At 51.9% G+C, this 57,671-nt stretch carries 54 protein-coding genes (2 of these 54 cut by a window edge); 44 read left to right on the top strand and 10 right to left on the bottom strand.

Features of this window, described 5'->3' with window-relative positions; genetic code table 11:
* From AC0LWT_RS06375 to yajC, 4 genes are all read left to right on the top strand, one after another.
* Positions 1-132 carry the 3' end of a SpoIID/LytB domain-containing protein gene (locus tag AC0LWT_RS06375; protein ID WP_474680392.1) on the top strand. Its footprint begins 2,115 nt before the window's first position, so 132 of the gene's 2,247 nt are visible here — the last part of the coding sequence; the start codon falls outside the window, past its left edge; the stop codon is at positions 130-132.
* 10 nt (positions 133-142) lie between these two features.
* Positions 143-1,207, top strand: coding sequence for a tRNA preQ1(34) S-adenosylmethionine ribosyltransferase-isomerase QueA (queA, locus tag AC0LWT_RS06370; protein ID WP_474680391.1), 1,065 nt, complete (start codon positions 143-145; stop codon positions 1,205-1,207).
* A gap of 96 nt (positions 1,208-1,303) precedes the next feature.
* Positions 1,304-2,440: a tRNA guanosine(34) transglycosylase Tgt gene (gene tgt, locus AC0LWT_RS06365; RefSeq protein ID WP_474680390.1), complete on the top strand. Its 1,137-nt coding sequence runs from the start codon at positions 1,304-1,306 to the stop codon at positions 2,438-2,440.
* Between the two features lie 15 nt (positions 2,441-2,455).
* The gene (yajC, locus tag AC0LWT_RS06360) at positions 2,456-2,773 is read left to right on the top strand and encodes a preprotein translocase subunit YajC (protein WP_474680389.1); all 318 of its coding nucleotides are present in this window, start codon (positions 2,456-2,458) and stop codon (positions 2,771-2,773) included.
* Positions 2,774-2,849: 76 nt separating this feature from the next.
* Here yajC and AC0LWT_RS06355 read toward each other — a convergent pair whose 3' ends face one another.
* Positions 2,850-3,239 (bottom strand): TIGR04086 family membrane protein, encoded by a 390-nt coding sequence (locus AC0LWT_RS06355; RefSeq protein ID WP_474680388.1) that lies wholly within the window; start codon positions 3,237-3,239, stop codon positions 2,850-2,852.
* Positions 3,240-3,336: 97 nt separating this feature from the next.
* Between AC0LWT_RS06355 and AC0LWT_RS06350 the strand changes: the two genes are divergently transcribed.
* Positions 3,337-4,674: an ArsB/NhaD family transporter gene (locus AC0LWT_RS06350; RefSeq protein ID WP_474680387.1), complete on the top strand. Its 1,338-nt coding sequence runs from the start codon at positions 3,337-3,339 to the stop codon at positions 4,672-4,674.
* A gap of 129 nt (positions 4,675-4,803) precedes the next feature.
* Entirely contained in the window at positions 4,804-5,484 is a 681-nt protein-coding gene (locus AC0LWT_RS06345; protein WP_474680386.1) for a DUF421 domain-containing protein, read from the top strand.
* A gap of 9 nt (positions 5,485-5,493) precedes the next feature.
* On the opposite strand, the gene spoVB is transcribed toward AC0LWT_RS06345, so the two are convergent.
* Positions 5,494-7,062: a stage V sporulation protein B gene (gene spoVB / locus AC0LWT_RS06340; RefSeq protein ID WP_474680694.1), complete on the bottom strand. Its 1,569-nt coding sequence runs from the start codon at positions 7,060-7,062 to the stop codon at positions 5,494-5,496.
* Between the two features lie 171 nt (positions 7,063-7,233).
* Between spoVB and AC0LWT_RS06335 the strand changes: the two genes are divergently transcribed.
* From AC0LWT_RS06335 to AC0LWT_RS06310, 6 genes are all read left to right on the top strand, one after another.
* A complete protein-coding gene (locus tag AC0LWT_RS06335; RefSeq protein ID WP_474680385.1) occupies positions 7,234-7,635 on the top strand; it encodes a post-transcriptional regulator in 402 nt (133 codons plus the stop codon).
* Positions 7,636-7,766: 131 nt separating this feature from the next.
* A complete protein-coding gene (secD, locus tag AC0LWT_RS06330; protein ID WP_474680693.1) occupies positions 7,767-8,999 on the top strand; it encodes a protein translocase subunit SecD in 1,233 nt (410 codons plus the stop codon).
* Complete coding sequence (secF, locus tag AC0LWT_RS06325) at positions 8,989-9,912, top strand: protein translocase subunit SecF (protein ID WP_474680384.1); 924 nt, start codon at positions 8,989-8,991, stop codon at positions 9,910-9,912. The genes secD and secF overlap by 11 nt, the downstream gene beginning before the upstream one ends.
* Before the next feature lie 81 nt (positions 9,913-9,993).
* Entirely contained in the window at positions 9,994-10,947 is a 954-nt protein-coding gene (locus AC0LWT_RS06320) for a cation diffusion facilitator family transporter (RefSeq protein WP_474680383.1), read from the top strand.
* Between the two features lie 44 nt (positions 10,948-10,991).
* Positions 10,992-13,436: a single-stranded-DNA-specific exonuclease RecJ gene (gene recJ / locus AC0LWT_RS06315; protein WP_474680382.1), complete on the top strand. Its 2,445-nt coding sequence runs from the start codon at positions 10,992-10,994 to the stop codon at positions 13,434-13,436.
* Positions 13,433-13,945 (top strand): adenine phosphoribosyltransferase, encoded by a 513-nt coding sequence (locus AC0LWT_RS06310; protein WP_474680381.1) that lies wholly within the window; start codon positions 13,433-13,435, stop codon positions 13,943-13,945. The genes recJ and AC0LWT_RS06310 overlap by 4 nt, the downstream gene beginning before the upstream one ends.
* Before the next feature lie 720 nt (positions 13,946-14,665).
* Here the strand turns inward: AC0LWT_RS06310 and AC0LWT_RS06305 are convergent.
* Complete coding sequence (locus tag AC0LWT_RS06305) at positions 14,666-15,622, bottom strand: ketopantoate reductase family protein (RefSeq protein ID WP_474680380.1); 957 nt, start codon at positions 15,620-15,622, stop codon at positions 14,666-14,668.
* 158 nt (positions 15,623-15,780) lie between these two features.
* On the opposite strand from AC0LWT_RS06305, the gene AC0LWT_RS06300 reads away from it, so the two are divergent.
* From AC0LWT_RS06300 to AC0LWT_RS06275, 6 genes are all read left to right on the top strand, one after another.
* Complete coding sequence (locus AC0LWT_RS06300; RefSeq protein ID WP_474680379.1) at positions 15,781-16,395, top strand: TetR/AcrR family transcriptional regulator; 615 nt, start codon at positions 15,781-15,783, stop codon at positions 16,393-16,395.
* Between the two features lie 163 nt (positions 16,396-16,558).
* The gene (locus AC0LWT_RS06295) at positions 16,559-18,745 is read left to right on the top strand and encodes a RelA/SpoT family protein (RefSeq protein WP_474680378.1); all 2,187 of its coding nucleotides are present in this window, start codon (positions 16,559-16,561) and stop codon (positions 18,743-18,745) included.
* Positions 18,746-18,760: 15 nt separating this feature from the next.
* Entirely contained in the window at positions 18,761-19,204 is a 444-nt protein-coding gene (gene dtd, locus AC0LWT_RS06290; RefSeq protein WP_474680377.1) for a D-aminoacyl-tRNA deacylase, read from the top strand.
* Between the two features lie 56 nt (positions 19,205-19,260).
* Positions 19,261-19,434, top strand: coding sequence for a hypothetical protein (locus tag AC0LWT_RS06285; protein WP_474680376.1), 174 nt, complete (start codon positions 19,261-19,263; stop codon positions 19,432-19,434).
* A gap of 185 nt (positions 19,435-19,619) precedes the next feature.
* Entirely contained in the window at positions 19,620-21,164 is a 1,545-nt protein-coding gene (locus tag AC0LWT_RS06280) for a coproporphyrinogen III oxidase (protein ID WP_474680375.1), read from the top strand.
* A gap of 79 nt (positions 21,165-21,243) precedes the next feature.
* Complete coding sequence (locus tag AC0LWT_RS06275) at positions 21,244-23,151, top strand: FAD-dependent oxidoreductase (RefSeq protein ID WP_474680374.1); 1,908 nt, start codon at positions 21,244-21,246, stop codon at positions 23,149-23,151.
* 81 nt (positions 23,152-23,232) lie between these two features.
* On the opposite strand, the gene AC0LWT_RS06270 is transcribed toward AC0LWT_RS06275, so the two are convergent.
* Positions 23,233-23,577, bottom strand: a complete 345-nt coding sequence (locus AC0LWT_RS06270) for a hypothetical protein (protein ID WP_474680373.1) — start codon at positions 23,575-23,577, stop codon at positions 23,233-23,235.
* 303 nt (positions 23,578-23,880) lie between these two features.
* On the opposite strand from AC0LWT_RS06270, the gene AC0LWT_RS06265 reads away from it, so the two are divergent.
* The gene (locus tag AC0LWT_RS06265; protein WP_474680372.1) at positions 23,881-24,165 is read left to right on the top strand and encodes a hypothetical protein; all 285 of its coding nucleotides are present in this window, start codon (positions 23,881-23,883) and stop codon (positions 24,163-24,165) included.
* 343 nt (positions 24,166-24,508) lie between these two features.
* Here the strand turns inward: AC0LWT_RS06265 and AC0LWT_RS06260 are convergent, their stop codons facing one another.
* On the bottom strand, positions 24,509-24,901 hold the full coding sequence (locus AC0LWT_RS06260; protein WP_474680371.1) for a DoxX family protein: 393 nt from the start codon (positions 24,899-24,901) through the stop codon (positions 24,509-24,511).
* Positions 24,902-25,022: 121 nt separating this feature from the next.
* Between AC0LWT_RS06260 and AC0LWT_RS06255 the strand changes: the two genes are divergently transcribed.
* From AC0LWT_RS06255 to AC0LWT_RS06240, 4 genes are all read left to right on the top strand, one after another.
* Positions 25,023-25,328 carry a winged helix-turn-helix transcriptional regulator gene (locus tag AC0LWT_RS06255; RefSeq protein WP_474680370.1) on the top strand — a complete coding sequence of 102 codons (306 nt, stop codon included), beginning with the start codon at positions 25,023-25,025 and terminating at the stop codon, positions 25,326-25,328.
* 409 nt (positions 25,329-25,737) lie between these two features.
* Positions 25,738-26,997, top strand: a complete 1,260-nt coding sequence (gene hisS, locus AC0LWT_RS06250; RefSeq protein ID WP_474680369.1) for a histidine--tRNA ligase — start codon at positions 25,738-25,740, stop codon at positions 26,995-26,997.
* Between the two features lie 31 nt (positions 26,998-27,028).
* Complete coding sequence (aspS, locus tag AC0LWT_RS06245; RefSeq protein WP_474680368.1) at positions 27,029-28,810, top strand: aspartate--tRNA ligase; 1,782 nt, start codon at positions 27,029-27,031, stop codon at positions 28,808-28,810.
* Between the two features lie 137 nt (positions 28,811-28,947).
* Positions 28,948-29,697, top strand: a complete 750-nt coding sequence (locus tag AC0LWT_RS06240) for a tRNA threonylcarbamoyladenosine dehydratase (RefSeq protein ID WP_474680367.1) — start codon at positions 28,948-28,950, stop codon at positions 29,695-29,697.
* Positions 29,698-30,093: 396 nt separating this feature from the next.
* Here the strand turns inward: AC0LWT_RS06240 and AC0LWT_RS06235 are convergent, their stop codons facing one another.
* A complete protein-coding gene (locus tag AC0LWT_RS06235) occupies positions 30,094-30,567 on the bottom strand; it encodes a tautomerase family protein (protein ID WP_474680366.1) in 474 nt (157 codons plus the stop codon).
* A 286-nt stretch (positions 30,568-30,853) separates the two neighbouring features.
* Here AC0LWT_RS06235 and AC0LWT_RS06230 point away from each other — a divergent pair, with 286 nt between their 5' ends.
* The 5 genes from AC0LWT_RS06230 to AC0LWT_RS06210 all read left to right on the top strand — a co-directional run bounded on the left by AC0LWT_RS06230 (position 30,854) and on the right by AC0LWT_RS06210 (position 36,456).
* Positions 30,854-32,440: a spore germination protein gene (locus tag AC0LWT_RS06230; RefSeq protein ID WP_474680365.1), complete on the top strand. Its 1,587-nt coding sequence runs from the start codon at positions 30,854-30,856 to the stop codon at positions 32,438-32,440.
* A gap of 33 nt (positions 32,441-32,473) precedes the next feature.
* Positions 32,474-33,679: a Ger(x)C family spore germination protein gene (locus tag AC0LWT_RS06225; RefSeq protein WP_474680364.1), complete on the top strand. Its 1,206-nt coding sequence runs from the start codon at positions 32,474-32,476 to the stop codon at positions 33,677-33,679.
* Entirely contained in the window at positions 33,676-33,897 is a 222-nt protein-coding gene (locus tag AC0LWT_RS06220) for a hypothetical protein (protein WP_474680363.1), read from the top strand. Before AC0LWT_RS06225 ends, AC0LWT_RS06220 begins: the two co-directional genes overlap by 4 nt.
* 48 nt (positions 33,898-33,945) lie before the next feature.
* A complete protein-coding gene (locus AC0LWT_RS06215) occupies positions 33,946-35,046 on the top strand; it encodes a GerAB/ArcD/ProY family transporter (protein WP_474680362.1) in 1,101 nt (366 codons plus the stop codon).
* Positions 35,047-35,190: 144 nt separating this feature from the next.
* On the top strand, positions 35,191-36,456 hold the full coding sequence (locus tag AC0LWT_RS06210; RefSeq protein WP_474680361.1) for a replication-associated recombination protein A: 1,266 nt from the start codon (positions 35,191-35,193) through the stop codon (positions 36,454-36,456).
* Positions 36,457-36,903: 447 nt separating this feature from the next.
* Here the strand turns inward: AC0LWT_RS06210 and mnmA are convergent, their stop codons facing one another.
* Positions 36,904-37,992: a tRNA 2-thiouridine(34) synthase MnmA gene (gene mnmA, locus AC0LWT_RS06205; protein WP_474680692.1), complete on the bottom strand. Its 1,089-nt coding sequence runs from the start codon at positions 37,990-37,992 to the stop codon at positions 36,904-36,906.
* A 298-nt stretch (positions 37,993-38,290) separates the two neighbouring features.
* On the opposite strand from mnmA, the gene cymR reads away from it, so the two are divergent.
* The 5 genes from cymR to AC0LWT_RS06180 all read left to right on the top strand — a co-directional run bounded on the left by cymR (position 38,291) and on the right by AC0LWT_RS06180 (position 41,861).
* Entirely contained in the window at positions 38,291-38,710 is a 420-nt protein-coding gene (gene cymR, locus AC0LWT_RS06200; protein ID WP_474680360.1) for a cysteine metabolism transcriptional regulator CymR, read from the top strand.
* Between the two features lie 9 nt (positions 38,711-38,719).
* Positions 38,720-39,868, top strand: a complete 1,149-nt coding sequence (locus tag AC0LWT_RS06195) for a cysteine desulfurase family protein (protein ID WP_474680359.1) — start codon at positions 38,720-38,722, stop codon at positions 39,866-39,868.
* 28 nt (positions 39,869-39,896) lie between these two features.
* Complete coding sequence (locus tag AC0LWT_RS06190; protein ID WP_474680358.1) at positions 39,897-40,418, top strand: PRC-barrel domain-containing protein; 522 nt, start codon at positions 39,897-39,899, stop codon at positions 40,416-40,418.
* 10 nt (positions 40,419-40,428) lie between these two features.
* Positions 40,429-40,632, top strand: a complete 204-nt coding sequence (locus AC0LWT_RS06185) for a hypothetical protein (protein WP_474680357.1) — start codon at positions 40,429-40,431, stop codon at positions 40,630-40,632.
* A 158-nt stretch (positions 40,633-40,790) separates the two neighbouring features.
* On the top strand, positions 40,791-41,861 hold the full coding sequence (locus tag AC0LWT_RS06180; RefSeq protein ID WP_474680356.1) for an AI-2E family transporter: 1,071 nt from the start codon (positions 40,791-40,793) through the stop codon (positions 41,859-41,861).
* A gap of 212 nt (positions 41,862-42,073) precedes the next feature.
* Here the strand turns inward: AC0LWT_RS06180 and AC0LWT_RS06175 are convergent, their stop codons facing one another.
* Positions 42,074-42,313 (bottom strand): DUF3951 domain-containing protein, encoded by a 240-nt coding sequence (locus tag AC0LWT_RS06175; protein ID WP_474680355.1) that lies wholly within the window; start codon positions 42,311-42,313, stop codon positions 42,074-42,076.
* A 476-nt stretch (positions 42,314-42,789) separates the two neighbouring features.
* Between AC0LWT_RS06175 and alaS the strand changes: the two genes are divergently transcribed.
* The 10 genes from alaS to AC0LWT_RS06125 all read left to right on the top strand — a co-directional run bounded on the left by alaS (position 42,790) and on the right by AC0LWT_RS06125 (position 55,187).
* Complete coding sequence (alaS, locus tag AC0LWT_RS06170; protein WP_474680354.1) at positions 42,790-45,417, top strand: alanine--tRNA ligase; 2,628 nt, start codon at positions 42,790-42,792, stop codon at positions 45,415-45,417.
* A 127-nt stretch (positions 45,418-45,544) separates the two neighbouring features.
* Positions 45,545-45,805, top strand: coding sequence for an IreB family regulatory phosphoprotein (locus tag AC0LWT_RS06165; RefSeq protein WP_134753304.1), 261 nt, complete (start codon positions 45,545-45,547; stop codon positions 45,803-45,805).
* An 18-nt stretch (positions 45,806-45,823) separates the two neighbouring features.
* Positions 45,824-46,240, top strand: a complete 417-nt coding sequence (ruvX, locus tag AC0LWT_RS06160) for a Holliday junction resolvase RuvX (RefSeq protein ID WP_474680353.1) — start codon at positions 45,824-45,826, stop codon at positions 46,238-46,240.
* A 7-nt stretch (positions 46,241-46,247) separates the two neighbouring features.
* Positions 46,248-46,556, top strand: coding sequence for a DUF1292 domain-containing protein (locus AC0LWT_RS06155; protein ID WP_474680352.1), 309 nt, complete (start codon positions 46,248-46,250; stop codon positions 46,554-46,556).
* Complete coding sequence (locus AC0LWT_RS06150; protein ID WP_474680351.1) at positions 46,553-46,849, top strand: DUF1292 domain-containing protein; 297 nt, start codon at positions 46,553-46,555, stop codon at positions 46,847-46,849. The genes AC0LWT_RS06155 and AC0LWT_RS06150 overlap by 4 nt, the downstream gene beginning before the upstream one ends.
* A gap of 79 nt (positions 46,850-46,928) precedes the next feature.
* Positions 46,929-48,041 carry an endolytic transglycosylase MltG gene (gene mltG / locus AC0LWT_RS06145; protein WP_474680350.1) on the top strand — a complete coding sequence of 371 codons (1,113 nt, stop codon included), beginning with the start codon at positions 46,929-46,931 and terminating at the stop codon, positions 48,039-48,041.
* 45 nt (positions 48,042-48,086) lie between these two features.
* Positions 48,087-49,019: a peptidase U32 family protein gene (locus tag AC0LWT_RS06140; protein WP_474680349.1), complete on the top strand. Its 933-nt coding sequence runs from the start codon at positions 48,087-48,089 to the stop codon at positions 49,017-49,019.
* A gap of 17 nt (positions 49,020-49,036) precedes the next feature.
* On the top strand, positions 49,037-50,323 hold the full coding sequence (locus AC0LWT_RS06135; RefSeq protein WP_474680348.1) for a peptidase U32 family protein: 1,287 nt from the start codon (positions 49,037-49,039) through the stop codon (positions 50,321-50,323).
* A 356-nt stretch (positions 50,324-50,679) separates the two neighbouring features.
* Positions 50,680-52,725 (top strand): methyl-accepting chemotaxis protein, encoded by a 2,046-nt coding sequence (locus AC0LWT_RS06130; protein WP_474680691.1) that lies wholly within the window; start codon positions 50,680-50,682, stop codon positions 52,723-52,725.
* A gap of 641 nt (positions 52,726-53,366) precedes the next feature.
* On the top strand, positions 53,367-55,187 hold the full coding sequence (locus AC0LWT_RS06125; RefSeq protein WP_474680347.1) for a peptidoglycan D,D-transpeptidase FtsI family protein: 1,821 nt from the start codon (positions 53,367-53,369) through the stop codon (positions 55,185-55,187).
* Here the strand turns inward: AC0LWT_RS06125 and AC0LWT_RS06120 are convergent.
* Positions 55,173-56,432, bottom strand: a complete 1,260-nt coding sequence (locus AC0LWT_RS06120; RefSeq protein WP_474680690.1) for an ATP-binding protein — start codon at positions 56,430-56,432, stop codon at positions 55,173-55,175. The genes AC0LWT_RS06125 and AC0LWT_RS06120 overlap by 15 nt on opposite strands.
* Positions 56,433-56,641: 209 nt before the next feature.
* Between AC0LWT_RS06120 and AC0LWT_RS06115 the strand changes: the two genes are divergently transcribed.
* Positions 56,642-57,469 (top strand): lipoate--protein ligase family protein, encoded by an 828-nt coding sequence (locus AC0LWT_RS06115; protein ID WP_474680346.1) that lies wholly within the window; start codon positions 56,642-56,644, stop codon positions 57,467-57,469.
* 18 nt (positions 57,470-57,487) lie between these two features.
* Here the strand turns inward: AC0LWT_RS06115 and AC0LWT_RS06110 are convergent, their stop codons facing one another.
* A protein-coding gene (locus tag AC0LWT_RS06110) for an alpha/beta hydrolase (protein ID WP_474680345.1) crosses the window boundary here: on the bottom strand, positions 57,488-57,671 show its 3' end. 545 nt of this gene lie beyond the right edge of the window; the window shows 184 of its 729 coding nt (coding positions 546-729); its start codon lies beyond the right edge, outside the window — the gene reads right to left on this strand; it ends in the stop codon at positions 57,488-57,490.

The following is a 57,671-nucleotide window of genomic DNA, read 5'->3' as shown; positions in this document are numbered from 1 at the left end:
TTCTGGGGGACCGGTTACGGGCATGGACTTGGCATGTCGCAATGGGGAGCCAAAGGTTACGCTGAGCTCGGATATGACTATAAACAAATACTCCAGACCTACTACATTGGAGTCACCATAACTAAGGAATGAATGCGAACATATGGATGTACAAGCTTTTGATTTTGAACTGCCCGAATCTTTAATCGCCCAGACGCCGCTTGCAAACCGGACGGCGTCCAGGCTGCTTGCGCTCGACAAAGCGACGGGAAACATCGCGCATAACACATTTGAACAGCTAGCGGACTATTTGGAAGCCGGGGATTTGCTCGTGATGAACGATACGCGAGTCATTCCAGCCCGGCTTTTTGGCGTGAAGAGGGATACGGGCGCCAAGGCCGAGATTTTGCTGCTCAAGGCTCTAGGGGAGGACCGCTGGGAAGCTCTGGTGAAGCCCGGGAAAAGGGTCAAGACGGGGGCTATCATCGATTTTGGCGTAGAATTCGCCTCGGGGGACGAGCCTTTGCTTACCGCGGAAGTTTTGGAAGAAGGTGAAATGGGGGCAAGAGTGCTGCAATTTCGCTACCAGGGCATTTTTAACGAAATATTGGATAAACTTGGACAGATGCCTCTGCCGCCTTATATCAAGGAGCAGCTGCCCGAGAAGGAACGGTATCAGACGGTTTATGCGAAGCACGAAGGCTCGGCCGCCGCGCCGACAGCGGGGCTTCATTTTACGGCGGCTTATTTGGATTTGCTTCGCGCCAAAGGAATCCGGACCGCTTTTGTAACGCTGCATGTAGGATTGGGCACTTTCCGCCCCGTTTCGGTAGACCGTATCGAAGAGCATCAGATGCATGCGGAATATTATGAGCTGTCCGCCGAAACGGCTGCGCTTATTAATGAAACGAAATCGAATGGCAAACGTATTATTGCCGTAGGTACAACTTCGGCGCGCACACTTGAAACCGCGGCTCAGTCAAGCGGGCTTGGCAGCGGGCATACGGCCATCGAGCCGTCGAGCGGCTGGACCAGCATTTTTATTTATCCCGGCTACAAGTTTCAAGCCGTCGATGCGCTGCTGACCAATTTCCATTTGCCCAAATCGACGCTTCTCATGTTGATCAGCGCATTGGCAGGGCGGGAACATGTGATGCGCGCTTATGAAGAGGCGGTCAGAGAACAGTACCGGTTTTTCAGCTTCGGAGACGCAATGTTTATATACTAAGGAGTCTGTCCGATGAACCGCATAAAGGGCTGCACAATAGTAGCTCCGTCGGACAGACTCCTAGATGATGTTTACTTAAGATAGGAAGTGGTAGTATTGGCAGCAGTGACATACGAACATATCAAAACTTGCAAGCAATCCGGCGCCAGGCTCGGGCGCGTGCATACGCCGCATGGCGTCATCGAGACGCCAGCGTTTATGCCGGTCGGCACGCAGGCTACGGTGAAAACGATGAGCCCCGAGGAATTGAAGGCGATGGACGCTCACATAATTTTGAGCAACACGTACCATCTGTTTTTGCGTCCCGGGCACGAGCTTGTGAAAGCGGCCGGCGGACTGCACAAATTCATGAACTGGGACAGGCCGATCCTGACGGACAGCGGCGGTTTTCAGGTGTTCAGCTTGAGCGACATCCGCAAAATTACGGAAGAAGGCGTCCAGTTCAAATCGCACCTGAACGGGGACAAGCTGTTCCTCTCGCCGGAGAAAGCGATGGAAATCCAGAATGCGCTAGGCTCCGACATTATGATGGCGTTTGACGAATGCCCGCCTTATCCGGCCGAGTACGATTACATCAAAAAATCGCTGGAACGGACGACCCGTTGGGCGGAGCGCTGCCTGCAAAGCCATGCCAGACCGGAAGACCAGGGGCTGTTCGCTATCGTACAGGGCGGCATGCATGAAGATTTGCGGCGGCAGAGCGCGGAGCAGTTGACTTCCATGGATTTCCCGGGGTATGCTATTGGTGGATTGAGCGTAGGGGAGCCCAAGCATCTGATGTACGAGGTGCTGAACTACACGACTCCGCTGCTTCCGGCGAATAAACCGCGCTATTTAATGGGCGTAGGCTCGCCTGACGCCTTGATCGAAGGCGCTATCCGCGGCATCGACATGTTCGACTGCGTGCTTCCGACGCGCATCGCGCGCAACGGCACCTGCATGACCAGCTCAGGCAGACTCGTAGTGAGAAACGCTGCGTATGCCGAAGATTTCGGTCCGCTCGACCCGAACTGCTCGTGCTACACATGCTCTAATTACAGCAGAGCGTACATTCGCCATTTGATCAAAGCGGACGAGACATTCGGCATCAGGCTCACGACCTATCATAACCTTCACTTTCTATTACAGCTCATGCGCGATGTAAGACAAGCGATTATGGAAGATCGACTGCTCGATTTCCGCGACGCATTTTTCGAATCGTATGGGCTGAATGATAATGAAAGAGGATTTTAAGAAAGGAGGTTTCCTATGTTCTTGTTGGCTGAAACCGCACCTGCAGCCGATGCCGGTGCGATGGGGTACTTGTATACATACGGGCCGCTGGTGCTCATGTTCGTCGTGCTTTATTTCTTACTTATCCGCCCTCAGCAGAAGAGGCAAAAAACTCGCAACATGATGCTCGGGGCATTGAAAAAAGGGGACAAGGTCGTCACCATCGGCGGTCTGCACGGAACGATTATGGAAATTACGGACGACATTTGCGTACTGCGCGTCAACGACGCCACGAAGATGACGTTCGACCGTTCCGCTATCAACTCCGTCGTATCGAGTGCAGCGAAGGAATAGTGAAAAAAAAGCGAGATCCTATCTCAGGCTCTCGCTTTTTCTATGGCATTTATCTGTATTTCATTTTTCTTATGGGCTATTTGCGGGTATTGACGCCAAGCATGCCGCCAAGCGCTCCGGACGCGAAAAATATGCCGAGCAGCTGCAGCGATTGCAAGTTCAATCCGGCGTCGAACGCAAGAAATCCTACCAGAAAAATGATCAGGAAGTAGATGAGACCGAGCATGCCTCCGTAATACCAGCCTTTGTTGCCGGCTCTTTTGCCGGACACCCAGCCGCCGATAAACAGGGAGACGCCGTGAATGATTGTCGTCAAAGTATGCAGGGCGCTCTCCTGCGTGCTGGTAAGAAACAGCAGCAGCGATGTTACGATTGTGCCGATCGTCATCATAATTAATGAATACACTAACCCGGAAAATAAAGGAGATGTAATTCGAACCTGGCTGACGTTTCGCATAGGGTTCATATGCACCATTCCTCTCATTATATTCGATGTTTAGTTAACATCATTGTATGGCCAAGCACATAGAATTAGTACATACTTGCAGAAAGGAAGTGAGTGCATGAACGAATTTTCTCATGGACCTGCGCTATGGCAGTCCATAGCTGCTTTTCTTATTTTCGCGGCCGCTTTTGCAGGCATATTGATCGAACGCTGGAACAGGTCGTATATTGCGCTTGGCGGCGCTCTTTTAATGCTGCTGCTCGGAATTGTGCCGCTCGGAAAAGCTTTTTCTACATACGCGGATTGGGATACGCTCATCCTTTTAACAAGCCTTTTTGTGCTGGCTTCAGGTTTTCAAAAGACGGGAATTGTCTCCTATTTGGCAGCTGCACTTATTCGCAAATACCGGTTAAAGCCTTTATTTATTTTGCTGGGATTGTCTGTCCTGACGGCCGTTTCGTCGGCGTTTATGGACAGCCTTATGGCCATCGCCGTAATCGTTCCCGTTATGCTTAGCACTGCGCGGGTTCTCAAGCAGTCTCCCGTGCCATTTTTGATAGCGGCTGTCATGTCGGCCAATTTGGGCGGCGCGGCCACGTCGACCGGGAGCGTAACGAACCGGATGATCGGGACGGCGGCGGATTTCAATCTGTGGCAATTTGTTGTAAAAATGGGGCCGCTGGTCATCGTTTCGCTGCTCATCGTTTACGCCGCTATGTGGCTGCTGTACGGCAAGAAAATGATCGTTCCGGAGTCGCAAAAACGCGAGCTGCTAAGCCTGCAGCCTGCTTCGCATCTGGCGGACAAAGCGTTTGTCATCGGCGGGAGCGCGATTTTTTTCCTTTTCATTGCGGCTTTGCTGCTTCAAGGACTGCTCGGGTGGAAGGCCTCTTATACCGCTCTCGCCGGAGCAGTGCTGATCACGGCGCTGGATTACAAAGCGGTTGCCGGCATCGTCACAAACAAAGGCTATCGGGCGCTTTGGCAGGGTGTGCTGGACTCGCAAATTTTGTATTTTTTCGGCCTGTTTGTCATGGCTGGCGGTTTGACGCACGCGGGGATCAGCGGCCTGCTCGCCCTTCGCGCCATGGAGCTGAGCCATGGAAGCATCCCGTTTTTGTCCATGCTGATTTTTTGGCTGACCGGCATCGGTTCCGCTATGGTCGACCATATTCCGTATTTGGCGGGGGTCCGGCAAGTGCTTCATGAAATAGGGGCGCTCGTGCAGACCGTTGAGGGAAGCACGATCGCGCCGTTATGGTGGTCTTTGGCGCTGGGCGCTGCCATCGGCAGCAGCGGAACGATTGCCGGCTCCGTCACCGGCATGCTGGCCGCGGGGCTCGCGATGCGGGACGGCAGCGGTTTTAAGCAGTGGGATTATTTGAAAATCGCGGCGCCGCTTACTTTGATATTGATGATTATCGCCACAGGGTACATCGGGCTGTTTTTGCTTTAATTGCCAACAATTGAATACGCAAATTTTGCATGACGCGGCACATCAGCGGTCAGAATACCATTGAACTCCGGAAGTGAGAAGGAAAGCTTGCTTCGAAAGCATTCGCTTTACAACAGGGAGGCTCAAGCAATGGATATTCTGACCATTTTTTTACGCACGGTGCTGATCTATTTCGTCGTGTTTCTCATGCTCCGCATTATGGGGAAGCGGGAGATCGGGAAGCTTTCGCTGTTCGATCTGGTCATTTCGATCATGGTCGCCGAGATCGCCGTATTCGTCCTTGAAGACGCAAGCAAGCCTTTGCTGGACGGGTTGGTGCCGATGGCGACGCTGGTGCTGATTCAGGTGGCCATTGCGTTCATCGCGCTGAAAAACAGGACGGTCCGCATCATGTTCGACGGGAAGCCGAGCGTTTTGATCGAAAACGGCTCGATCAATCGCGAGGAGATGAGGAAGCACCGCTACAATCTGGACGATCTGATGCTTCAGCTGAGGCAGAACAAAATTATGAACGTTGCCGATGTGGAGTTTGCCATTCTCGAACCGTCAGGCAAGCTGAGCGTCGTTGAAAAAGAGAAGAAAATACCGGATGCGGCAAATTCCGGACGCAAAGGCCAAGTCAGATTTGAAGGTTTGCCTCTCCCGCTCATTATGGACGGGAAAGTGCAGGATGAAAATTTGGATAAAATAGGGAAAACGAGATTTTGGCTTAAAAATCAGCTGCAGGCAAAAGGGACGACCGATTTTAAAGATGTGTTCTACTGTTCGATTGACCATAGAGGCAGGCTGTTTCTCGATTTGAAGCGGTAAGTCGGGAAATTACCGGATAAATTTTTTGCCCAGCTTCAGCATGCGCAGCATATCGCTTTGATTCACGAGGCGAAAAAGAACGATCAGGAACAAATACATGATGAATCCGATGAGGCAGGAGACGATAAAACGCAGCCAATCGGTTTGCGTCCAGGGCGCATACATGACGGCGTAGCTGCAAACTCCCGAGAGCGCCATCGCCCCGACGACTTTGGCAAAGTCGACGCCGTGCATGCGGAATTTCAGCAGTCGCACGACGCTGTTCCAGTGAAGCAGCGTAACGAGCACAATGTTCACGTTGATGGCGAAAATCGCTCCGCGTATGCCGAGCTCCGGCTTGCTGGCGAGCACATAGATCAATGCTAACTTGATCGCGGAACCGATCAGGGAGTTCACCAGGGCGGCGCCCGGCCTGTTCAAAGCTTGCAAAGTCGATTGCAGCGGCGCCTGAAAATAAATGAAAATGGCGATAGGAGCCATCATTTTCAGCATGACGCCGACTTCGGGCTGATTGTACATGTAGGTGCAGATTGGCTCGGCAAGGACGAACATGAGTACGGCAAAAGGAGCGCCGGTCACAAGCGCAAGCCGCAGCGATTGATGAAGCCGCGTGTGGATGGTCTGCATATCTTTGCGGGCGGCCGCTTCGCTGAGCGACGGGATCAGCGAGACGGACAACGACATCGTAAGCGCGCTCGGCAGCATAATGATCGGAATAATCATCCCCTGCAGGGCGCCGTACTGGGCCGTGGCAATCGCTGTGGTGACGCCGGCAAGCGCCAGGCTTTGGGCAATGAGGATCGATTCCAGCAGGTAAGACCCCGCACCGATCAGCTTGCTGCCCGTAACAGGAACGGATATGCGCAAAATCCGCTTGAGATTGGATACCCGGCCGCCTGTTTTAGTAGTCCCGATCGTCGCTCTGGCAGTATGGAGTGAGGCGTGTTTGCGGCTATTTCTGAACATCATCGCGAGTACGAACAGCCCGCCGATCTCGCCGGCTAATACGCCGATCATCGCGCCTGCCGCGGCGTATTCGATTCCGTAAGGAAGCATGAGGTAAGCGCAGACAAGCACCATAACGATGCGGATCAGCGTTTCCGAGGTTTGCGAGACGGCCGTCGGAATCATGTTTTGCCTGCCCTGAAAGTAGCCGCGGAACACGGAGGCGACGCCGATGATCGGAATCATCGGGCTCATGCACAGCAGCGTGAAATAAACGCGTGAGTCCGTCAGGAGATGGGTTGTAATCCACGCAGAGCAGACTACGCAAATGGCCGTAAAAATGAAGCTTAACCCGGTAGTCAGCAGCAAGGAAATGCGTAAAATGCTGCGAATGCGGGTTTCGTTGCGTTCTGCCTCCGCCTCCGCGATCAGCTTGGCGATGGCAACCGGAATCCCGCCGGTAATGATCGTCAAAACAACTATAAGGAACGGCCACCCCATTTGATAGAGCCCTACGCCCTCAGCGCCGATTACTCGCGGGAGCGTGATGCGGGGAACAAAACCGAGTATGCGGTTGATGATGCCCGCAGCTAGCAAAATCATCGTTCCTTTGATAAACGACTGCTTGGTCAATGCCATTCCTTCTTCCCCGACATGATTACTTATGAGCTTGTTTGCACTCATACTTATGGATATGCGGGAATCGGCCAAGCTCATGCTAACATTTTATGGACATGTTGGGTCTGGAGGGGCAGGAATACGGCCGACGGCCATCGAATACAAAGGCGAGGGGAGGAAATACCCATGGAACAGGACAATAACGAACCGGAAAGCGCATCCGCCCGCGAAGAGGACAGCGCTTCCGATACGGAACGGGCCGAGCCGTCCGATCTTGACGGCGGCGAATTGCCGGCAGACGGGGAAGGCGAGGAGGCGTACGATACGATAGGCGATGAAGCCGATACGATGTCGGACGAGGAATTGAGCGAGGTCATCGAGAGCTTGTGCCTGAGCAAAGTCGAGGAGTTCCGGATGCTAGGCTATGAACACGTGACCGGCCAGGATATATGGGAGTGTGTAAGCGACAAGTACCGCAAAACAGGATTGCCGCCGCTTTACCAAATTGTAAACGACATACTGTCGCTCAAATCCACGCAGTTTATGAACTGGATGACGTTGAGCGTTTTTAAAGGGGCCCAATTGTGACGAGAGGCCTTATTTTTTTGCATGAACGGATCATAATTTACGCAAATTACACAAAATGACGTAAATTGACTCGTTTTTCGAGCCTGAGTATAATAGGAATATTGAGTATGGAAGGGAGACAAGCAAGAATGCTGGATTGGAAAAGAATTTCGATCTTCTTTTTGACGGTGGTCATCGTGCTCGGCGCTATCGCCGCAACGAGTCCCTCATTAGTCGATCGAATCAAGCTTGGACTGGATTTAAAGGGCGGTTTCGAAATCCTCTACACAGCGGAGCCTTTGACTGCAGGTCAGCCCTTGACAAAGGAAACGCTGTCGCAGGCCGCGGAGAGCCTGGCCAAGCGCGCGGACAGTCTCGGCGTCGCCGAGCCCGAAGTTTACCCGGAAGGAACCGACCGTATCCGCGTCCGGTTAGCCGGTGTGCAAAATGAGGACGAGGTCAGGAGCCTGATGTCCAAACCGGCCGTACTGACATTCCGCGGTCCGGACGGAACGGTTTATATGAACGGCACCGATTTCGTCGAGAATGCGGCCAAATTGAGTTTCGATCCGAACACGAAACAGCCGATCGTCGAGATCAAGATGAAGAGCAGAGAGAAGTTCAAGGAGGTTACCACCAAGCTGGTCGGCAGCAGTCTGTCCATTTATTTGGACGACGCACTGCAGTCCACCGCGTCGGTTAATTATCCGATCGACAGCGACTCCGCGATCATTACGCAATCGAACATCCAGGAAGCGACCAAAGTCGCGAAGATCATCAACCTGGGCGCAATGCCGCTTAAATTGACGGAGAAGTACATTCAACGCGTAGACGCTACATTAGGGAAAGCTTCGCTGCATCAAACTGCGCTTGCAGGCTTGATCGCCTCCGTGCTGATTTTCCTCTTCATGGTCATTTATTACCGCGTTCCGGGTCTCGTAGCGGCGTTTACACTGATTACTTATATATGGGTGCTTTTGGCCGTTTTCGACTTTATGAACGCGACCCTCACATTGCCGGGTATTGCCGCATTGGTGCTCGGGGTAGGCATAGCGGTCGATGCGAACATCATTACATATGAGAGAATCAGGGAAGAAATCCGCTCCGGCAAAAGCGTTCTGTCATCGTTAAAATCGGGTTCGAAGCATTCCTTCCGGACGATTATGGACGCGAACGTAACCAACCTGATTGCCGGAATCGTACTTTACTATGTTGGTAACGGGGCTATCCGCGGATTCGCCGTCATTAACATGATCAGTATCATTATCAGTATCGCAACGAACGTTATCCTCTCCAGATGGCTGTTGCATCTGATTGTTCGAGGCAACCTGCTCAAGAAGCCGGGCTATTTCGGCGTTAAGGAGGCGGACATACGTGAGCTTTAAGAAACAATACGATTTTGTTAAAAATCGCAACAAGTTTTTTGCCGTTTCGGCTTTAATCCTGATTGCGGGTATAGTGATTATGTTAATTTCGGGAATGAATTTCGGCGTCGATTTTAAAGCGGGAACGAACATCGACCTGGTCGTCGGCAAAACGGTCGACAAGGCCAAAGTGAACGAAATTTTGAAGCAACTGTCGGCCAGCGGCGACATAAAGTCGAGATATGCCGAGCCGACGATCGGCGGCAACAATAACGACCGCGTCTCGATCCGCTTTGACGACGTGCTCAGTGATGATGCGGTCAACAAAATTCATAGCGCCTTTGTCAATGCTTACGGCGGCGAAGTTTCCAAGGAAATCAATACGGTTGACCCGCAGTTGGCCAAAGAGCTGCTCATTAAGGCCGGATATGCCATAGGGATTGCGAGCATACTCATCTGCGTCTATGTGAGCATCCGATTTGAGTGGCGGTTCGCGCTTGCGGCGATTATCGCCATTCTCCATGACGCCCTCATCGTTATCGCGGTATTCGCCATTTTCCGTATGGAAGTGAATCTGCCCTTTCTTGCGGCGGTGCTGACGACGATCGGTTACTCGATCAACGATAAAATCGTTATTTTCGACCGGATCCGCGAAAACCTCCGCTTTGCCAAGCTGAAGACGGACGAGGATCTGGTAAATCTCGTCAACGACAGTATTTGGCAGACAATGGCGCGGAACATCAATACGGTGCTCGTCGTACTCGTCGCAGCAGGCTGTCTGTATGTTTTCGGCAGCGTATCGATCAAGCTGTTTGCCCTTGCCAAGCTGATCGGTCTGGCGAGCGGAGCTTACTCCTCCATTTTCATCGCTTGTTCGTTATGGTATTTATTTAAAAGAAATTCACTTGGTTCTAAAAAGAAAGCTGCAGCGTAATAACGTTAATAAACGGCCGCGTGATCGATTGCGCGGCCTTTGCATCCGTCTAAACAGGTTTTTCAAGGGGAGTGGCACGGTGTGACTGACCGGCGTTTTGAAAAGGCAGAGTTTGCCGCTTGGGGCGGAATCGCGGGCATTCTGGCACTTGTCGTATTAAAAGGCATTGTCGGCATTATGGCGCAGAGCTCAGGGCTGATCGCCGACGCGGCGCACTCCGCCTCCGGCGCTGCCGGCTCCATTGCCGAGCGGGCCGGGTTCCGCGCAGCCAGGCCCGGGTCCGATGACAATCATATTTACGGACATAACAAAACGGAAACCATTGCGTCCGTAATCGTTTCCGTTTTCATTCTTGTCGTCGGAGCGGAGATTGCGGTGTCTGCGGTTAAGGCGCTGTGGAACGGGGCGGAGCATCCGCCGAAATCGTATGCGCTCATCGCTATCGTCATTTCATTAGCCGTAAACGAAATTTTGTATTATTATAAGCGCAGGCTGGGGAAAAGTTTGGGTTCGCGAGCATTGTTGGCGCAAGCGGAAACACATCGCTCAAGCGTATACTCGTCCCTTGCGGCGTTTCTTGGCGTGCTGCTGGCGGTGTTGGGGTCGCAAATCGCCTTGCCTGCACTGTTTTATTTGGATTCGGCGGCAGGCTTGTTCATATCCCTGCTGGTGCTCAGAATGGGATACAGACTGCTGAACGAGGCTGTCCGCAAAACGGTTGACCGCGTTTTGCATCGCGAGGATGCCGCCGACCTGATCGCCGCCGTGCAGCGTATAAAAGGCGTAATCACCGTTGACGATTTGCGGGCCAGAGAGCATGGCCATTACGTCGTGGTCGATGCGAAGATCAGCGTGAACCCGCGAATTTCCGTACTGGAAGGACACGATATCGCCCGAAACGTCAAGCAGCAATTGATGAAACGGTTTATTCACGTTGCGGACGTGTTCGTGCATGTGAATCCGTATGATCCCGGGTATCCTTACAAGAACAGTGTGGAATCGGAGCAGGGAGCCCATTCGAATGTTATTCATTGACAGAATTGACGCTTGCGAAGCAAGCACACGGGGAGGGAACGACGGTGCTAGCGCCAAAGGCGAGATGGAATATCGGCAAAGCGGAGGAAGCTCTTGTTGAAACTTTCATTCGCGATTTGAACATAGATCCGCTTGTCGCCCGGCTTCTTGTTCTCCGGGATATACGAACCGCGGAAGAGGCCGAACTTTTTTTAAGCGGCGGCAAAGAACATTTTCACGATCCTTTTTTGCTGGACGGCATGCGTCCGGCAGTCGATCGTATTCACCGGGCGCTCGCCCGGGGTGAATTCATACGTGTATACGGCGATTACGACGCCGACGGAGTGAGCAGCACCTCGTTGATGGTGCATCTGCTCAGAGGGCTTGGCGCCCGCTTCGATACATATATTCCCCACCGCATCCGGGAAGGCTACGGTTTGAACCGCAGCGCGATCGACAAAGCCAAGGAGCAGGGCGTCTCGCTTATCATTACGGTGGACACTGGCATTAGCGCCGTGGATGAAGTACAGTATATTCAGGAGCTTGGCATGGATGTTATCGTAACCGATCATCACGAACCGCCTGAAGTACTGCCTGACGCACTTTCCGTTATAAATCCGAAAAAGCCGGACTGTCCGTACCCATACAAGCATTTGGCCGGCGTCGGAGTCGCCTTCAAGTTAGCTCATGCTCTTCTTGGACGTTTGCCGGAAGAGCTGCTGGAGTTTGCGGCTATCGGCACGGTCGCCGATTTGATGCCGTTAACCGGCGAGAACCGTTTGATCGTCAAATGGGGGCTCGAACGCATGCAAGCTTCCGCTTATGTCGGCATCCGGGCGCTGCTCGGCGTTTCGGGCATCGAGCGGAAGGAAGTGACGGCTTCGCATATCGGCTTTTCCCTGGCGCCGCGCATTAATGCGAGCGGGCGGCTGGAATGCGCGGACGATGCGGTGAAGCTGTTGACGACCGATGCGGAGCAGGAAGCCGAGCATATCGCCTTTGAACTGGACATGCTCAACAAAGAGCGCCAGCGCATCGTAGAGGACATGACGGCCGAAGCGATGGCCATGGCGGAGGAGCAGCGCAGCCAAGGGCTGGATAAAGTCATTGTAGTTGCGAAGGAAGAATGGAACGTGGGCGTAGTGGGAATCGTCGCTTCCAAAATCGTCGAGAAGCATTACAGGCCTGCACTCGTTCTCAGCATCGACCCGCTGACGGGAATTGCCAAAGGTTCGGCGCGCTCCATAGCCGGATTCGATATGTACAAGGCGCTGACGGCTTGCCGGGAGTGGCTTGACCATTACGGCGGCCATCAGGCTGCGGCCGGTATGAGCTTGAACCGCAGCGACGTCGGAGCGTTCTCCCGGAAGCTGAACCAGCTTGCCGGAGAATGGCTCACGGAGCAGGATTTCATCCCGCTGCTCAAAGCGGACAGCGAATGCAGCCTGCAAAGCGTGCCGATAGCGAGCATCGAGCAGCTTGGCAAGCTGGCGCCGTTCGGCATGGGGAACCCGGCGCCAAGGTTCGTTTTCACGGATTTGACGCTCGGCGAAATCCGCACGATGGGCAAAGAAAAGCAGCATCTGAAGCTTGCGCTTTCGCAAACGGAGGACGAGGTCAGCCGGTCCGTGGAAGCTGTCGGCTTCGGCAAAGGAAGCCTGAGCAGCCTTATTGCGCCGACTTCGCGCATCGACGTGCTGGGCGAGCTTTCCGTCAACGAGTGGAACGGAGTGCGCAAGCCGCAGATCGTGATGCAGGATTTGCGGGTGCCGCATATCCAACTGTTCGACTGGCGCGGAGCGCAGCAGATGGAATCGAAGCTGTCCGCGCTTGCGAGCTCTCTCGCCGACATGCCCGGGGCGAGCGACGGCATCGTGCCGCCGGCTATAGTGTTGTTTGACGAAGCCGACTTGGCTGCTGCGGCCGTGCAGGCCGGGTGGAATTATCCTCTCTGGATGCTTCAGCGCTCAGGCACGGTGGTGCCGGGTAATGAGCAGGCGGCGGGCTTGCAGTTTGCCCGTATGCAGGATATTGTGCTATATTCAGCTCCGCGAAGCATCGCGGGCTTCAAGCGTTTACTGCGGCAAAGCCCGGGTATGATGCGCTGCTACGCCGTTTTTGCGGAGCTTGGACAGCAGCATGGCGGGGCCATGCCTTCGCGTGACATGTTCAAGCTGCTGTACGGCACTTTGCAGAAGCATGGGCCGATGAATGCGCAGGACCAGCGCTTCATGCAGTCGTTAAGCAAGCGCACAGGGCTTTCACCGGCTATGATCGAATTTATTTTTTCGGTATTCGAAGAACTGGGCTTTCTTGAGCGGACAGGCGGCATCGTAAAGCTGCAGCCGTCCCCGGACAAAAAAGACCTGGGGTCGTCCAGGCTTTACCAGGACAAATTGCACCGCCAGGAAGTGGAATCGATCATTTTGTATTCCTCGGCCAAAGAGCTCGAGCAGTGGATCGTGGAGCAATTGAACAATGATAAACAAGCAGTGGAGGAGATCGTATGAATTTTAAAGAGTATATTCGCGTCATTCCGGATTTTCCGCAGCCGGGAATTAGCTTCAAGGACATTACCACCTTGCTGCAAAACGGAGCCGTCTACAAAGAGGCGATCGACCAAATAAAACAACTGGTGGCCGATAAGCAGATCGACGTCATTGCCGGCCCGGAGGCGCGCGGTTTTGTTGTCGGTGCTCCGCTGGCTTACGCGCTGGGCGTCGGCTTTGTGCCGATCCGTAAAAGCGGCAAGCTTCCGGGGAATACGATTGAGGCGGATTACGCCCTGGAGTACGGCAAGGACAAGCTGGCTATGCACCAGGACGCTATCAAGCCAGGTCAAAAAGTGCTTATTGCCGATGACCTGCTCGCAACGGGCGGCACGATTCAAACTTCGATCGACTTGATCAAGCAGCTTGGCGGAGACATCGTCGGAGCCGCGTTCCTGATCGAGCTGTCCTACCTGGACGGCAGAGAGAAGCTGGGCGGTATCGACGTCGTTTCGTTGGTACAATATTAATCATACGAGGGGTTGTCCCAAAAAGGTCACATATGGCCTTAGGGGCAGCCCCTTTAAAATTGTTGACCGGGCAAAGGCCGGAACAAGCTCCAAACAGGGGGCATGTGGTTGACCGTCATGCAATACCCACTGCGCGCCGGGAACCGTGCGCGGCGAAGATTTAGCCTCTGTTCCAGGACTTGGAAAATGTGGAGGCGGTTTGTTGATCGACTTGGCAGCCCTCGGCGGTCCTTGGAAGTCTCCGGAAGTCCTTGGCAGTCTTTGGCGGCGGCAGACTTTGGCAGTCCTCTGCAGCCCTCGAAAGTCCTTGGAAATCCTTGGCAGTAATCGCCAGCTCCTCGGTAGCCCCTCTGCTGTCCCCGATTAACCAAAAAACCTGAAAAAGTACAGGCTTTTTCCAAGGAAATGTCTCGTTTGGCGGAAAAGCCTGCAATTATGCAGGAATTTCAAGCAAAATGGACTTGTACCTACCGCAGCAGCAAAAAAGCCTGCAGATTTGCAGGAATTTTTCGCTGCAAGCGTATCCGCAGGCAAAAGATGTATTTTTGCAGGTTTTTCGGCCGCAGCCTGTTGCTGCAAGTAGATCCGTCAGCTTAAGCAGGTGAGCTTTTCAATGCTCCGGCTTGTGCAGTCTTTTTCGAGGGAAACGGTTCGTTTGGCGGAAAGGCTCCGATTTGTGCAGGAATTCCCGGTTACAACGGGGCTGATGTGAAACGAACATCAAGCCTCGGACTGCCGCGCATTTAAATTAAACTTGGAAACCGCTTGTTTTTCAATTTCGTCCCAATGGGGAGTTACAATGTTTGATTGCAGCTTCAACTTATTGAACGAATCAAACAAAGCCGCAATTTCGCCGAAAGATCCAACCACAAATTTCATAAACGGTAAATTATGCAGCAGTTTTAAACCATAATATACACCGTGTTTATGCTTACGAATCCATTTAACTTGGCTTGCAGGAGTGATCGTATAACCCAATTTTTCCAACACCTGAAACCCTTCGTCCACCGCTGATATAGCTTGCTTTAATAGCTTTTTGTCCTTGGCTGCCCGCTTCAAATCACCGTCGTAAAGATAGCCAATGGAGTTTAAAGGCACAATAGGAACGATATGACTTTTAAGCCAAGCGTCCATATCTTCATGATAAGTTAATGTATACTTAACATGCTTGAAAGCATTTTCCAGCAAATGTTGAAATGGAATACCGCCGTATAGACTGCCAAGTACCATATGTCCACCGCCGCGTATGCAGATAATGCGACCGCTCTTTTCTCTGACTCCTCCGCTAAGTTGAAACCCGAAGACTACATGTTTGTTAACGAGGCTATTTTCCTGCAGAAAAATTTGCATCTCGCGGGCATCGGTATTATTGCCGACAAGGACAATATTACGGCTCTGGTTTTTTGCCAAAATCGGCAGTACTGACGGGAAATCATTGTATTTCATAACGACAAAAATGAGATCGTAACTATCATCCGGTTGAAGTGTTTGGATTACTTTTACTTCATCGACAGTAGTTTTTCGCTGAAAATAATGGCGAATGACGAGCCCGTCTTTTTTCAACTGCTCAGCTCGCTTCCCTCTGGCAAGCACCGTTACTTCATTGCTACTCCCACGTACCAAGGCATGAGCAAGATAACTGCCTAGAACTCCCGCGCCGTAAACTAATATTCTCAAGGTATACGCACTCCTTTTTTTACGATTGTTGTTTTTTAACCATTTGTTCAATATAATCAGACTATCAGCTTTCCAAACATGCTTCAATCGTTAATCTTATCGGTAATGTTGGTTTTTCAACAGATTACAATCCATTGTTCAATTAAAGGGGTATCTCGATGGACAGAAGAGTAAAAAAAAACCAAGCAGCCATTATGAAGGCGTTCATTCATCTGATGGCGGAAAAAGATTTTGAAAAAATAACGATTAACGAAATCGCCGAGCGTGCCGATGTAAACCGGGGCACCGTTTATTCGCATTATTCGGATAAATACGATCTATTGGATAAATGCTTGGAGACTCAACTGGGACAACTAATCGAAAGCTGCTTGCCGGTGGACGAAACAGAGACTTATCTCTCGAAGGATTCATTGCTCCGCACATTTGAACAAATGGAGAAGAATGCTCTTTTTTACAGAACTTTTTTAACGAACAGAGGCGTTCCTTCCTTTACAAACCATTTGCAAGAATTAATAAAAAAGGGAATACGGGAACAAATTAAAAACCATTTGAATCTGGATGACCTGAGCAAGGACATTTTAGTGCAATTTTTGAGCTCGGCGGTTGCCGGAGTGATTGAATGGTGGTTTATGCACACAATGCCCTGTTCTGCAGCAGAGATTACGGAAAAGTTATGGCGGCTGCTTGAGCTTAATCAGATGATACCCCGATCTCAACGCGAAACCGCACCTTCGGAAGCTTTATCCTTTGATAAATTAGGTATATCGGGCTGATACTAGTAAAACTTCTAAATACTCCCTGTCTTGCTTATTCGAAATGTGAAAGGTTTGCGAGAAAAGACCGTGTTTTGTCGAAAGTAAGCCGGCGGGCAGTTGACGCGGAGCCTGCCTTGAAGGCATAATGAATAAAAATCGACTAAAGGGAATGGGTAGATGAATGGGTATAGAGCTGCTGCTGGAGAAGGCCGCCACCTATCTGAAGGAGAATGATTTGCAGCGGATTCGGGAGGCCTACGAGTTTGCCGATGAAGCCCATCACGGCCAAGTGCGCAAATCGGGGGAACCCTACATTCTGCATCCTTTGGCTGTTGCTGAAATTTTGGTCAACATGCAGATGGACGTGACCTCCATCATTGCAGCGCTGCTTCATGATGTCGTAGAAGATACGACGGTTTCTTTGGAGGCCGTTCTCGATAAATTCGGAAAAACATGCGCAATGCTGGTTGACGGATTGACCAAACTGGAGAGAATCAAATTCAAGTCGAAGGAAGAGCAGCAGAACGAAAATTATCGCAAAATGTTCGTTGCCATGGCGCAGGACATCCGCGTCATTTTGATCAAGCTTGCCGACCGTCTTCACAACATGCGCACACTCAAGTACCAGTCGGAAGAAAGTCAGCGGCGCATTGCGGAGGAAACGCTGGAAATTTTTTGCCCCATTGCGCACCGGCTCGGGATTTCGACGATCAAATGGGAGATGGAGGACATTGCTCTCCGTTATTTGAACCCGCAGCAGTATTACCGGATCGTGAACCTGATGCAGAAGAAGCGCGCGGAGCGGGAGCAGTACATCGAGAACGTTATTCAGAGCATTAAGGAAAAGCTCGAAGAAATGGGCATTCAGGGGGACATTTCCGGGCGCCCCAAGCATTTGTACAGCATTTACAAAAAGATGAGCTCCCGCGGCAAGCAGTTCAATGAGATTTACGATCTGATGGCGCTGCGGGTCATTGTCGATAATATCAAGGATTGCTACGCCTCGCTCGGCATCATCCATACGTTGTGGAAGCCGATGCCGGGCCGTTTCAAGGACTATATCGCGATGCCCAAGCCCAATATGTACCAGTCTTTGCATACGACGGTGATCGGGCCGAAAGGCGAGCCGCTGGAAGTGCAGATCCGCACATGGGAAATGCACAAAACGTCCGAATTCGGGATCGCCGCGCACTGGGCATATAAAGAAGGCGGCTCTGTGGTGCCGTCGGGCACGTTCGAAGACAAGATGAACTGGTTCAGAGAAATTCTTGAGCTGCAGCAGGAGACGAGCGACGCTTCGGAATTTATGGAATCCATGAAAATGGATTTCTTCTCCGACCTTGTTTTTGTCTTTACGCCGAAAGGCGAAGTCATCGAATTGCCGGCGGGATCGGTGCCGCTCGATTTTGCCTACCGCATCCATACGGAAGTCGGCAACCGGACGATCGGGGCCAAGGTGAACGGGCGGATCGTACCGCTGGACCATAAGCTGAAAACCGGCGATATTGTCGAAATTTTAACTTCCAAACATTCGTACGGCCCCAGCCAGGACTGGATAAAAATCGCTCAATCCTCGCACGCCCGCAGCAAGATCAAGCAGTGGTTCAAAAAAGAGAAGCGCGAGGAGAACGTGGAAAAAGGCAAGGAGATGATCGAGCGCGAGCTGAAGCGCTTGGCTATCGATCCTCCGACGCTCATGAGCGACGACAAGCTGCTGGAAGCCGCGAAAAAATACAATTTTAACGACATTGAAGATATGCTTTCGGCAGTCGGCTTCGGCGGCATTACAGCGGCGCAGATTTGCACGAAGCTGACGGAGAAGCTGCGCAAGGAAGCCGAGGAAGCGCAGTCGCTGCAGCTGACCGGCGAGGTCAAAGAAGTGAAGGCGCAGCCGCAAAACGAGCGCAAAGGGCGTCCGACCAACGGCGTACGCGTCAAAGGCGTAGACAACCTGCTTGTACGGTTCGCGCGCTGCTGCAATCCGGTGCCCGGCGATTCCATTATCGGCTATATTACGCGCGGCCGCGGGGTGTCCGTTCACCGTCAGGATTGCTTGAACATTCCTAACAGCATGGGCGAAGAGGAACGCGTCATTGAGGTGGAATGGGCCGAGGCCGTCGAATCCAATTTTAATGTGGAAATCGAGATTACCGGACATGACCGCCGCGGTTTCCTCAACGAAGTGCTGCAGGCCGTCTCGGAAAGCAAAACGATGATATCCGCGGTATCGGGCCGTTCGGACAAAAACAAAATGGCGACGATCCACATGACCATTTTGATCAAAAATATCGACCATCTGCAGTCGGTCGTGGAAAAAATCAAGCGCGTCAAGGACGTTTATTCCGTCCAACGAATTATGCAAACTTAGGAGAGTCGGCAGATCATGCGGGTAGTGGTGCAGCGATGCAAGCAGGCCGCTGTTGCGGTTAACGGAAAGACAATCGGACAAATCGAACAAGGCTTGATGCTGCTTATCGGCGTTACGCATGAGGATACGGAACAGGATGCGAAATATTTGGCCGATAAAGTCGCGGGGCTTCGCATCTTCGAAGATGAGACAGGCAAGATGAATTTGTCCGTCACGGATACGGGAGGGCAAATTTTGTCGGTTTCCCAGTTTACGTTGTACGGGGACTGCCGCAAAGGCAAGCGCCCGAATTTTATGGCGGCGGCCAGGCCGGAGACCGCGGAGCCGCTCTACGAGAAGTTCAACGAGCTGCTCAGAGCGCAGGGTCTGCGGGTCGAGACCGGCGCTTTCGGCGAAATGATGGACGTAAGCTTTACCAACTGGGGACCCGTTACGCTCATTATCGACAGCAAGGGTTAGATTGCCCGCCGGCTGGCAACACTAAGTGTACAAACCAGTCAGTTAGGGGCACCAGGATGCGGCAATCGATCAAGCATAAAGCGATGACGGCGGCGCAGCAGCAACTGCTGCACGGGACTTTTGCAGAAAGACTCAGCCAGGCGCCCGCTTTGGGCGATGTAGAAATGAGCCAGGAGTTCACCTCCGAACAGGAAAAGCTGAAAAGCGTTCCGAAAAAATCATACCGATGATCCGAAAGCCCCGGTCACTGCCGTCATCTCAGGCAGCGCCGGGGCTTTATTCGTGCCGGGCGGCATCGCTCCTTTGACCCGTCAGATTTTCGCCAAATTTCTCACGGCTATGAAAATATGGTAAACTAACAAGTGGCGTTACCGGCAGGATCTGCAAAAGCGATACAAACAATGGAGGGTTTTGTTTGAAAATTCAAGTGACCCGTTCCGGTTTTCACGAGCTGACGACGGAAATTTTACATATTAACCGGCTGTTTTTTGAGGAAGTGGAGATCAGCTATTTGCAGGCCGGCGATGCCGAGCTCCAGATCGATATCGAGCTGGAAACGGCTGAACCCGGCAAAGCTTGCGCTTCCGTTCGGGTCCGCGATGCCGCCGCTGCCGAGGAATGGACGGCGCGCAACGAGCGCTCGGCGGATGCTGCAGACGCGGCGGCAAGCAAAGCTGCTGTTCGCCGGGCTGTGTGCACGGCGCTTTTGCAGGCGCTGCAGCGTATGACGGGGCTTACGCAGCCGTGGGGAATTCTGACGGGCGTGCGCCCGACCAAGCTGATGCACAATTTGCTGCAAAAGCACGACCGCGCCGCCTGTCTGCAAATTTTGCTGGAGCAGTATTTGGTCAGCGAGGAGAAGGCGCGGCTGCTTGTGGAGATCGCGGAGCGCCAGCTCAAGGTCATCCCCGATTTGTTCCACCTGGACCGCGAGGTCAGCGTCTATATCGGGATTCCGTTTTGCCCGACGAAATGCGCCTACTGCACGTTCCCGGCTTACGATATCCGCGGCAATAACGGATCGGTCAACTCGTTTTTGCACGGCTTGCACGAGGAGCTTCGCATCATGGGACAGTGGATGAAGGACGCGGACTTGCGCATCACGACGATCTATTGGGGAGGCGGTACTCCGACAAGCATTACGGCCGAAGAGATGGACGCCTTGTTCGTGACGATGCACGATTCGTTCCCGGATATGAACGCGGTGCGGGAGCTGACCGTGGAAGCGGGCAGGCCCGATACGATTACCCCGGAAAAAATCGAAGTCATGAAAAAATGGAACGTCGACCGCATCAGCATCAATCCGCAAAGCTTTACGCAGGAGACGCTGGACGCAATCGGCCGGCATCATACGGTCGAGGAAACCGTGGAGAAGTTCAAGCTGGCGCGGGACATGGGGCTCGACAACATCAACATGGATCTAATTATCGGGCTTCCGAACGAAGGCATGAATGAGCTTGAGCATTCCTTGCGCGAGACGGAAAAGCTTTTGCCCGAGTCGCTGACGGTGCATACGCTGTCTTTTAAGCGCGCTTCGCGGATGACGAAAAACCGCGATCAATACGAAGTAGCGGGGCGCGATGAGGTCGAAGACATGATGAATCGGGCTATAGAGTGGACGCAGCAGCACGAATATGTCCCTTACTACTTGTACAGGCAGAAAAATATTTTGGGCAATTTGGAAAATGTGGGCTACTCATTTGAAGGTCGCGAAAGCTTGTACAACATCCTCATGATGGAGGAGCGCCAGACGATTATCGGACTGGGCTGCGGCGCGGTCAGCAAAATTTTATTTCCCCGCGATGCCGCGGAGCAGGAGCCGCAGCGGATCGAACGTTTTCCGAATCCGAAAGAACCGAGTGTCTACAATCAGGCGTATAAGGAATATATCGAGAAAAAAATAATGCTGCTGAATGAAGCTTACAAGCCTTCGGGCGCGAGGCTGCAAGAAACGCAGTAAACTTAAGGCTGGTGTCTAATTACGTATGTCAACCCGTTCCCGAACAAACAATGCTCCGTCCAAAGGATGGATTTTCTGGATGGCGGCCCTTATTCTGCTTGCCGTGCTGGCTGCCGCCGCATCGCTGTATTATCAGTACAAGCACTTGGCGATCGGCGCGCCAAGAGGCCACAAGCAGGCGCTGGAGCCGGTGAAATCGCTCAAAAAAGCGAAGGACTCATACGATGTCATCGTAGTCGGAACAGACCCGGAAGGAATCGCCGCGGCTGTGTCGGCGGCCCGCAACGGCCTGTCGACGCTGCTCGTTGACGGGCGCAACCGGGAAATACTCGGTGGTCTCATGACTTTGGGATGGCTGAATACGCTGGATTTGAATTACGCGCCCAAGACGAATCCGCTCGGCAAACACGAATTTCTGAACAAAGGCTTTTTCACCGAATGGTATGCCAAGGTCGAAGGCAGCTCGTTCGACGTCAATACGGCGGCAAACGCCTTTTACGATATCGTCCGCAATGAGAAGAACATTGATATTTTGCTGAAAACTCAAAAGATCGAGCCGGTTACCGTTCAGGGCGCATCCGGAAATCCGCAGGTACAAGGTGCGGCGATCGTTCTGGAGGACGGCACCAAGCAGACGGTGAAGGCCGGATCGGTTATCGACGCGACGCAGGATGGGGATTTTGCCGCTGCGGCGGGCGTTCCGTTCACGACCGGCCGGGAAGATCTGGGCGATCCGAAGTCCAAAATGGCGGTGACGCTCGTATTCCGCCTGGCTAATGTGACTCCTGAAGTATGGAGCCAGATGGCGAAGCGGCTCAACGGCGACAACAATTCGAACACGGGCGTGGACGATGTAAGCGTCTGGGGCTACGGGGAGATGAGCAGCTATCCGCCGATCAATAAAGAACGCGCCAAAATGCGCGGCCTGAACATGGGCAGAGAGAACGACAACACCGTGCTGGTCAACTCTTTGCAAATATTCGGGGTGGACCCGTTCGATCCGAAGTCGGTTCAGGATGCTTTTGAAATCGGGAAAAAAGAACTGCCGAATGTCGTGGAATACATGAAAAAAACGTTCCCGGAGTTTGCCGGTCTGGAACTGGCGGGTACGGCTCCGGAGCTGTATGTGCGTGAAACGCGCCATATGGAGGGCGAATACCGGTTGAGCATCGTCGACGTTTGCTCGAACAACGATCAGTGGGACCGCATCGGCTTTGGCTCTTACGCCGTCGATATCCAGCGGGTGTCCCCGACGGATTCAGGCAATGTCGTCTGCCATCCGACGCAATACGCCATTCCGTTCCGCAGCCTCGTTCCGCAAAAAGTGGACGGCCTCCTCGTCGTCGGGAGATCGGCAAGCTACGACACGCTGCCGCACGGCAGTGCGCGCGTCATTCCGACCGGAATCGCCGAAGGCCAAGCGGCGGGCGTCGCGGCAAAAATCGCCCGGCAGGATAACATGACGTTCAGACAGCTCTCCGCGTCGAAAGAGGCGGTTGCCAAACTCCAGGCGGATTTGGGCAGCCAGGGAGTAGATATTCAGCCTATCCAGCTGAAGCCGGAACCGTTTATGCAGCATAAAGAGTATGAAGGATTGAAGACGGCGCTCATGCTGGGGCTGGCGACAGGCGCATACGACAACAACTTCCATCTGGACGACAAAGCGAATCCGAAGCGCATGGTCAATGTCGTGAACGGTGCCAAAAAAATGAAGCCGGACGCATTCAAAGGCGATCCGTCGGGAGCGATCGCGAAGCTGGACAATTCCGACAAAATCCCGCTGACATTAGAGCAGGCCAGCTATACGATTACGCAGGCACTCGGCATAAAAACTTCTCCGGCGGAAGCGCAAGCCGAGCTTATCCGCGCCGGTCTGTTGACGGATGCGTCGGTTAAGCTCATATCCGACCAACAAAATCTTACGAATGCAGACACCTATATGCTGATCAAGGACCTGAAGGTCGGCTTGACAGGCAAAGCATTATAAGTCAAGAGCCTTATTACCGCGCAGAACGGGTAATAAGGCTCTTAACCTGTTTGTGGATGGGAATGCTGAGTGCGCTTACAGTTACGCCTCGGAGTCGGAGGCATCCTCTGGGGAATCATCCGCTTCTTCCGCAGCTTCCTCGCCGCTATCCTCATCAGCATCGTCCGCTTCTTCATCCGCCTCTTCAGCATCCGCTTCCCCATCGTCCGCATCTTCGTCCGCTTCGTCGTCCACTGCCTCATCATCGGAAGCAGCGTCTTCTTCGGAAGATTCGCCGCCGTCCGCGCCGTCCGCTTCTTCTACAGCGTCGTCTTCAGCTTCCGAAGCATCCGCTTCCTCTTCGACTGCACCGACTTCGTCCGCGTCTTCGGAGAAGAGCACCAATAAATCCTGCAGCCGTTCTTGCAATTCGTTTTGTGCTTTCATCGCTATCAGCCTCCTCTTTTTTTCGAGGGGATTCTTCCTTCCCCTGCAATACCATGTATATGTGTAAAGAGACTGAATATACGATGCGCAGAAGATGAAAATTGTTGAAAAACAGGCATTTGGTCGACCGACCGCAGTCATGCAGTGCAACACCGCGCACCGGGAGCGCGACGCAAAGCTTTGTAACCGAAATGTAATTTGTTTTTCATACGCTCTTAATCATGGGCGGATATAATAAAACTCGACCCCCTTTAAAATATAAATTCCTTGAAGGCCTGCAGCTTTGTGCTGCAGGCTATTTTCTTGGGCGAAAGTAAAGCCAACACTCTAAAAACTCAGAAAGCCTGCAAAAGTGCATCTTTTTGCTCCTTAAATCGCTTGCCGCGGAAAATTCCTGCGAATCAGCAGGCTTTTGCTGCTAAAACTGTAGAAAGAGGCCGAGATGAGGGTAATTCCTGCACAATTGCAGGCTTTTCCCAAAAACAGGCCCTTTCCTTCGAAAAAACCTGCACTTTTGCAGGTTTTGCCCGCTGCCACTGTATAGTTAAGCCAAGCCGAGCCATGGAAAGCCAGGCAAAATCAGGCTAAGTCAGGTCAAGCCAAGCCAGGTCAAGGCAGTCAAGCCATGCCATGTGAAGTCAGGCTAAGTCAGGCCAGGCGGTGCCAAGTCAAGTAGATTCAGGCCAGGCAAGCCAAGGTATGCCAAACCGAGCATGTGAAGTCAGGCTAAGGCAGGCCAGGCGGTGCCAGACCAAGCCAGACCAAGTCAGTCAGTGGTCGATCGACCGCCGCCATGCAGCGCAACACCGCGCGCTGGGAGCTGCGCGCCGTGCAGAAGGTCAGTGCCGGTCGCAGCCGGCCAAACAAGAAAAGCCGCCCGGGCGCAAACTGCAGCTCCGGGCGGCTTTCATAAATACGCGGCCGCTTATTTTTACATAAGAGCGTCAAGCGAATAGTCGCCTGCGCCGATCAGAGCGACGCCAATTGCAATGGCAATTAACGCAACATTGTACTCCGAACCGTTGGATGTGGACCAGTAGCCGTTCTGGCCGTGCACTTTTACGATAGCGACAAGCATCGTGAGCGCGATCAGCGCGGCGCCGGCGACGGTCCAAAGCCCGGCCGCGAACAGCAGGCCTCCGGCCAGCTCGGCGAGACCGGCCAGCACGGCCATTGTGACGCCGGGTTTAATGCCGATCGAATCGAAGAAACCGCCGGTTCCTTTGGGGCCGTAGCCTCCGAACCAGCCGAACAATTTTTGCGTGCCGTGCGCCGCGAAGGTTAGTCCGATCACCAAACGAATAATAAGTAGTCCTAATGCCATAACTAACAACTCCTTCATAAATTATTTTTGTTTAACAACTTACTTTATGTTAGTATATTATGACGAACACTTACTTTTGTCAAGCAACTATGTTAAAATTGTTTATAAGGAGATGATTCGTATGGAAGACTATCAACTGTGTCCCAAATTCGAAAATGCTTTTGAACTGATTGGCAAACGTTGGACAGGACTTATTATTCGCGTGCTGCTTACGGGCCCCAAGCGGTTTAAGGACATTTCCGAACTCATCCCCAGTATGAGCGATCGTATGCTTTCGGAACGATTTAAGGAGCTAGAAGCTGCAGGAATCATAATCCGTCACGTTTATCCGGAAACTCCGGTGCGTATTGAATACGAATTGACAGAAAAGGGAAAAGGGCTCAAGCCCGTCATGGACGAGCTGCAAAAATGGGCAGACCAACATTAAATTTGCTTACTTGACTTTAACGCTGCCAATGTTTACAATTAGCAATAACGTAATTGGATACTTCAACGATCCGTTGAAGGGACAGAGTAATTCGCCCCCACATATTCAGAGAGGGAAGCCGAGGCTGCAAGCTTCCTTTTGATGAGCGGATGAAAGACTTCCCCGAGGACCGGCAGGGAACCGCATCGAGCCGATGTGTAAGTAGCTGCCGAGCGTATAGCGGGCGTTAACCGCAAAGAGCAGGATTTAGCCGTGATTCGTCTTTTTTTGATGACAGGGCAGTCCTGAATGTGGGTGGTACCACGGGTGAATTTGGCAATCGAATCTCTCGTCCCTGACAGATAATGTCGGGGCGGGAGATTTTTTGTTTGGCGTCGCCTTGGAAACTGAAATTAGGAGGTTGAAACCGATGAGCATTCAAAAACCGAAAGGCACACAGGATCTTCTGCCCGGCGAAGTGGAGAAGTGGCAGTATTTGGAGACCAAAGCCAGGGAGCTGTGCCGAAGATTCAACTACAAAGAAATTCGCACCCCGATCTTCGAGCACACGGAGCTGTTTTCCCGGGGAGTCGGCGAAACGACGGATATCGTGGAAAAAGAAATGTATACGTTTCTCGACAAAGGAGACCGCAGCATTTCGCTTCGTCCCGAAGGCACGGCCGGAGTCGTGCGGGCATATGTGGAAAACAAGCTGTACGGGGAGCCTGACGTAAGCAAGCTGTACTATGTGGGCCCGATGTTCCGCTACGAGCAGCCGCAGGCAGGACGCTACCGGCAGTTCCACCAGTTCGGCATCGAGGCTTTCGGCTCCGTCGATCCAAGCATCGATGCGGAAGTGATCGCGCTGGGCTTTACGTTTTACAAGGAGATCGGCTTGAAGAACGTGAGCGTGGAAATCAATTCGGTCGGTACGCCTTCCGTGCGAACCGCTTACCGGACAGAGCTTCAAAAGTTTTTCGCGCCGGTCAAAGATAAGCTGTGCAAAGACTGCCAGTCCCGTTTCGACCGCAACCCGATGCGTATTCTCGATTGCAAAATAGATCAAAAGTACGGGGAAGGGGCGCCGGACATTTTGCAGTTTCTTGATGAAGAGTGTACGACGCACTTCCAGACCGTACAGGATCACCTAAAGGGCATGGACATTCCTTTTACCATTAATCCCCGTCTCGTCCGCGGACTCGATTACTATACACATACGGCCTTTGAATACAAGGCTGCGGGGATCGGAGCGATCGATACGATCGGCGGCGGCGGCCGCTACAACGGTCTCGTGGAGCAAATCGGCGGCAGCGATCAGCCCGGCGTAGGCCTTGGGCTCGGCCTGGAACGGATTTTGCTCGTTCTTGCCAGCCAGGGCGTCGAGGTGCCTAAGCCTGAACCGCTTGACGTCTATTTGATCGCTCTTGGCGAAGCTGCGGAGCGGGAAGCGGCCAAGCTGCTTTACCAGTTGAGGCAGCAGGGAATTGCCGCGGAGAAAGATTATCTCGGCCGGAAGATCAAGGCGCAGATGAAATCGGCTGACCGTTTTCACGCGGCGTATGTCGCGATTCTCGGCGACGATGAGCTGGCCCGGGGAGAAATTACGCTGAAAAAGATGGCGACCGGAGACCAAATGACCGTCAGCTTGGCGGATTTGACCGCGAATGCGGCGAAAACGCTGTTTGCATAACAGACAAATTATTTTAGGAGGCTGCACAACCATGTTGCTCAGAACACATCACTGCGGACAATTGACGAAAGCTGAAGTAGGACAAATAGTTACATTAAACGGATGGGTGCAAAGAAGACGCGACCTGGGGGGCGTACTGTTCATCGATCTGCGCGACAGAAGCGGGCTCGTGCAAATCGTCTTCAACCCGGACTTCTCCGGCGATGCGCTTGCCGTAGCCGACCGTGCGCGCAATGAATACGTGCTGGCCGTGCAAGGAAAAGTCGTAGAACGCGACCCGGAAACCGTCAACAAAAACATCGCAACCGGCGAAATCGAAATCCAGGTTACGGAAATCGAAATCATGAACCCGGCGAAGACGCCTCCGTTCTTTATCGAAGACGGCGTTGACGTGGACGAAGCCGTTCGCCTGAAATACCGCTATCTCGACCTGCGCCGTCCGGAAATGCAAAAAACGTTGATGCTGCGCTCCAAAGCGGCGAAAGTATTCCGCAATTTCCTTGACGATCATGGCTTTATCGAGGTTGAAACACCGATTTTGACGAAAAGCTCGCCGGAAGGCGCCCGCGATTATTTGGTGCCGAGCCGCGTGCATCCGGGCGAATTTTTTGCACTGCCGCAGTCTCCGCAAATTTATAAACAGCTGCTGATGGTGAGCGGCCTTGAGCGCTATTACCAAATCGCGCGCTGCTTCCGCGACGAAGATCTCCGCGCAGACCGCCAGCCGGAATTCACGCAAGTCGACATTGAGACTTCGTTCCTGACGCGGGATCAGCTTCTCGACATGATGGAAGAGCTCGTCGCCGAGCTGATGAAAACTACCGCAGGCGTTGAAATTGCCCGTCCGTTCCAGCGTCTGAGCTATGCCGACGCGATCGGCAAATACGGCTCCGATAAGCCTGACCTGCGCTTCGGGCTGGAACTGCAGGACGTCTCCGACATCGTCGGCGAGTCCGGGGTTCAAGTGTTTGCCAACGTGATCAAAGGCGGCGGTCAAGTCAAAGCGCTGAACGCCAAAGGCTGCGGTACATGGAGCCGTAAGGAAATCGACGATTTGCTGCCGTTCGCGGCCAGGTACGGGGCCAAAGGCCTCGCCTGGATTCAGGTAAAAGACGGCGAGTTCAAAGGGCCTATCGTGAAATTTTTCAACGAAGCCGAGATTGCCGCTCTGACTGAGCGTCTGGGTGCGGAAGAAGGCGACTTGCTGCTCTTCTCCGCCGACAAAAAGAAAGTGGTTGCCGACGTTCTCGGAAACCTGCGTCTGAAAATTGGCCGCGACCTCGGTCTGATTGACGATTCCGTCTTCAAATTCGCATGGGTTATCGACTTCCCTCTGCTGAGCTACGATGAGGAACAAAAACGCTACGTTGCGGAGCACCATCCGTTCACGCGTCCGAAAGAAGAGGACCTGCCTTTCTTCGATACGGACCCCGGCCAAATCCGCGCGCAGGCGTACGACCTCGTGCTCAACGGCTACGAAGTAGGTGGCGGCTCGATGCGTATTTACAAGCGTGAAGTACAGGAAAAAATGTTCGCGGCGCTCGGCTTTTCGAAAGAAGACGCCTACGACAAATTCGGCTATTTGCTGGAAGCTTTCGAATACGGAACGCCTCCTCACGGCGGTATCGCCTTCGGCTTCGACCGTCTGGTCATGCTGATTGCAGGCCGCACGAACCTCAGGGAAACGATCGCGTTCCCGAAAACGGCGAGCGCTACGGATCTGCTGATGGACGCGCCGGCGACAGTCGACGACCAGCAGCTTGAGCAGCTGTCGATCCGCGTGTCTTTGAAGCAGCCTGCGGCTAAAGCTTAAGCGAAGGGGCTTCTATCAAATAGCAAAAAAGCCGGAAAGCCCGCGTTACAGCAGCTGGACAAGTGTGCAAATCCAAGCTGTAACGCGGTTTTCCGCGCTTTTTATGGTTCATGCATACCAAAGGGGGACCGTATCTCATGCTTCATCAATTTTCCCGCACGGAGCTGGCGATCGGGCCGGAAGGCCTGGAAGTGATGAAAAACAGCACGGTGGCCGTGCTCGGCATCGGCGGCGTAGGCTCGATTGCAGCGGAAGCGCTGGCACGTACCGGAGTCGGCCGAATTATTCTCATCGATAAAGACGTAGTCGATATTACGAATATCAATCGCCAAATCCATGCCCTGACCACGACCGTCGGGCAGCCGAAGGCCGATTTGATGCGCGACCGGATCAAATTGATCAATCCGGAGTGCGATGCGATCGCGCTGCGGATGTTTTACACCGAAGAAACGTACGAGAAGCTGTTTGAATACAAGCTCGACTATGTGCTTGACGCGAGCGATACGATCAGCTACAAAATACATCTGATCAAGCAATGCCTCGACCGGAAAATCCCGATCGTGTCCAGCATGGGCGCGGCGAACAAAATGGATCCGTCGCAGTTCAAAGTTGCCGATATTTCCAAAACGACTATGGACCCGATCGCACGGGTGATTCGTCATAAGCTGCGCAAGGAAGGCATCAAAAAAGGGGTCAAAGTCGTCTTCTCAACCGAGCAGCCGATCAAGCCGCGCGAAGATGTCACCCAGCAGATCGTGCCCGAAAATGCGCCGGAAATACGCAAAGCGCAAATGCCGCCGGCCAGCAATGCATTCGTTCCGCCTGTAGCCGGATTAATTATGGTGAGCGTTGCCGTTAAAGAACTGCTGGAACGGGCTCAAGCGTAAGCCGATGAGCGGATCAAGTTAACATGAAAGCGGACTGACATGGAAACGGTGTTGGTCCTCTTTTTTTTGAGCGAAGGTCAATTTTAGGTTATCGAGGAAATTTTGCGCTTGCGTTTATGGATATTATTGGTAACCACGAGGTTATCTGAGCTTTCTGCGGCGATTGTCGCGAACTTTAATCCACAGTCCCCCTTCCTCATCCCGGAAAAATCGAATGCCGAACAGGGCAAGCGGGCTCCACAACTCCTTGTAGTGATAATAAGGCACAGTTATCCACTCCAATCTCTATTTTCTGATACATATTGTATCATAAAAAGGAGACGCGATACCACATTTGCTCATGCTTGCATGGGATATCAACGAGGAATTTGTCGAACCCGCTATCATCTGTTCTGCCTATCTCTGAATGTTTTGACGGATTGCCTTTATTTTTTCCTCTGTAAAAACTCCCGAATCCAACAAATCTAAAATGGAAAGCACACCGCCGCGCGAACCCCAGCTTCCTTCTTCAATGACTTGGAAGGATACCCACCATGCAGGAGATGGCTCCGGAACTTCAAGAGCTTTAGTCAAACTGGCAATAATATTCTCAAGGACCTGTTTTCGGACCTCATTAGGCCAATCACCGTCCATCACTAATACGTTAACGGTAATAACGTCACGCTCAGGCATGTCCGAAAGCAGCTTTCCTCCAATAGCCATGTAATCTGCAGGACGCTCTGTAAAGCGCACTTGAAAACCTTCGCGTGCCGGCGGACAAAATTGGCCTACTTCCGGAATAAGTACGGCATCTGTCAAAGATTCCGCTAAAAGACGACGCTGCTCTTTTGTAATCCGATTTTCGGGATAATTCACTGAAATCATAGTCATTTTTGTTACTCTCCTTTTTGCGTATAGTGTTGTAGGAAACCGCTAATGCTTCGACGAAGTCCGGTAATCCATATGAGACCACTGCTCATAACCAAACTCTAAACCTGTTCCAAACCTTTGTCAATAATAATTATTATAATAATATATATTAAATAAATATATAGAATTTTAGGCGTGCGCAGAGCTGCCCGAAACCATTAAATTTGAACTCGGGGGTTCCTCGTATAAATTAGGAAAAATTCGACAATATATTTAACAAGAATGTTATCGAAAGGATTTCATCCCGATGAGGACACTCCGCTTGATCAGAAGCCTGTTCAAAAGATTGAGAGTAGAACCGAATCGCAATCATTTCCAACAAAATAGTTCCGAAATGCCGCAGCCGCAAAATCTGAATTCGAATTTGGATCAAAATGAAGACTCACTTCGCGCACTTTATGACAATTGCTCGGACGTGATTTACCGTTCCTTTCTCATCGGAGGAAAGGCGAAAGCGCTCATCATGTATATTGAAGGCTTGTCCGACCCTGAAGGGATCGAGCGGCATGTCATAGCCCCCCTCATAACGGAAGGAATCGATAATAACGACGGTATCGAGCGGCTTATTGAGCGCAAATTATCCGTATCGAAAGCGGATGGATTCACCACATTTGCACAATGCGTAGAGTATCTTTCGAATGGTTACCCGATCCTGTTGTGCGACAACGAGGTGATCGGTTTTGCTTTGGGGTTGGCCAAATGGGAAAAACGCGGAATTGAAGAACCTTCAGCCGAAGTAGGGATCAGAGGACCGCGAGAAGGCTTTACCGAAACGCTGCGGACCAATACTTCCCAAATACGGCGCATTATCAAGAGCCCTCTCCTCAAAATGGAATCGATGAAAATCGGATCGTATACCCAAACGAAAGTCGTTGTCGCTTATGTCGAAGAACTCGTGGACCCGACGCTGGTGGAAGAAGTCAAAAATCGTCTTAACCGCATTCAGATAGACGGAATTCTGGAAAGCGGTTATATCGAGGAGATGATTGAGGATCACCCTTATTCTCCTTTCCCGCAATTACTTGGTACGGAACGGCCCGACGTGGTCTGCGGTTGTTTGCTGGAAGGAAGAGTGGCGATTTTGACGGAGGGAACGCCCTTCGTATTGGTTGCCCCCATCACTTTTTTTTCATTGATTCAATCTCAGGAAGATTATTACCAGCGTTTTATGGTCTCCACAATTATTCGTTGGCTTCGTTACAGTTTTATCGCTATTTCACTTCTTCTTCCATCTTTGTATGTGGCAACTCTTACTTTTCATCAAGAGATGGTGCCCGGCTCCTTGTTAATCAGCATGGCGAGCTCTCGGGAATCCGTACCTTTTCCGGCTCTGATCGAAGCGCTGATCATGGAAATCTCCTTTGAAGCGCTGCGTGAAGCGGGCGTGCGGTTGCCCAAGCAGGTTGGCGCCGCCGTTAGCATCGTCGGTGCGCTCGTCATCGGTCAGGCGGCGGTTCAAGCCGGTCTTGTGTCCGCGCCGATGGTCATCGTGGTGGCCATTACCGGAATCGCCTCCTTCATGATCCCGCGCTATATTACCGGGATTGCCGTACGGATGCTCCGATTTCCGTTAATCATTCTTGCGGGAACGCTGGGGTTGGTCGGCGTTATGATGGGGATTATCGCGATCGTTCTGCATATGTGCAGCTTGCGTTCGTTCGGCGTTCCGTATCTCTCGGATGCAGCGACTCCTAAAATGGCGGAAATGAAAGACGTTCTGGTCAGGGCTCCGTGGTGGAAAATGGAGACTCGTCCGCGACTTACGGGGACGTATGACCAACGGCGGCAGTCCTCCGGTCTAAAACCGGGACCGGCACAAGGAGGGGAAGACTAATCGAGAACGTCCCGGCAAAGGAGATTGGAAACGATGAATGGCTCGATGAAACCGTTCATAAAAGCAGTTGTCTTCCTTCTGTTGTCAGGCTTGCTTGAAGGCTGCTGGGATCGGACGGAACTCAATGACTTGGCGATCATTACGGCGTTAGCTTTCGATCATGCGGAGAATCATCGGGTTCGAGTGACTGTGCAAGTCATCATTCCTCAAAGCCAAGCGGGCGGAGGAGCGATGGGAGGCGGAATTTCCGGAGGCGGAGCGGCCAAACGGACTACCGTTCGTACGGAGATCGGCATCGATGCTGCGGACGCTCTGTCCAAGCTCCAGCGGCTGTTTCCCCGGAAGCTGTTCTGGGGGCAATGCCAAATTTTTATATTCGGCGAATCGGTAGCCAAATCAGGTATCCGGGACCATCTCGACTTCTTGCTTCGTTTCCCTCAGACGAGAGAGCGGGCTTATATGTTTGTCAGCAAAGGAAAGGCGGCAGAAGCGCTTGAGTTGTTTCCGCCAATCGAGCGCTCTTCGGCAGAAGTTTTGCGGGAATTGGAAGGCTTGCATATCGGGATGCAAGTGACGATGCAGCAGTTGGGCGTCATGTTAAAAGGAGAGGCCCGTTCGGCTGTGCTTCCATTGGTATACATCCTTCCAAAGACTGAGTCGTCAGCGCCTTTTCAAACCATTCCGTATCTTTTAGGAGCCGCTATTTTCAAGGAAGACAAGATGGTCGGAGAAATTTCCGAAAAGACGACACGCGGCGTCATGTGGCTCCGAAATGAAATTGAAGAATATACGGTTGTCTTTAAAATGAAGGACGCGGAAGGGCAAGTATCGTTGAAACCCGTGAAAGCAAGCGTGAAGTTGATTCCGTCTATCCAAGGCGAAACATGGAAGATAACAGTGAAAGTAAAATCGGAAGGAGACATTATTCAGAACGGCACCAACCTGGATCCCATGAATCCCGAATTGCTGGCCTTGATGGAGAAGGCGTTCGAGAATGATGTGACGGAACGCATCCGGCTGGCTCTTCGTGAAGTCCAACATCATTGGAAAGCGGACATTCTTGATTTTGCGAAAGTGTTCCACCGGAAATACCCCGAACAATGGGAAAAAGTGAAAGATCGTTGGGAGCGTCGCTTCCCTGAAGTAGAAGTGACCACGGAAATCGAAACTCGTATACTCAGGCCCGGGACGATCAGTTTTCCGGGGGGAATGCCCAAAGAGGAGGTCAAGGAGAAATGATGTGGGGCTTTTTCTGCGGAGTTACGCTTGCCGCATTGCTGATCGTACGGCTGGAATGGGCAAAATTGAAGGCACTGCCGAAATGGGATCGCGCTGTATTCGTTTCCCTGCTGCTCGTCATTTTGATCCTATCCATGTTGGATCTGCCCCATACACGGGGTCCTACCACTTTTCTTCAGTTCATCTTCAAACCTCTCAGGGGGCTGGTTGAACCGTAGTTTCGGATGCTGCAGCGAAGGAATGAGGATTAATTCGAAGCGTGGTGAATGTTCTTGTTGGAGAAAGGGAAAATTTCAGCTTTTCAAATGGGACTTATGATGGTTCCGACTGTGTTGGCCTCCGGTTTTCTCGTGCTGCCGACCGTTACCGCTCAATATGCTCAAAACGATCTTTGGTTTACGAGCTTTCCGGCCGCTCTCATCGGCCTGATTGCCGTGTATACGGCGACTCGCCTGCATGAGCTTTATCCGAAGCAGACGATCGTCCAATACAGCGAACATATTCTTGGAAAAATACCGGGGAAGCTCGTTGGCATCATTTGCATCACCTACAACCTGCACGCTACTGGGGGCATCACCCGTCAGTATGCCGATTTCGTAGTGGGCAATTTTTTGTTCAAAACCCCTATTCTGATCATCATGTCGTCCATGCTCCTGCTTTGCGCTCTGGCTGTACGCGGGGGAGTAGAAATGCTGGCGAGGAGTACCGTCGTTTTTTTGCCGATGTTTATTGCGCCTGTATTTTTTATGCTGCTTCTTATTCCTGATCTGGATATCAAGAACATATTCCCCATCCTGAGCCATGGGATTGTCCCAGTCGTCAAAGGCTCTTTTTCGATGATGGGCTGGTGCAATGAACTGTTCATGATGTCCTTCTTCCTGCCCTGTCTGACCGATCCGGAGAAAGGGAGGAAGTGGGGCTTCATTTCATTAGGCGGCATCGTATTGTTTTTGACTTATGCCAACCTGATGTGCTTATTTTTGCTTGGACCGGATCTGGGTAATAAAATTTATCCGCTTTTGATGGCTTTCCGCTACATCAGCATCGGTTCATTCTGGGAAAATCTGGAATCCATCGTTCTGGCGATGTGGGTTGTCGGCCATTTCCTGCAGGTCGGCGTTTTTCTCTATGGCGCATCGATCTCATTCGCACAATTTTTTCGACTGTCGGATTACCGGCCCGTCGTCTTTCCGCTCGCGCTTCTTAGTCTGGTGATCGGCATTTGGGATTTGCCCAATTTTTCGGTTTTTGCCACTTTGGTGAAATTGGCGGTTCCGTTTCATATTTTATCGGTTTATATGTTTATTCCGTTGCTTTTGCTTTTAGTTGCCTCTTTACGCAAACGGAAAGCTTTTAATACAAACTAACAGCAAAATTGAAATTGCCGGAATTACAATCTATTTGAATTCGACAGATTTTTCAGATAAGATAGATGAGTTATACCCTAATTCCAACTTTTTTTTATGCGATGATAATGTGCGAATTAATGAATGCGATGAAGGTGGCAGAACATGGACTTGTTTGATTTTGCGGAAAATAATCGATCGGTAACTACCCCACTTGCAGAGCGTATGCGTCCCACGACATTGGATGAATATATTGGTCAGCAGCATATTGTGGGGAAGGGGAAATCTCTGCGGCGTTTGATAGAATCTGACCAGGTTCCGTCTATGATTTTGCAAGGTCCTCCTTCTTCCGGAAAAACCAGTTTGGCGACCATCATCAGCAAAATAACGAATGCCGAATTTATTAAACTTAATGCGGTCTCGCTTGGTATCGCCCAATTGCGTGAAACTTTTGAACAAGCTCAAGATTTAAGAAAGCTTTATGGAAAAAAGACGATTGCTTTTATCGATGAAATCCACGCCATGAAGAGGAACATTCAAGAAACACTGCTGCCATTTGTTGAGAATGGAGTCATTACACTGATTGGCTGCACAACGGAGAGCATCACACACGATATTATTCCGCCGCTCGTATCCAGGTGCCGGGTTTATCAATTGACCGCTCTAGCCCCGGAGGATGTAAAGGGAGTTATACGTTCGGCGTTAAGCGATTCGGAGAGAGGGCTTGGAAACAATCGGTTAACGATTACCGAAGAAGCGTTACATTATATTGCGGATGTATGCAATGGTGATATACGTACGGCGCTAAATGCGCTCGAAGTTGCTGCATACACGCTTCATGATACAACTGAGATCGATTTGAGCGCCATTCAGGAAGCGTTCCAATTTCGCTTAAACGGCATTAACACTAGCGATATGTATAATTTGACTTCAGCTTTCATCAAATCTATGAGGGGCTCCCAGACGGATGCCGCCCTGTATTGGTTAGCCCGGATGCTCGATAGCGGCGTAGACCCGATTTATATCGCGAGAAGAGTTGTAGTACATAGCTCCGAAGATGTGGGGATGGCAAATCCGCATTGTCTGCAGATGGCAATCGCCGCCCAACAAGCGGTGCAATTCGTAGGGATGCCGGAGGGGCGGTTGGCGCTCGCCCAAGCAGTGGTATATCTTTGTGAAAGCCCAAAATCCAACAGCGTCTATAAAGCTATTAACTCGGCTCTGGAGACGGTTCGGGGACAGAGACAGTATGAAGTGCCTAAGGATATTAAGCACGGCACTACAACCTACTTGTACCCTTTTGACAATCCGGGCAAGGATACGAACCAATACCTTCCCAAAGAATTGGAAGGCATTCGCTTTTACCAGCCTATGGATTCCGGGACGGAAAGTAAGATATTCGCCAAATATCAGAATCGCGATCGAAAGTGAAAAAGAGTTTTTCTGCACAATCCGGGCTGTTGAGAAACGTCCATTGGAGAGGCGCATCACTATTAAACGGGTAGAAAGCCTGCGAAAGTGCAGGCTTTTTTAGTATGAATGGTTCATTTTGGCGAAAAACCTGCGAAAGTACAGGAATTTTCGGCGAAAATGAATCCGAGCCCATGTTCACGGCAAAAAGCCTGCACAATTGCAGGAATATGTCGTGGCCAGCATATCCAGCGAGAAAAAGATGTATTTTTGCAGGTTTTCTTCGCGCAACCCGGCAGATGGTGCAACCCGGCTCTGGCGTGTGGACTCGCATTGAAACTTCACCTAAAGAAAGGACCTCATTCTCCGCTTGGCAGTGGAGTTTGAGGTCCTTTTTGCTCAATAAAAGGGCTGTCCCCGTACTATACGGACACTTTTGGGATAGCCCTGTATGATTTACCGGCTTTTTTATTTATACACCTTGTCGATGATGCCTCCGCCGAGGCAGATTTCGCCGTCGTAGAATACGACGGATTGTCCCGGCGTGACCGCTTTTTGCGGCTTGTCAAATGCGACTTCGCAGGTGCCGTCCTCCGCCATAGTCAGCGTCACGCCCTGATCGGGTTGGCGGTAGCGGAATTTGGCCGTGCAGGCGACGGGTCCGGAAGGCTTGTCCGGACTGATCCAATTGACGTCGGCGGCGGTAAGCCCTGTGGAGTAGAGGCCTTCGTACTGTTCACCCTGCACGACGAGCAGTACATTGTTCTGCAAGTCTTTGTCTACGACGAACCAGGGCTCTCCCGTCCCGGAGCCGCCGATGCCGAGGCCTTGCCGCTGGCCCAGCGTGTAGTACATCAAGCCGTCATGCCTGCCTTTGATTTCGCCTGTACGGATATCGCGCATATCCCCGGGCTGTGCCGGCAAGTACTGGCTGAGGAACGTCTTGAAATCTCTCTCGCCGATAAAGCAAATGCCGGTGCTGTCCTTTTTCTTTGCCGTAGCCAGGCCTGCAGTTTCGGCGATTTCCCGGACTTTCGGTTTCGGCAGGTGGCCGATCGGAAACATCGCTTTCGCCAGCTGCCGCTGGCCCAGCGCATTGAGGAAATAAGTCTGATCCTTATTCGCATCGTTGCCGCGGAGCAGCACGTATTCGCCGTCACGCTCTTCAACGCGCGCATAATGCCCTGTGGCGAGATAGTCGCCGCCCAGATCCTCGACCTTTTGCAGCAGCTCGCCGAATTTGATTTCCCTGTTGCACATGACGTCGGGGTTCGGCGTACGGCCTTTGCGGTACTCGTCCAAAAAGTAAGCGAAAACTTTATCGTAGTACTGCTTCTCAAAATTCACTGTATAAAAAGGGATGCCGAGCTGATCGCATACCCGTCTGACATCCTCAGCGTCTTCCTCTGCCGTGCAATGTCCGAATTCATCGGTATCGTCCCAATTTTTCATGAAAATGCCGATGACTTCATAGCCCTGCTCTTTAAGCAGAAGCGCGGCGACCGATGAATCGACGCCCCCGGACATGCCGAGAATAACCCGTGCTTTTTTACTCATCATTAATGACCTCTTTTCTGGCTGCCAGTCTTGAAATGGCGAAAAAACCTTGTGATGCTGTGCTTCCTTGCAGGTTTATCTCATCATTATACATCTACAAAGCTTATTTTTAAAATATTTCATGAGAATGCCATTGTTTTTCACCCATTATAGGAGGAATTATGGTAACATATATATGATACGCAGGTGTTTAGGAATGTTTTGGGCAAAAGTGGAAACGCTGTTTAGGAGTTATAGCCCTGTTTTGGACAAGATGGGGACAACTTTGATGGCATAAATGTTAAATGAGGTGTTATTTTTGAAAATATCGACAAAAGGCCGCTACGGCTTGACAATTATGATGGAGCTGGCCAATCGATTCGGCGAGGGCCCGACCTCGCTCAAAAGCATTGCGGAAAAACATCAGCTTTCCGAGCATTACTTGGAGCAGTTAGTCGCACCGCTGCGCAACGCGGGTTTGGTCAAGAGCATCCGCGGAGCTTACGGTGGATACATTCTCTCGAAATCTCCGGAGCAGGTGACTTCCGGCGAAGTTATCCGCGTTCTGGAAGGTCCGATCAGTCCGGTTGATTTTACGGAAGAAGACGACCCGGCCAAGCGCGACCTGTGGATCCGCATTCGCGACAGCATCGCGGAAGTACTGGATTCCACGACGCTTTCCAACCTGATTTCATTTCACGATGAAGGCAAGAACGACAACTATATGTTTTACATCTAAAGGTGCGATATGATTCCTATTTATCTCGATCACGCGGCTACGACGCCGCTGCATCCCGACGTATTGGAAGCGATGCTTCCTTTTTATACGGAGTTTTACGGAAATCCGTCGAGCATGCACAGCTTCGGAAGGGCGCCGAGAACGGCGCTGAACCGGTTTCGCGACTCGATGGCGGACGCCTTAGGCTGCCGGCCCGCGCAGCTTATTTTCACAGGCAGCGGGACTGAGAGCAGCAATATGGCCATTTTTGGTGTATTGAATGCACAGCGGGACGGCAAGAAGCATATGATTACGACGCAGACTGAGCATCATGCCGTTCTTCATCCGTTCGAACGCCTGGAGAGCCTCGGCTACGAGGTGACCTACCTTCCGGTAGATCCGACCGGTCTTATTCAGCTGGCCGATCTTGAAGCGGCCATTCGCCCGGATACGGCTTTGATCAGCATCATGTACGTCAACAACGAAATCGGCACCATCCAGCCAATTGAGCAGGCGGGACAGTTGGCGCGCGAGCGGCAAATCGTTTTTCACGTCGATGCCGTGCAGGCGCTGGGCAAAATACCGATTCATCTGGAATCGCTGCCGGTTGACCTGATGAGCTTTTCCGCTCATAAAATCAACGGCCCCAAAGGAGTAGGAGCGCTTTATATGGCTCCGAACACGATGCTTGCTCCTTTCATGCTCGGCGGAGCCCAGGAGCGCAAACGCCGCGCAGGCACGGAAAACATGGCCGGCATCGCCGGATTCGCCAAGGCGGTAGAAATTTGCCTGCCTAAGCTTCAAAAAAGTCAACTAATTGCCGCTGAGCTCCGTCAAATTATGGTAAGCAATCTGGAGCGCCACTTGGGCAGCGGCGGTTTCGTCATCAACGGTAACCCGGAACAGAGCATTCCTCATATTTTGAACATCAGTTTCCCCGGCATCAGCACCGAAACTTTGCTCATGAGCCTCGATTTGGACGGGGTTGCCGCCGCAAGCGGGTCGGCATGCACCTCGGGTTCGCTCGAAATTTCCCACGTCTTAAAAGCGATGCATCTTCCAGAAAATATCGTATCCTCCGCCGTTCGGTTTAGCTTTGGAATGGGGAATTCTAAAGAGCAAATCGAAATAGCCGCCCACAAAATTGCAACCATTGTGGATCGTTTGCGTACTAAATAGTACCGGGTGGTTCTAGGAGGAAACCAGCTTGCGCAAAGCGCGTGATCTTATCGGCCTTCCCGTTCTTACGGTAGACGCCGGTAAGCAGATTGGCCAGGTAAAAGATGTATGCATGGACCCGAATTGGAACATAATAGGCATCGTTCTGGAAACGAAGCAATGGTTCTCCGCCGCAAAGCTGATTTTGTGGAACGATATCATTGCCGTCGGAACGGATGCCGTTACCATACCGAACGAAAGCGTACTTGTCGAGCAAGCCGGCGACAAGGAGCTGATTGTTTTGAACGACGTAAGCTGCGGGATTAAAGGGCTTCCCGTAATTACAGTGGACGGCCGCCAATTAGGAATGGTAGAAGATGTTTATTTAGGCCAGGATTGGGGAACACAAATAGTAGGTTATGAATTATCCGAAGGTTTCATTTCCGATTTAAAGGGAGGGCGCAGGTGGCTTCCCGTACCGGAGTCGGCTGTCAAAGGGAAGGATGCGGTTATCGTCCCGGCACATGCCGCTGCGGAATTAGAAGAACTCTTCGTATCCAAAGAAGAATAGGGTGAGTAACATGATGCGTTGTCCAAATTGCAATTCCAAAGATATCGGAAAAATAGGTTCACATCAATTTTATTGCTGGGGATGCTTTATCGAGTTGAGCGTTAACGGCGATAAAATGTCCGTTTATCAAGTTGAAGAAGACGGAACGTTGAGCTCGCTTGACGATTTGTTTTTTGAGGAAGAGATTTCCGGGTCGCACGTACATGCCAATTAGTATTGCACAATGAACGATAAACGCCGTCCTAATCCGGTGCCTTGCATCCGGATTTGCGGCGTTTTTTTGCGTGGAGCGCATGTTCCCCCGGGTTATTTTGCACAGGTTGTACATATACTGTATATCGAATGTACTAGCCTGAAACAGGGGTGAACAGGATGGACCGCTTTTACAAAAACAAATGGTTTGCTTCGCTGGTTTATGTGCTGCTGGGTCTTGCTGTTATTTTCATGCTGGTGCAGATCAAACCGGTGCTGCTGAGTGTGGCGCAATTCATCAAAGGCGTTGCGGCCCCGTTTTTTATAGCCATGATCCTTTCCTATCTGCTGAATCCCGTCGTCAACATGCTGAACCAGCGCAAAGTGCCGCGCACGATTGCCGTGCTTCTTATTTACAGCGTATTCATTGCGTCGTTGACCGTAATTATTATGAATGTGACCCCGATGTTTATGAATCAGCTTGCCGAGCTCAACGAGCATTTGCCGCAGATGGCGATGAGAGCCCAGTCGCTTGTCGACGGTTTTAATCAAAACCGGCTGCTGCCGGACAGCGTCCGCATGGGCTTCAATCAATCGCTTACCAAAATAGAGGAAGGCATATCTTTGGCCATTTCCAATTATGTGAATCAGATCGGCAGCACGATCAATATGGTGTTCATGGTTTTTATCGTGCCTTTCGTCGCGTTCTACATTATGAAAGATTTTCAGCTGCTGGAAAAAACGGCGCTCGCCATCGTTCCCAAAGATCATCGAAGAGTAACGGTCAAGCTGCTTCTGGATATCGATACGGCGCTCGGCAACTATGTCAGGGGCCAGCTTCTCGTATGCCTGATTGTCGGGGTTCTGGCCTACCTCGGCTATTGGATCATCGGAATGCCCTATCCGCTTTTGCTGGCAAGCGTCGTCGCCGTTTTCAACATCATCCCTTACCTGGGCCCCTTTTTCGGGGCGGCGCCGGCCATTGTTATGGCTTCAACGGTTTCCTTGAAAATGATTCTGTTCGTCGCGCTGGTGAATCTTGCCGTGCAAATTTTGGAGGGCAACGTGATCTCTCCCCAGGTTGTCGGCAAGTCCCTGCACATGCATCCGTTATTTATTATTTTTGCGCTGCTTGTCGGCGGAGAAGTGGCGGGGGTCATGGGGCTGATTTTGGCGGTTCCGTTTTTCGCCGTTATGAAGGTGATCGTCCAGCATCTGTTTTTGCACTATGTTCACAGGCCGACGTTGTAAAAAGCGGACGCGCAAAACCCCTCTGAGCCATGACTTGCGGGATCATGGTCCAAAGGGGGTTTTGCACGAGGGTTGAGGTGAGGATATTGGGTGATTTGGCAATCATTCGTATTACTGTCGATCAGCCACGGAAAAAGTGGTCTTGCTCTTGCTTCTTTCGATAATGAAAATCATTATCAATGAACTCATTATATATTCATTGAGAATGATTGTCAACTGCGTTTTTCGATCTTTTTTGCATGCTTCTCTTTGTCGTCGCCCTGGTCGTCATCTTCTTCTTTTTGTTCTTTTTGCTCCTGGAATTGGACGACGGTTTGACCGGTGATATAATCGAACGGGTTGTACCGGCTGTCGGGGATTTGCTTCCTGATCAGCGTTCTTGCCATAATGTAGATGATAAGAATAAATACGGGACCGATTAAGGACAACAGGACGAGCGAAGAGAAATTCAACAAAGGCAGCCTCCTTACCTAATTAGGTGGTACTAACTTGATAATACGGTTCCCATTGCGGCCCGGTTTCAATCTGTTTGCGCTTCTCGGTTGTTGCCCAGAATTGCGGCCTGAATATTGACAGTGCGAATTCCTAAAGTTATAATTTGCCTATCTGTGACTATGACAAAACATTGATGGAACTAAAGTAAGCCATAGCCCGTCGTCAGAGAGAAGGTTTCGGATTATAACTGTTCGCAGCAGGTGTAATTAGGCTGAAAGAACCTTTCGATGCAAGAATGGCCGAACGCTCGTTCCGGAGTGCGGACGAACTCCGCCGGGTGAATCCGTTAACATTCATATAAGGAGATTGTGACACATTTCGGGCGGCAGCGTCCGGCACAATAACCAGGGTGGTACCGCGATGATTCGTCCCTGTTTTGCAGGGGCGTTTATTTTGTTTTGATATCAATTACACTGTGGAGGCGTAACACTTTATGAAAGCAAGCGAAATTCGTTCCAAATGGCTGCAGTTCTTTGCTAGCAAAGGCCACAAGATTGAACCGAGCTCTTCGCTCGTTCCGCACAACGACCCGTCTTTGCTGTGGATCAATGCCGGGATCGCCCCGCTCAAACCGTACCTGGACGGCCGCGAAATTCCGGAAAATCCGCGGATCACGAACGCCCAGAAGTGCATTCGTACGAACGACATCGAGAATGTCGGCAAAACCCGCCGCCATCACACGTTTTTTGAAATGCTCGGCAATTTCTCGATCGGCGATTATTTTAAAAAAGAAGTGATTCCGTGGGCCTGGGAGTTTTTGACGGACCCGCAATGGATCGGCTTTGACCCGAACCGCATTTCCGTTACCGTGCATGAGGACGACGAGGAAGCTTTTGAAATTTGGAACCGGCAAATCGGCATTCCCGAGGAGCGCATCTACAAGCTGAAGGAAGACAACTTCTGGGATATCGGGGAAGGCCCGTGCGGTCCGTGTACGGAAATTTTTTACGACCGCGGCGACGCGTACGGCGATTTGTCCGACCCGGAGTGCTGGCCCGGCGGTGAAAACGAGCGCTTCCTGGAAGTGTGGAACCTCGTGTTCACGCAGTTTAACCATAACAAGGACGGCAGCTATACACCGCTTCCCAACAAAAATATCGATACGGGGGCGGGTCTGGAGCGGTTTGCCTCGATTTTGCAAAATGTCGATTCCAACTTCGATACCGATCTGTTCCTGCCGATTATTGAGCAGACGTGCGGCCTGGCCGGCGTGCAGTATCATGCCAATGAAGAGCACGATGTCGCGCTGAAAGTGATTGCCGACCATATCCGGACGGTAGCGTTCTCGGTTGGCGACGGCGTGCTGCCTTCCAACGAAGGCCGGGGATATGTCATCCGCCGCTTGCTGCGCCGCGCGGTCCGTTACGGCAAAGTGCTCGGCATGGACAAGCCGTTCCTGCATTCGCTTGTGCCGACCGTAGGCGAGATTATGGGCGTCTACTATCCGGAAGTAGTGGACAAGCGCGAATTTATCGAAAAGGTGATCCGTACGGAAGAGGAGCGGTTTCACGAGACGCTCAGCGACGGGCTGGTCATCCTCGCGGAGATGGTTGAGAAAACCCGCCAAGCGGGCGGCGACCGGATCAGCGGGCCGGATGCTTTTAAATTGTACGATACGTATGGCTTCCCGTTTGACTTAACCGAAGATTTCGCCGCGGAAAAGGGCATGAGCGTCGATCGCGAAGGTTTTGACGCTTCGATGCAGGAGCAGCGGGAACGGGCCAGAGCGGCCCGTCAGGAAGAGGGCGGCATGAAGGTTCAGGGCGGACCGCTGGCCGATTTCACGGTTAAAAGCGAATTTGTTGGATATAATGAATTGGTAGTTGACGCTGCTGTCATCGCCATCGTTCACGAGAACCAATTCGTCGATATCGTCGGTGTCGGCGAGACGTGCCAAGTGGTGCTGGACCGCACGCCTTTCTATGCGGAAAGCGGGGGGCAAGTGAGCGATACCGGATACATTCGCAGCGAGAGCGTGCTTTTGAAAGTCGAAGACGTCAGCAAAGCGCCTCACGGCCAGCATGTTCATTCGGTAACGGTGGAATCCGGCGTGCTTCGCAAAGGCGAATCCGTCCGGGCTGAAGTGACCGGTGCGGAGCGGGCGGAAACGGTCAAAAACCATACGGCTACCCATTTGCTCCACAAAGCTTTGAAGGAAGTGCTCGGCGAGCATGTCAATCAGGCGGGCTCCCTGGTGGAACCGGGACGTCTGCGGTTTGACTTCTCGCATTTCGGAAGCATCAGCAGCGAGGAGCTGCAGGATGTCGAGCAGCGGGTCAACCGGCAAATCTGGAACAACATTGATGTCGAGATTTCGCTTAAAGCTATCGCCGAGGCGAAAGCGATGGGCGCTATGGCTCTGTTCGGCGAAAAATACGGCGACATCGTGCGCGTCGTGCGCGTCGGCGATTACAGCCTGGAGCTGTGCGGAGGCTGCCATGTGCAAAATACCGGGCAAATCGGGCTTTTCAAAATTGTCAGCGAATCCGGTATCGGATCTGGCGTTCGCCGGATCGAAGCCGTTACGGGACGCAGCGCCTACGAGTACCTGGACGGGCAGCTTCTGCTGTTGAAAGAAGTGGCAGGCTTGCTGAAAGCGAACATCCAGGACGTTCCCAAACGGCTGGAAAGTTTGCAGCAGCAGTTGAAAGAGCTGTCCCGCGAGAACGAATCGCTGCGCGGCAAGCTCGGACGCATCGAGGCGGGCTCGCTCACCGATCAGGTGAAGCAGGCTGCGGGCGTCAACGTGCTGGCAGCGCAAGTCAATGCCGCGGACATGGACTCCTTGCGCAACATCGTCGACGAGATGAAGACGAAGCTGGGCTCGGCGGTCATCGTGCTTGGCGCTGTCGCCGAAGACAAGGTCAACCTCGTTGCGGCCGTCACTCCGGATCTTGTCGCAAAAGGCTTCCATGCCGGCAAAATTATTAAGGAAGTGGCCGGGCAGGTAGGCGGAAGCGGCGGCGGGCGCCCGGATATGGCGCAGGCAGGCGGCAAAGACGCATCCAAGCTGCAGGCGGCGTTGTCGGGCGTGGAAGGACTGCTCTCCCAATTCGTTTAATAGCATGATAAAATAAATATTTTTTGGCCGGACAGGAATTTTTCGCTGGGCAGAGAATATATGACAATATACACTGAGCAAAAATATGTATTTTAAGCGGCAGCAAACGGAAAGTGGGGTGCTCCTGATGAGTTCCATGGATAAAACGATGAAGTTCAACGTGAAAGCGGAAGAAATCGAGACATCACCGAAAGAAGTGTTGTTAGCGGTCTACGATGCTCTTCAGGAAAAAGGGTATAATCCGATCAATCAGATTGTCGGTTACTTGCTTTCCGGAGATCCGGCGTACATTCCCCGGCACAATAACGCCCGAAGCTTGATCCGCAAGCGCGAGCGAGACGAGCTGATCGAGGAATTGGTACGTTCTTATCTGGGCCAGCATAAATAAAAGGAAAAGAGAACCTGCATGAGATGGATGGGCCTGGATTACGGGGACAAAACGATCGGAGTGGCGGTCAGCGACGAAATGGGCTGGACGGCCCAGGGGCTGGAAGTCATCCAGCGCCGCAAGCCGGAACAGGACATGGAGCGTCTGGAAGCGATTCTGCGCGAATATAACGTTACCGAGATTGTCGTCGGTTTGCCTAAAAATATGAACAATACGATTGGTCCGCGAGGCGAGATCGCGATTGCTTTTTCCCGGGATTTGCAGCAAAGATTGAATGTGCCTGTGCATCTGTGGGATGAGCGGCTTACGACCGTAGCCGCTACGCGAACGCTGCTCGAAGCCGATGTGAGCCGGAAAAAGAGAAAGGCGGTCATCGATAAGATGGCCGCGGCTCTTATTTTGCAAGGATATATGGATGCCAATACGAAGAGGTGAAATGAACATGTCCAAAGAAGAATTGCGTGAGGAAGAACCGGAAATCATTTATATCCCTGACGATGACGGCAACGAGGAAGAGTTCGAGGTCATCATGAAATTCGAAGTGGACGGTTCCGACAAGAAGTACATGATGGTCGTTCCGCTTGACGGCGGGGAAGAGGAGACAGACGAAGTATACGCTTTCCGTTACGAGGAAGACGACGACGGAGAAGATCTGAAGCTGTTCACCATCGAGGACGAAGAGGAATGGAACATTGTGGAAGAAACGTTCAACACCTTGATGGCCGAGTTTGAAGAGGAAGAAGAGTCATGAGCGTAACGCAAACGGATGTGTTGCGGAATGCTTATGGGGATGATATCATTTTGTTTGACGAGCAAAACGAATCGACGGTTTATCGTCTTCTGACGGAATTCGTTCACGGCGATGTGATATATGCCGTTCTGCAATCCGGCGAACTGAAGAAGGAAGATGAAGTCGCCATCTTTAGGGTGGTTCAGGGAGCGGATCAGCAATATGAGCTGGAAACGATCGAAGACGACGATGAATGGGAAACGGTATCGGAGCTCTACGACGAAATGATGTTTCCGGTGAAGGATGACTTGTAAGAGCGTACACCCGAGCGGAGTGCATCCGCTCTTTTTTGTTTTGTCAAACAGGGCATAATGTAGGGAGAGCTGCAGGAGGATGGTCGTGAACCAGATGCTGGATGAACAAGGTGAATTTAGTAAGCCGCAGCGCAGCAAGGTTAAGGCTGTGCTGCTGATCGGCGGATTGGTTTTGCTGCTTATCGCCGGGGGAGCCGGGGGGATCGGCTTGTATATCTCGAATGCGCTGCAGCCCGTGGCTCCGGCTGATCAGGATGTTAAAATAACGATCCCGCAAGGCGCCGGTTCTTCGCAAATCGCAAGCTTGCTGGAAGCGGACGGGCTGATCAGGAACGGTTCGATATTTACTTATTATTTGAAATGGAAGAAGCAGGGGGCGCGTTTTCAAGCGGGAGAGTACAGCATGAAGCCCGGCATAACGCTGGATCAAATCATTGACAAGCTGAACAAAGGCGAAACGGTAAAGGAAGACGTCATCCGTATTACGATTCCCGAAGGATATACCGTCCAGCAAATCGCCGCGAAGCTGACTGAGCAGACGTCATGGAGCGCCGACGCTTTCCTCAAGTTGACCGATACTCCGTCCCAGTTTCAGGCGAGCTCGATCGCGTCTCTTCCGGACAACAAAAATTTGCGGCACCCTCTGGAAGGATATTTGTTTCCCGAGACTTATGAATTTAAGCAGGGGACAACCGAGCAGGAGTTTGTAGAGCGGACGCTGGAGGAACTTGATAAAAAGCTGGCGGCGCTGCCGCCGGACTGGAAGGATAAGCTGAAGGAGCGGAATTTGACGATCCATCAACTGCTGACGGTCGCTTCGCTGGTCGAGCGGGAGGTTGTTGTCGATGAGGAGCGGCCGCTTGTGGCCGGCGTCATTTACAACCGCTTGAGCAAAAACATGCCGCTGCAGATCGACGCGACGGTGCAGTATTTATTCGATAAGCCTAAAGAACGGCTGCTGGAAAAAGATTTGCAAATTCAAAGCCCTTATAATACGTACTTGAATCCGGGGTTGCCGCCGGGGCCTATCGCCAGCCCGAGCCTGGCTTCGATCAAGGCTGCCCTGTATCCGCAGGAAACCAAGTATTTGTATTATGTAACGAAGAAAGACGGCACGAAAGGCCATTTGTTTGCAGAAACGTTTGAAGAACATAAAAAGAACATTGCGGCAAGCAAAAAAGCCGCCAATTGACCAGGATCGCCATGATCGGACAGATGTTCGGAAAGAAGGGTATACATGAAGAAACCGGAGTTATTGGTTAGCTGCGGCTCCGTCGATGAGTTGAAAAGATTGGTCGAAGCGGGCGCGGACGCCGTCCTCGTCGGGGAAGAACGCTACGGCCTGCGCCTCCCGGGTGAAGTGAAGCTGGAGGAATTGGGCCAGGCGGTACAATGGGCGCACGATCGCGGGGCGAAAGTTTACGCCGCGGTCAACAACATTTTTGACAACGACAGCCTGGAACAGCTGCACGGCTATATCGAGCAGCTGCAGCGGATGGGAGTCGATGCGATCGTATTCGGCGATCCGGCTGTGCTGATGGCGGTACGGAATTTGCCGAAGCCGGTGAAGCTGCATTGGAATGCGGAGATGACATCGACGAACTATGCCACCGCCAATTATTGGGCGAATCAGGGAGCTTCGCGCGTTGTTTTGGCCAGGGAGCTGAACATGGAGCAGGTGCTTGATTTTAAACGTCATGCGCTTTTGGAAGTGGAAGTGCATGTGCACGGCATTACGAACATTTATCACTCCAAGCGCGAGCTGGTGAAAAATTATATGGAGCATCAGGGGAAAGCGGATGCGTCCCGTGAGGACCGTTCATCGGGCCGCGGCTTGTTTCTTATCGAGCATGAGCGGCGCGATCAGCGCTATCCGATCTACGAAGACCGGAACGGCACTCATATTATGAGCTCTGAAGATGTTTGCATGCTGGAAAACTTGCCGGAGCTGATGGATGGCGGCGTGGACTGCCTGAAAATCGAAGGCTTGCTCAAATCGCCGGAGTACAACGAAGCTGTTGTACGAAGCTACCGCGCGGTAATTGACAGCTACGCAGCCGATCCGGAACGCTATGAGTTCAAGGAAGAGTGGCTGGACAGCATTCGGAGCTTGCAAGATCCCGAGCGCGAACTGTCGTATGGCTTTTTTTATAAAGAACAGGTTTATTGAGAAAGGAAGGTGGCATCATGACTACGGCGGCTGTAGCAGCTAGAGCCAGAGGCAAGCGCGTAAGGCTGGACAAACCGGAGCTGCTGGCTCCGGCCGGAAGCCTGGAAAAGCTGAAATTTGCGATCCATTACGGAGCGGATGCTGTATATATCGGCGGGCAAAAATACGGACTGCGCTCCAATGCGGACAACTTTACTTTGGAAGAAATGCGCGAGGGCGTGCAATTTGCTAAGGCTTATGGAGCAAAAGTGTTCGTTGCGACGAATATTTATGCGCATAATGAAGATATTGACGGGCTGGAGCCGTATTTGCGCGGCTTGCAGGAAGTCGGAATTTCCGCGATCATTGCCGCGGACCCGATTATTATGCAAACGGCCAGGAAAGTGGCGCCTAAGCTCGAAGTGCACCTCAGCACCCAGCAGTCGACGATGAACTGGCAGGCCGTCAAGTTTTGGAAAGATCAGGGCATCGAACGTGTCGTATTGGCGCGGGAAGCCAGCATGGAAGAGATCGATGAAATCAAGCGGCATGTAGATGTGGAAATCGAAGCGTTCATCCATGGCGCGATGTGCAGCTCCTACTCGGGCAGATGTGTGCTGTCGAACCATTTCACCGACCGCGACTCCAACCGCGGAGGCTGCTCGCAATCGTGCCGCTGGAAATACGATTTGTTCGCCAAGGACCAGCCTTTGGCAGGGCCTTTGGCAACCGATTTGCCGCTTTTCGGAGCGGAGGACGACGCTTTTACGATGGGCTCCAAAGATTTGAGCATGATCGAACACATTCCGGAGATGATCGAATCGGGAGTGGACAGCTTTAAAATCGAAGGGCGCATGAAAAGCATCCATTACGTCGCGACGGTTGTAGGCGCGTACCGGCAGGCGATTGACGCCTATTTTGACGATCCGGACGGCTATGAACTGAAGCAGGTTTGGCTTGACGAAATTCATAAAGCGGCCAACCGTCCGCTGAATACAGGATTTTTCTACGAGTCCCCGGGACCTGAGGACCATATTTATGAGCCTGAAGATAAAGCCGTAGGATTTGACTTTGTAGGTTTGGTCATGGACTACGACGCAGAGACGGGCACGGCGGTCATCCAGCAGCGAAATCATTTCAAAATAGGACAGGAGATCGAGTTTTTTGGGCCCGAGGGCACTCATTTCAAGCAAAAAGTCGAAGCGATCACCGGCGAAGAAGGCCAGCTTCTGGACGCGGCCAGACATCCTTTGCAAATTGTAAAAATCAAAACGGCCCAACCCGTGAAAAAATGGGACATGATGAGAAAAAAAACAGGTAAATAACTTGATGGAAGCTTCCTCCGGCTGTATGGTTCAGGGGGATGCTTCTTTTTTTTCAGCTTCGAAAAACTTCCATGGAAGGTTATCTCATTTTTTGCTCGTTAATTAGAGGATATTGTTAAAAAGTGTCGAAAATTTAGTGTTATAATAAGCGTGAAACCCTTTTCAAACAGATTTTGAATTCCTAATCAAATCATGCTAATCAGAATCTAATGGTGGTGACCTGTGTGAAGAATGGACCTAATCAGTTTACGTCAGCTTTAGTCAAGTTCGGAAAGTCGTGTTGGAAAGCCATTCGTCAAGTAAAATGGGGACGATTGGGCCAACTATTGAAGCGTACGGGGGTGAGCGGATGGAGAATGATGCGGGAGCTTCATTTTGAAAATCCGGTGAAATCCGTAGGAATGAAGCTTTTCCTGATGTTTTTTGCAAGTATTTTGTTCTTTGTCCTGATCGTCGGGATTATTTCTTACTCCGTTTCCAAAAATGTTATTAAAGGCAAGGTTTCCGAATCCAACGTTGAGACGCTTACACAGGCCGGACAAAAGCTCGACTTCCTGTTCCAGACTTTCGATGATGCGTCGCTGCAAATTATGCTGAACAAGGATATTCAGGATATTCTCGATAAGCAGGCGAAGGTCGACCCGAGCACTTATGATTATTTAGACCTAACCCGCCAACTGTCGGAGAAATTAAACGTCATTATTTTTTCCAACAAATCGATTAAGACGCTTCACCTTTATAAGCCTGATGGCTCCCTGATTACGATAACCGGAGCGGGCGGCAGTACGCTGGTCGGCAATGTGAAGGATCAGGACTGGTTCGCAAAAGTTAATGAAGCCAACGGTAAAGTGGTCTGGCTGGACAGCAAAGTCAACGGATATTCGACGAACTCCCCGGGCACGTTTGCCATCGGACGGGTGCTGCGCAATACGTTGACGAACAACTCGTCTGCGATTCTGCTTTTGGAAATCAGCACCGATCTGTTGTATAAAGAAGTCAACGAAATCTCTCTCGGCGATGACAGTAAGATCGCTATTACAAACTCCTCGAACAAAGTGATCGCTTCGATCGCTAAGGAGACGGTGGAGAAAGATTCGGACATTCAGCTGACGAAAGAACAGATGGATAAAGATGCCGACTCGTTTACGACCAAAGACGACCATCTGGTTTCTTTTTACCGTTCGACGGTGTCCGGTTGGTATTTGCTCGGCGATACGCCGGTAAGCTCGCTGGTGAAGGAAGCAGGAGTCATTTTCAAATATACGATCTATGTGGCCATCGGTGCGGCTATCGCCGCCGTGCTAATCGGATTGTTCGTCGCAAGAATGATCGGACGGCCGCTCATTAATCTCCGCAACCTAATGCGGCAAGGAGCGCGAGGCAATCTTACGGTACGCGCCAATTATCAAACGAAAGACGAGATCGGCCAGTTGGGCGAAAGCTTTGATGTGATGATGCAGCAGATTACATCGCTCGTTCAGCAGACCAGCGCTTCGGCTCAGCAGGTGGCTGAAACCGCTACGGAGCTTTCGAATTCTTCGAAAGTAACGGCTACGGCCGCACGTGAAATTGCAGTAGCGACGGACGAAATTTCGGGCGGAGCGGCAGGGCTTGCCACCGAATCGGAAAAAGGGAACGAGCTTACGCAGCACATCGGCGTGCAAATGAAGCAGGTCATCGAGGCGAACCTGGAGATGGGAACGGCAGCCGCGGACGTGCAAAGCTCGAGTGAGCAGGGTACCAAGTACATGGACGAGCTTATCGGCAAGACGAACTTAACGGAAGAAATGATACGCTCCATGGTCGATAAGGTCGACAGACTTAAAGACAGCACCCGGTCGATTCGTAAAATTCTCGAAGTGCTGAACAATTTAACCAAGCAGACGAATATTCTTTCGCTTAATGCAACGATCGAAGCCGCCAGAGCCGGAGCCGCAGGAAAAGGATTCATGGTCGTGGCCGACGAAATCCGCAAGCTGGCGGATCAATCCAGACAATCGATCGATATCGTTGGTCAAACGACGGAAACGATTCAAAAAGAGATCGATGAAACGGTAAAAGCGCTCAACAACGCCAGACCGATTTTCCAGGAGCAAATTTTGGCGGTTAAAGAAGCGGATACGATTTTCAAGCAAGTAACGAGCCATATGGGCGGTTTTATTACGCAGCTTAGCGCTGTGAGCGATTCAATCAGCACGCTGGAGCAGTCGCAGGTCGTGCTGTCGGATGCGATGACCAACGTAAGCGCAGTTGCGGAGGAATCGCTGGCAACATCCGAGGAGGTTGCATCGTTAAGCTCCGAGCAGCTCGGCATCAGCGAAGGGCTGGTGAAGCTGTCCGACAAGCTGGACCAGCTCTCCAAAACATTGAACGAGTCGCTTTCCAAGTTTGAAGTTGAGTAAATATACATAAAAAAGCTATCCCCTTGCGGTATGACGAGGGGGTAGCTTTTTTGTTGAAAGAGCGGCGCAGCGGGCTGTTGTAGGCTAGGCGGCTTTCACCGTGCGCAGCCGGCCGGTGAGGTGACGGCGCGAGCAAATTGTCGTACGGCGAGTTGCGCTCAGGCCAAAGACCTGCAAAAGTGCAGGCTTTTGCGTAGGAACCAGCCCGTTTTGAGGAAAAGCCTGCGATAGTGCAGGAATTTTCGTCCATGAGGAGGCTGAGCTTGAATTTCGGCAGAAAATCCTGCAGATTTGCAGGAATTTAGCAAAGTAAGAGCATCAGGGAGAAAAAAGATGCACTTTTGCAGGTTTTCTGCGCGTGCTGCTGGCCAGTGAGACGTCAGTGAGAGCAAATTGTCGTACGGCGAGTTGCGTTCTGGCCATAAACCAGTGAAAAAGTGCAGGCTTTCTGCGCGCGCTATCGGCCAATGACGCGTCGACTAGCTTTCAGCAGCGGTTTGACAGAAGCTGCTGCTCCCCTCTGAGCGTCTAGTTTTGTGAGGATGACGCCCCGGTGTAATTTGCTTGGCGCAGTTTGCCGGATACGGCTGTTGAACATACTGAGAGCAGAAGCTATTCGTGCGACGAAAGGGATTGCGGCTATGAAACGGAATCAGCTGTCAGCGGCGGAAAAACGCCGAATATTTTTGTCTCTCCTTATTATCATTTGTGCGCTCTCCATTATTGGCGGGAAGCTTTTCTGGATACAGGTTGCCGCATCGGAAAGCTATTCGTCCCGGAGCATCAACCTCGTCGAAAACTCGGTTTTGCAAAGGCAGCGCGCTTTAGTTTTGGATAGCGGCCGCGGGCAAATTTATGATCGGCATATGCGGCCGTTTACAGGACAAACGGTCAGGGCGTTGGTCGTGTTTCCGATCCATAGCCAATACTGGGGCACTGAGGGGCAGCTTGCCCAGATCGCCCGTATATTAGGGACGAGCCCGAAGGATTGGCTCGCCTTCGTGAGCGGGTTGAAGGAGCCGCAGGTTTGGCGAGGCCAAGGCCAAGCTGATATAGTTCCGCTCGCATTGACGCCGGAGGAGGAAGCGGAGATTACGGCTTTGCAGCTCCCGTACCTGAAAGTCGTAAACATGGAAAGCCGATATCCGGCGGAAATGACGGCCAGGCAGCTGATCGGATTTATCGGGCAAAATCCGGATCTCGTCTCTAGCGTATACGGTGCCGAGCTGGCGAGCGGCAGGATGGGGCTGACGAGCAAAATCGGCGGAGCCGGCCTGGAAAAAAGCTTTGATCGGTGGCTGCGCGGGATCGGCGAAACGTCGATCTCGTATTTCACCGATGCGGGCAAAAGGCCTCTGTCAGGCCTCGATGCCAGAATGATTGCGCCGGATAATCCGTATTACCCGCTCAAACTTGTAACTACGCTGGATATGAGCGTGCAGCAAAAAATCGAAGCGCTGATGGACAAGATGCAAATTCGCGAAGGGGCCGCAGTCGTTCAGGATGCCGGCCAAGGCGATGTCGTTGCGATGGCGAGCCGCCCGAACTTTGATCCTGCCCGGGTCGACCCGGGCAGTTCGAACTGGAGCAACCACGCGCTCAAGGCGACGGTGCCGGGCTCGATTTTCAAGACGGTGGTTGCTGCGGCAGCGCTGGATGAAGGCGTCGTAGACCTTCACGAAACTTTCGATTGCGAGGGGGCATTGGGCAAATACGGCTTCACTTGCTGGAGAAAAGAGGGGCACGGCGCTTTAACGTTGGAGGAAGGTTATGCCCAGTCCTGCAACATCGTTTTCGCCAAAGTGATGCAGCGCTTGACTGCGGCGCAAGTGGAGACCTATGCGCGCAAGCTTGGGCTGCTGGCAGACGTCGGCTGGACAGGAAAAGCCGGTACGAAGGAGGACATAAGGCAATTCGATCAGGAGGAAGCCGGTCATCTTTTTGATACGCAGACACCCCGCAGCGATGAGGGCGTGCTGATGCAGACGGCTATCGGTCAAAGGGACGTACGTATATCGCCGCTGCAAGCCTCCAACATGGTAGTTGCCTTGCTCCACGGGGGCAAAGCTTTATCGCCAAGAGTGGTGCAGGAAATCCGTTACCGGACGGGCCGCGCCATGGAACAATTTCCTGTGCATGCGCTGCGTCCTGCCGATGGCAGCGTATCCGCGAAGACAAGCCGCAGGCTGCTGGACTGGATGCGGGATGTCGTCACGGACGGAACAGGACAAGGGCTGCAGGGGGCGGAATGGAACCTTGCAGGCAAGTCAGGGACCGCGCAAGTCATACATGACAAACAGGAAAAAATCAATCAATGGTTTATCGGCTACGGTCCTGTCGAAGCTCCGCGGTATGCGGTCTCGGTAGTTATCGAGAATGCGGATGTGCGGGAAAGCAGCAAAGCGATTCCGCTTTTTAAGGGGATTATGAACATATTGGCCGAAGTTTCAAAGGGCGGGTAATGAAATCATAAAGCATGTTCCTTTTCCGGGCTGGCTTCTCACTTCGATGGTTCCTCCCAAGTTTTTGACGATGCGGAAGGAGACCATCATGCCAAGGCCGGTGCCTTTGTGTTTGGTCGAATAAAACGGGGTTCCAAGCTGCTCGATTTGCTCGGCCGTCATACCGATTCCGCTATCCCTGATTTCCAAAATAATTTTGGAGCCGCGCTTATAGCCGCTAATTTGCAGCGTTCCGCCGTTTGGCATTGCTTCGATTCCGTTTTTGGTCAAATTAACGAGACATTGAATCATTTTTTCATAGTTGGCTATGATCCAAAGAGGCGATTCCATATCAAAGGAAATTTGCACCCCTCTCAGCGAGGCATAAGGATTGATCAAATTCCCCAGCTTTTGCGTGAGTGTGGAAGCGTCGAGCCTCTCCGTTTTTTCCGCCTGGGGTTTGGCAAACGAGAGGTAATCGCTAATAATGCTTTGCGCGCGGTCGATCTCTTCGATAACCATCGAAGTATATATCCGCTTTTTTTCTTCGGTAACTTGGGATTGGCTGAGAATTTGCATGAAGCCGCGCGCCACGGTCATCGGATTGCGGATTTCATGTGCTACGGAGGCGGCGAGCTCGCTAAGTACATGAAGTTTCTCGGAGCGTTGAAGCTCGCTTCGCATGGACATATTTTCGCGGATTCTTTCAATAAGATAAGTCAGCATCAACATCGTGACCATATGAATGAGACAGAATAAGCCGCCATACATCCAAAAGCGCAAATCGATCTTTTCATCCATCTGAATCCGGTAAACGAGGTTTATGCAAAAAGCGGCCAAAGCGCTGACGAATGCAAGCAAACTGGGGAACATCACCTTGGTCGTGCGCTGTTTCCAATTGCTGAGCGAGATAAAGGCAAGTATGAAAGGGACCAGAAGTGCGATGAGGGAAACGATCAAAACCAGTTCCGGCCCTCCGATGTAATATCGATAGGCGATGATCACTGCGGATACGATCAAGCCGGCGCCGATGCCGCTGTACAAGAATGCGGCGAGCACGGGAATAACGCGAAGGTCGTATTCGCTGCCGTTGTAGGCGAAGAGCGGATGAGACATGCAAAACACCGCGGCAAGAGAGCAGATGATAGCGATGCTCAACTGGCTGCAGCGGCGGCTTTTAATGGGCCTGGACCGGTCAAGCCATAATATGTAATAGATCAAGATGGGTACCGTTAGAACCAGTACATTAAGCAGCAAGTCATCCATGACTTTCAATTGTTTTCGCCCACTTATCGGAATTTGGTTATATTTGTATTATTTCGACAGGAAAATAGAAATTCCTACCTGTTTGAGTCTGAGATTTTGATGATTTTTGACAATATCTTCTGCAATCCGGGACGGTTCATTGCGATACGGAGGCAGATCCATTACAATTTGAAATGGGTTTGAATACGAAGGTCGGGAGAATCGGGATTATGTCTATACAATTGCTGCCCCCCGGTACGATCGTTTGGGATCGTTCGGATGAAACGGGCTTTCACGATATACTGTACTCGTTTGCTCTGGAGGAGTTGATGTGCAGGGCGATTGGCCAGGGGGCCGCGCCTGTGATCCATATTTGGCGCCATCCGCGGGCTTTTGTGATGGGGCTTCGCGACAGCCGGCTTCCTTTGGCCGCCGATGCGCAGCGATGGCTGCAGGGCCAAGGCTATAGCACGGCGGTCCGCAATTCCGGCGGGGCGGCCGTTCCGCTTGATCTGGGCGTGGTCAATGTGTCGCTGCTGATTCCCAAAGCGGCGGGCGATATGGAGCACCGCAAAGATTTTGAAACGATGGTGGCCTTGATCCGGCAAGCGATGAGCGGTTTAACCGGACAGATCGATCAGGGAGAAGTTGTCGGCTCCTTTTGCCCGGGCGAATTCGATCTGAGTGTCGGCGGGCGCAAATTTTGCGGAATTGCCCAGCGCCGCCAGCAGCGGGCTATCTCGGTGCAAGCTTTTGTCATCGTGGAAGGAAACGGCGAGAGCAAGGCCCGCATGGCGCGCGAGTTTTATGACAAAGCGGCGGGAACGGCTTTGCAGGGGGATTATCCGGCAGTCGCACCGGGGAGCATGGCAAGCCTTGCGGAATGTTTGAACGCTCCGCTGACCTCCGGCCAATTTACGGAGACGCTCATAGCGGAACTCGGCAAAACGGGAATCCGGCCGGCCGCCGCAGAACAAATCGTCGGAGCGCCGACCGGAGAGCAAATTGCGGATATGATCGAATTGCTGAAATCGCGGTATGCGATAAAAAGCGGATAAACAGCGGATAAGTGGTGGCTATCCCAAAAAGTAATGCAGCGCATCAGGCAGCTCCAACTGCCAAAACCCCCATAAATGCTTGCCGGGCTTCTCTACATAATGGAGCGCGGTTTTTTTTCGCTCGAGCACCTCTCTGGTCAGCCGGTTTTCCAGAACGAAATCGAACGTACCGCGCTCTGTCGTCACTTCGGTTTCGTCCAGA

The organism is Paenibacillus sp. sgz302164, from assembly GCF_056120505.1.
The sequence above is the reverse complement of the archived record's forward strand: the minus strand, read 5'-3'. Positions and strand labels throughout refer to the sequence as shown.

Coding starts and splice junctions, on each gene's coding strand:
- queA (WP_474680391.1), top strand. CDS start 143: ATGGATGTACAAGCTTTTGATTTTGAACTGCCCGAATCTTTAATCGCC.
- yajC (WP_474680389.1), top strand. CDS start 2,456: ATGTTCTTGTTGGCTGAAACCGCACCTGCAGCCGATGCCGGTGCGATG.
- AC0LWT_RS06355 (WP_474680388.1), bottom strand. CDS start 3,239: ATGAACCCTATGCGAAACGTCAGCCAGGTTCGAATTACATCTCCTTTA.
- AC0LWT_RS06350 (WP_474680387.1), top strand. CDS start 3,337: ATGAACGAATTTTCTCATGGACCTGCGCTATGGCAGTCCATAGCTGCT.
- AC0LWT_RS06345 (WP_474680386.1), top strand. CDS start 4,804: ATGGATATTCTGACCATTTTTTTACGCACGGTGCTGATCTATTTCGTC.
- AC0LWT_RS06335 (WP_474680385.1), top strand. CDS start 7,234: ATGGAACAGGACAATAACGAACCGGAAAGCGCATCCGCCCGCGAAGAG.
- AC0LWT_RS06310 (WP_474680381.1), top strand. CDS start 13,433: ATGAATTTTAAAGAGTATATTCGCGTCATTCCGGATTTTCCGCAGCCG.
- AC0LWT_RS06300 (WP_474680379.1), top strand. CDS start 15,781: ATGGACAGAAGAGTAAAAAAAAACCAAGCAGCCATTATGAAGGCGTTC.
- AC0LWT_RS06295 (WP_474680378.1), top strand. CDS start 16,559: ATGGGTATAGAGCTGCTGCTGGAGAAGGCCGCCACCTATCTGAAGGAG.
- dtd (WP_474680377.1), top strand. CDS start 18,761: ATGCGGGTAGTGGTGCAGCGATGCAAGCAGGCCGCTGTTGCGGTTAAC.
- AC0LWT_RS06285 (WP_474680376.1), top strand. CDS start 19,261: ATGCGGCAATCGATCAAGCATAAAGCGATGACGGCGGCGCAGCAGCAA.
- AC0LWT_RS06275 (WP_474680374.1), top strand. CDS start 21,244: ATGGCGGCCCTTATTCTGCTTGCCGTGCTGGCTGCCGCCGCATCGCTG.
- AC0LWT_RS06270 (WP_474680373.1), bottom strand. CDS start 23,577: ATGAAAGCACAAAACGAATTGCAAGAACGGCTGCAGGATTTATTGGTG.
- AC0LWT_RS06260 (WP_474680371.1), bottom strand. CDS start 24,901: ATGGCATTAGGACTACTTATTATTCGTTTGGTGATCGGACTAACCTTC.
- AC0LWT_RS06255 (WP_474680370.1), top strand. CDS start 25,023: ATGGAAGACTATCAACTGTGTCCCAAATTCGAAAATGCTTTTGAACTG.
- hisS (WP_474680369.1), top strand. CDS start 25,738: ATGAGCATTCAAAAACCGAAAGGCACACAGGATCTTCTGCCCGGCGAA.
- aspS (WP_474680368.1), top strand. CDS start 27,029: ATGTTGCTCAGAACACATCACTGCGGACAATTGACGAAAGCTGAAGTA.
- AC0LWT_RS06240 (WP_474680367.1), top strand. CDS start 28,948: ATGCTTCATCAATTTTCCCGCACGGAGCTGGCGATCGGGCCGGAAGGC.
- AC0LWT_RS06235 (WP_474680366.1), bottom strand. CDS start 30,567: ATGACTATGATTTCAGTGAATTATCCCGAAAATCGGATTACAAAAGAG.
- AC0LWT_RS06230 (WP_474680365.1), top strand. CDS start 30,854: ATGAGGACACTCCGCTTGATCAGAAGCCTGTTCAAAAGATTGAGAGTA.
- AC0LWT_RS06225 (WP_474680364.1), top strand. CDS start 32,474: ATGAATGGCTCGATGAAACCGTTCATAAAAGCAGTTGTCTTCCTTCTG.
- AC0LWT_RS06220 (WP_474680363.1), top strand. CDS start 33,676: ATGATGTGGGGCTTTTTCTGCGGAGTTACGCTTGCCGCATTGCTGATC.
- AC0LWT_RS06215 (WP_474680362.1), top strand. CDS start 33,946: ATGTTCTTGTTGGAGAAAGGGAAAATTTCAGCTTTTCAAATGGGACTT.
- AC0LWT_RS06210 (WP_474680361.1), top strand. CDS start 35,191: ATGGACTTGTTTGATTTTGCGGAAAATAATCGATCGGTAACTACCCCA.
- mnmA (WP_474680692.1), bottom strand. CDS start 37,992: ATGAGTAAAAAAGCACGGGTTATTCTCGGCATGTCCGGGGGCGTCGAT.
- AC0LWT_RS06195 (WP_474680359.1), top strand. CDS start 38,720: ATGATTCCTATTTATCTCGATCACGCGGCTACGACGCCGCTGCATCCC.
- AC0LWT_RS06185 (WP_474680357.1), top strand. CDS start 40,429: ATGATGCGTTGTCCAAATTGCAATTCCAAAGATATCGGAAAAATAGGT.
- AC0LWT_RS06180 (WP_474680356.1), top strand. CDS start 40,791: ATGGACCGCTTTTACAAAAACAAATGGTTTGCTTCGCTGGTTTATGTG.
- alaS (WP_474680354.1), top strand. CDS start 42,790: ATGAAAGCAAGCGAAATTCGTTCCAAATGGCTGCAGTTCTTTGCTAGC.
- AC0LWT_RS06165 (WP_134753304.1), top strand. CDS start 45,545: ATGAGTTCCATGGATAAAACGATGAAGTTCAACGTGAAAGCGGAAGAA.
- ruvX (WP_474680353.1), top strand. CDS start 45,824: ATGAGATGGATGGGCCTGGATTACGGGGACAAAACGATCGGAGTGGCG.
- AC0LWT_RS06155 (WP_474680352.1), top strand. CDS start 46,248: ATGTCCAAAGAAGAATTGCGTGAGGAAGAACCGGAAATCATTTATATC.
- AC0LWT_RS06150 (WP_474680351.1), top strand. CDS start 46,553: ATGAGCGTAACGCAAACGGATGTGTTGCGGAATGCTTATGGGGATGAT.
- mltG (WP_474680350.1), top strand. CDS start 46,929: ATGGTCGTGAACCAGATGCTGGATGAACAAGGTGAATTTAGTAAGCCG.
- AC0LWT_RS06140 (WP_474680349.1), top strand. CDS start 48,087: ATGAAGAAACCGGAGTTATTGGTTAGCTGCGGCTCCGTCGATGAGTTG.
- AC0LWT_RS06135 (WP_474680348.1), top strand. CDS start 49,037: ATGACTACGGCGGCTGTAGCAGCTAGAGCCAGAGGCAAGCGCGTAAGG.
- AC0LWT_RS06130 (WP_474680691.1), top strand. CDS start 50,680: ATGATGCGGGAGCTTCATTTTGAAAATCCGGTGAAATCCGTAGGAATG.
- AC0LWT_RS06125 (WP_474680347.1), top strand. CDS start 53,367: ATGAAACGGAATCAGCTGTCAGCGGCGGAAAAACGCCGAATATTTTTG.
- AC0LWT_RS06120 (WP_474680690.1), bottom strand. CDS start 56,432: ATGGATGACTTGCTGCTTAATGTACTGGTTCTAACGGTACCCATCTTG.
- AC0LWT_RS06115 (WP_474680346.1), top strand. CDS start 56,642: ATGTCTATACAATTGCTGCCCCCCGGTACGATCGTTTGGGATCGTTCG.